The organism is Bradyrhizobium sp. USDA 3650, assembly GCF_054057395.1.
Genome location: NZ_JBSRZG010000001.1, coordinates 5218593 through 5273380, shown reverse-complemented (window position 1 = coordinate 5273380; position 54788 = coordinate 5218593). Strand labels below are relative to the sequence as shown.

Here is a 54788-nt window from a genome sequence, read left to right as displayed (position 1 = left end):
CCGGCCGCACATGGATCGGCGGCGAGCGCCTTATAGCTTGCAGGTAACTGAACGGTTTTCGCCTGCGCTTCAACCTGTCGCGTCTTGCGCGCCTCGGAGTCCACGCGCTGCTGGAGCTCCTTCAGTTTCGCCTTCAGCGACTGGATTTCGGTTGTGACATTGTCGTCGGCACGCGCCTGCCCTGAACAGACAGCGAGAATGCCCAGCATCAGCCCGCAATTGATGATCCGCACTTGAAGCTTCCTCCATTTGGGAAGCGGATTGGATTCCGCGCGCCGTCTCCGGCGCATGCATGCTTCCCTGGTGTGGAGTGATTTGAATGCGGCTGCGGTTATTCGCGGCGCCGGGCATCTTCTGCATCACTTTTTCCTGACGATCCTGTTCGGAATATTTTCGTTGGCTGCCGATCCGCACGCGCGATTGTCGTGATTGTCCAAGGCAACTTTCAAGGCAACGCGCATTGGGCCCGGCCGGGACATGACCGGGCCCAGTTCACGACGGGCAAGTGGTGGATGGCGGCTATTTGCCCTTGGTCGCGCGCATCACCGTTGGGCGCGGTGATTTCGGCGAGGGGACGAATGCCATCGTCTCCCGCGTCGTGGGATTCGAGATGTTGCGATCACCGTTCGGATACATCGAGGCGTATGCGGCCGGCTCCTGCGACTGCCATTGCCACTGCGCGAAGGCGGGCGTCGCGATCGCGGCCGAGATGGCGACGACGGCAACGAACAGTTTGGACTTCATCATGATTATCTCTCCTGCCTGAGCGGACCGCATCATCGTGCGGCCGACATGGAGAGAGAGCGGAGTTTGCGGCTCCGCATTCCCGGCGGGTCATCACGATCCGGCGAAGCGGCCGTGAGTTCAGCTCACAACCCACATGGAGTTACGACAGCTGAGGGCGATGAATGGAGAGAGGCGACTCTGAATTCATCCTACTGCTTCGCGCTGCGAAAAAACTTTCCCGGCTTGAACAGATCGAGGTCGATGGCCTGTCCCATCGCCAGATATCCGGTGCGGTTGGGATGAAGCTTGTCGCCGGCGCCGCCAGTCGTGCTTTCGGGAACGAACTCCGGCTTGAGGCCACCCGAAGCCGGATCGAGCGTCGCCCGATCAAAATCGATCACACCGTCGAATGTCCCCGAGCTACGGATGAATTCGTTGAGCGCCTTGCGCTTGTCATCCTGCTCGGGAAAACCATGGGCCGCGCTGGTGCTGCCCAGTGCCGAAACGACGGTGGCGCCGATGATCCGGGCTTGCGGCCATTTCGCACGTAGTTTCGCGACGCCGTCCTTCATCGCGGCGATGACCTGGTCGGCGGTAAAATTGCCGTTCTTGCTGAAATCGTTGATGCCCTCCAGCCAGATCAGGCTCGATATGCCGGACAGCGACAGCACGTCGCGCTCGAGCCGCTGACCCGAAGCGGGGCCGCCCGCGTACGGTTTGTCGGGACCATATTCGGCGGGACCTGCGATTTGGTTGCCACCGATGCCGCCATTCACGACGGCGACCTTGTTGCCGTAGACCGCCTTCAGACGACGGGACAGCACGTTGGGCCAGCGATCGTCGCCATTCATGGTTGAGGCGGTCCCGTCGGTAATCGAATCCCCAAACGCCATGATGGCGAAGGCATCGGCAGGCGCAGTCATCTCGATCGCATCGAGAAAGAACCACGACGCAGTCGCATAGGGGAAGGAAGCCTCGTCTTCGAGCGCGCCCCTCGCGCCGGCGCCCGGCGCACTGACATAGGAAGTGGTCAGCGCTTTGGCGTGCCAGGTCATCGGACCGCTCTGGCCGGCGACATGAAAACTGACCGCAAGCCGGCGGCCGGCGAGGTCATCGGGCCGCTTTGCAAACGGCAGCGCGATCGCATCGCTCCAGACCGAATTCCCCGGTGACACCGTAACGGAAGCCGTGCCGGCGAACGTAATGGGAGTGTTGGAGCCGCGGATCAACGCGGCACTGCCCGATTGCAGGCCGACGTAAACGCCGTCAAACGTGACGGGTTTGGTGCCGAAGGCGTTGCTGAGCCGGATGCGGGCCTGACGGCCCCAAATATCCGGCCGAACGATCAGGCGAAAGGTCTGGTCCCGCGCACCGGCCGCAGGGTCGGGAAACGCGAATTTCTGTTCGGGCTGGGCAGACGGATTGCCGACAGGATATGGGCCCTGAACCGCGCCCGTCCAGGACACCACCCAATGTTCGCTATCTTTGGCGGTTGCGGTCTGAAGCGAGGCGACGAGCAGCGATGCTGCGACGAGACAATTCAATGCGTGCATTATTCCCCCGAACCCCAGATAATTTGGGCGCGACTTTAGAGCCGTCAGTTGGCCTTCAATAGGGCGGCAGAACGCTACCTGTCCAGCCGCAACTGACACACTCCTCGCCCGACGCCGGAGACGACCCCACAGGTTGCGTCACCGGCGCCAACAAGAAGCGCTTCGGACGCCATCTGTTCACAGCTTCGAACGCATCAGGCGGACCAAGCTGTCCGCCCGGCAGATTATGAATTCACGGCTTAATACAACGGCGGGATCTGGCCGACCTTGACCGGGCCGAGCAGCACGGCGCCATCGGCGAACTTCAGCGGGAAGCTGCGGGCCTTCTTGCCTTCCAGCGTGCTCTCGGTGCCGATCGAATTGATGCCGGCGGCAACGCCGGCATTGGCGTTCTGCTTAATGACCTTGCCGAGGCCGGGAACGGCGCGGTCGAGCGCACCGAACAGATTGTTCAGGTCCTGCGACTTCACGCCGGGCGCGACGCGGTCGAGAGTTGCCTGCGGCACCCCCTCCTCCAGCATCTTCTCGATGCCGAGCGCGGGGATCACGCGCTCGAGACCCGTCACTGTCATCTGCAATTCGCCGTCGAGACGACCGTTGGCCGAGAGCCCGAGCGTGCCGGCTGCAACCGCGATCATCTCGCCCTGCTGGATCCGGGACTGCACGATCTCGATATGGCCGCCGGCGGCCTGGATCTCGCGGAAGCGCTGCGGCCACGGCTTTGGCGTGAGGTCGGACAGTCCGGTGATCTTCGCTCGCGTGTCGGCCTCGAACGGCTCGGCGAGCAGCGGATGAACGCCCTGGATACTGCCCTGCGCGATCTGGAGCACGGTCTCGATCACGGGATGATCGGACGGCGATCCATCCGCGAGGCGTCCATGCAGCTCGACCTGTTTCGCGCGCGCGAGCGGCACCTGCACACTGCCGTCGACACGATTGACGGTCGGCTCCTCGAACACGATCGAGGCGCGCTCCGGCACGGCGGGCAGGCCGACCACGCTGCTGCGACCCTTGCTCCAGTTCACCACGAAGGTGCTTTGCGTCACGCCGTCAGTGAGCGTCGCGGGTGCGGTGAATTCGGCGATGACGCGCTTGGGGTCGTAGACCTGGGCGACGACCAGGATGTTGTCGAGCTTCGCCGTGAACGGCGTCTTGCTGGCATTCTGCGACACCAGGGCGACGCTGGCGCCCGAACACTGGACCTCGAAGCGGAAGGGGAAGCCCGCGATCGAGCGTTTGGCGCAATCATAGACGCGGCCGGATTTGGCCTCCTGCGCGCGCCAGGCATCGGCGGCGATTTCGGCCTGCGACGCGGCATAGAACCAGAAGCAGCTCCACGCCACCGCGAGGATCAGGAGGATGACAGGGGCGATAAAAAGGCCCCAGCGGGAGCGCCGGCGTGCGGCAACGGTCATATCGGACATGCGGCGACCCTTTGACCCCTGATTTTGTCAAATGTAAGCGAGGTTGGCTTGCTCCGAAAGGCGGAGAATTCGCTTCGCTTGGGGGCGCGGTTCTGGTAGCCGTGCCCGAAATGTCGGAAATCACTCTCCCCTCCGTCACCACTGCCAAGGGCGACCTCTGGGTGTTCGGCTACGGCTCGCTGATGTGGCGGCCGGGCTTCGAATTCGAGGAGCGTGTCCCGGCGCGGCTGGTCGGCGAGCATCGCGCGCTCTGCGTCTATTCCTTCGTCCACCGTGGCACGCCGGAAAAGCCGGGTCTGGTGCTCGGCCTCGACCGCGGCGGCGCCTGTCGCGGCATCGCCTTCCGCGTCGCCGAAAAGGACCGCGCCGACGTCGTCGCCTATTTGCGCGCGCGCGAGCAGGTGACGTCGGTCTATCGCGAGGTCATGCGCTCGGTGTGGCTGGAGAACGACGCGCGGCAGCGCGTCTCCGCGCTCGCCTATGTCGTCGACCGCGGCCATGTGCAATATGCCGGCCGGCTGTCGCTCACCGACCAGCATCGCCACGTGCTCCAGGGCCACGGCCAGTCCGGCGCCAATCGCGACTACGTGACCGCGACGGTGAAGGCGATCGAGGCCGAAGGTTTTCGCGATGCGCCGCTGCATCAGCTTGCCATGATGCTGCATGGTGATGCGCATTCTCCGCACGCCCCGGCTCCAGTGGACGATCGCGAAAACCGCTAGTTCTCCAACGGCGCATAGCTCGGCGCCGAGCCGATCAGCTGCTCCTGCTCTTTGCGGCCGGCTTCGACAAGGCGGCCGGTCGCGTCTTCGATCGCCGTTTGCACACGGGAGAGATACTCGTCCTTGGGTAAGCCTGGCGGCAGCGGATCGAGAAATTCCACCACCAGCGTGCCGGGATAGCGCATGAAGGTGCGGCGCGGCCAGAACAGGCCGGAATTCAGCGCGATCGGCAGGCACTGCGCGCCGCAGGACGAATAGATCTGCGCGAAGCCGCTCTTGTAGTCCGGTGGCGCGCCCGGGGCGCGGCGCGTGCCTTCGGGAAAGATCACGAGCTGCCCGCCGCTGCGCACCGCCTCACGAGCCCGCCGCGTCATGTCCAGCAGCGCCTTGACGCCGGCATTGCGGTCGATCGCGATCATCCCGGTCTTGACCAGGAATTGACCGAACACCGGGATCTGCATGAGCTGACGCTTGAGGATGAAAATCGGACGGTCGAAGAAGCCCGGCAAGACGAACGTCTCCCAGAACGACTGGTGCTTCGCCACGACGACCAATGGTCCCGTCGGGATCTTGTCGAGGCCGCGGAATTCCACCTTGATGTTGCAGACGGCCCGCATCAGGAACAGCGTCGCTTTCGCCCACCATTGCGCGACCGTGAGCATGGCGCGCGGCGGCAATGCGAAGGTCGGCAGTGCCACGATCGCAAGGCACACCAGCACGGTATAGAACAGCACGTTGAACACGAGCGATCGCAGGAAAATCAAGAACATCGAGGATCCGATCAATTGCCGATCAGTTGGCCTGTGCGGTGGCGGGCCGCTTCGATTGAAGCCCGGGAGGCTGCTCCGACATCTCGGGCGAAAGGTCAATCCCGAAATCCTCCAGCCGCACCCTGAGCTCGGCCGCGATGTACTTGACATATTCCGATAGCAGCAGCCGCAAGGTGGACGCCGAGGTCCACCACGGCTCCTCGCGCCATTTGTCGCCGACCACCACGAACGGGATCAGTGTCGTCTCCGGCATCGCATGCGAGAATTCCACCAGCGCGCGCGGCATGTGATAATTCGAGGTGACGACGATCAGCGATTTGAAGCCGCGTCCCGCGGCCCAGTGCCGCGCTTCCGCGGCATTGCCGCGGGTCGAGACCGCCGTGCGGTCGAGATCGACGCAGCAACGCATGAAGGACTGGTTCTCCGGCAACGTCCGGGAGATGTCGCTCGCCGTCGAGGTCGGGTGCACGCCGGAGATCAGGAGCCTCCTGCCGTAACCGGCAGCGAGCAGCTCCATCGCATCCGACACCCGCGAGGAGCCGCCCGTCAGCACCACGATGCCGTCCGCCTTGCGGTCCGGCGCGATCTCGGCGCCGCGCAATTGCGACAGAAACGCGATGAAGCCCGCCGCCGCGCCGACGAAGGCGAGCGCAATCGTCGACATCACTGCCGCGCGCAGCCAGCCGCGCGGCAGTTTCGGCGATCGATCGTCGGTCGGCGCGGTCATGTGATGTCGGTGATCCCTTCCCAGAGATGATTTTAGGACGTTTTGAGGCGAAGTGGAGTCCGGTTTGTCAGCCTCAAACTATGTGGCGAAGCACTGGGGCCGCGAACCAGATTTCCCCTCTCCCCTTGTGGGAGAGGGTGGCTCGCCGCGATAGCGGCGAGACGGGTGAGGGGTATGTCTCCGCGAACTCGCCTCGACGTTCGTGCACGTGGATAGAACCCCTCATCCGGCGCTTCGCGCCACCTTCTCCCACAAGGGGAGAAGGAAGAAAACCATCTCAATCGACATCATTCAGCGTCGCGAACAGCGTCTGGCGCGAGGCGACCGCGGTGATGGCGCCGATCAGCACGGCCTGCACCGCGAGCACGATGTAGCCGGACGGCCGCAGCGAGAAGGTGCCGAGCAACGCGGCGAACTGGTCGCCGACGGGGGTGCCGGAAAACCAGCCTGCAATCGACTCCGAGAAGCCGAACACCAGCATGGCGGCGCCGCCGCCGATCACGCCGCCCTCCAGCCCCAGCCTGAGGAAATGCCGCAGGAAGCGGTTGGCGATATAGCGGTCGCCGGCGCCGACGAAATGCAGCACCTCGACGATCGGACGGTTGGCCGCCATGGCGCCCCGGGTCGCGAACGATACCGAGATGATGGTGGCGACGATGACGAGCGCGAGGATGCCGAGGCCGGCGAGCACGGTGGCGTTGGTCATCGAGCGCATGCGCTCGATCCATGCGCGGTGATCGTCGACGCTGGCGCTTGGCGCCACCTGGGTCACGCGGGCCCGCAGAGCGCCGAGATCGAGCGCCGTGCCGGGTTGCACGCGCGCGATGATCATGCGCGGCACCGGCAGATCGTCCATCGACAGCCCGGTGCCGAGCCAGGGCTCGAGCAGCTTGCCGCTCTCGTCCTTCGTGAACGGCTTGACCTCGACGATGCCGGCTTGCGCGCGCATGGCCTCGGTCACCGCCGCGGTGTCACGCTCGAGATCGCGGCCCGTCTGCGGGCGGACCTGGATGGTGATTTCGCTCGCGACATCCGACTGCCATTCCGCGGCGGAGGCGCTCACAAGCAGCACCGTGCCGGTCGTCATCGACGCCAGGAAGGTCATGATGGCGACGACGGCGACGAGCGCGCGGCCGTGGATCGAGGCGCGCGGCACGATCGGCGACATGTTGCGTGCCCGGGCCGGAAGCGGCGGCCCCTCCTGCCCGAGATCGACCAGCACGCCGCGCTCGTCAGGCCTACTCATAGACGTGCAGCCGTCCCTGGTGCAGCACGAAGCGTCGCGCCTCGTACTGGTCCATCAGGGCGATATCGTGGGTGGCGATAATGACGGCGGTACCTGACTTGTTGAGCTCGATGAATAGCCGCAGCAGGCGGCGGCCGAGCGTCGGATCGACGCTGCCGGTCGGCTCGTCGGCCAGCAGCAGCTGCGGCCGGGAGATCACGGCGCGCGCGATCGCCGCGCGCTGCTTCTCGCCGCCAGACAGGATCGGCGGCAGCGCGTCCATGCGTTCGCCGAGCCCGACCCATTTCAGGAGATCGATGACCTCCTTGCGGTAGCTCGATTCGCTGCGACCCATGACGCGGAATGGTAGCGCGACGTTCTCATAGGTCGTCATGTGGTCGAGCAGGCGGAAATCCTGGAGCACGATGCCGATGCGCTTGCGCAAGTCTGCGATCTCGTCCTTGCCGAGCTGCGAGATGTCGTGACCGAACAAATTGACAAGCCCCCGCGTCGGGCGATGCGACAGGAACAACAGGCGCAGCAATGAGGTCTTGCCGGCGCCGGACGGGCCGGTGAGAAACTGGAAGGAATGCGCCGGAATCTGGAAGTTGAGGTCGCGCAGGACCTCGGGCCCCAGGCCGTAACGCAATCCGACATTTTCGAACCGAACCAAGCTCAGCTCCGTTCGAGAGAGGCCGCGGGCCGCACGGCTGTGCTCCGCCACACGCGATCAGCGGGTTTTGCGGCCGTTATGGTTTCCGGTTCGTTAACGGTCGTCCTGTAGCATAATTGGTAGCATCTTTCCCGCTCGGTTCTCCGCGACCGTGTCGCCGTCACGACTTGGCCATGCATCAAGGCTCGTCCATGCATATCGTCTGCCCCCATTGTACGACATCCTACGCCATCAAGCCCGCGAGCCTGGGGACGAACGGACGGACCGTGCGCTGTTCCCGTTGCAAGGAAACCTGGGTTGCCCATGCCGAGGATGCCATTGAGGAGGCATCTGTCCCGGCCATGGCCGCGGCCAGCCGGGCCGACGACCAGTCCGATCTCGCCGAGCAGTGGAACTCCTATGCCCAGGACGACGGCGCCGCTGACGCGCCTGTCGTTGACAGCCCCTCGATCGCCAGCGACTGGCCGGACCAGGAAACCAGCGACACCGAGGACGAATGGTCCGCGGCCGCCCGGTCCGTCGAGGAGGAAGTCGTCGGCGAGCAGCACCAATCCTGGTTCCGTGGCCTGTTCGGCAGTCGCCGCGGCGCGCGAGTGCGCCGCCCGGTGGCCACGGCGGCCCCGCGAAAATCCCATTTCGGCCTGCCGACCGCCTGCGCCGCCATGGGCGCGCTGGTGCTGGCGCTGGTGATCTGGCGCGGTGACATGGTGCGGCTGCTGCCGCAGACGGCCGCCTTCTACCGGATGGTCGGCCTTGAAGTTAACCTGCGCGCACTGGCCTTCAAGGACGTCAAGCTCTCCAGCGAGACCGTGGACGGTAAGCAGGTGCTGGTGATCGAGGGCGTGATCGTAGGCCAAGGCAAGAAGCCGCTCGACATTCCCCGGTTGCGCTTCGCGGTGCGCGACGCGCAAGGCGCGGAAATCTACGCCTGGAACGCGGTTCTGGAACAGACCGTGCTACAGCCCGGCGAGCGCGCCTTCTTCCGCTCGCGCCTGGCCTCGCCGCCGCCGGAGGGCCGCAATATCGACGTTCGCTTCTTCAACCGGCGCGACATCGCCGGCGGCAGCGTATAATCGATTTCGCAGGTCTCGCGGGCAAAGTTGGTCGCGAGATTGATCCCAAGGTTTGTCTCATGTCCAAGATCCTGATCGCCGACGACGAGGATTCGATGCGCCAGCTGGTGGCGCGTGCCATCGCCATGGACGGGCACGAAATCGTCACCGCGCAGGACGGCGCCGAGGCGCTGGAGATCCTCACGCGCGCGGACGGCGGGTTCGACCTGCTGCTCACCGACATCCAGATGCCGGTGATGGACGGCATCGCGCTGGCGCTTTCCGTCGCACGCGACTTCCCCGATTTGACCATTCTGTTGATGACCGGCTTTGCCGACCAGCGCGAGCGCGCCTCGAACCTCAATGCGCTGGTGCATGACGTCGTGACCAAGCCGTTCTCGGTCGCCGACATTCGCACGGCGGTGGCGGATGCGCTGGCGGCGAAGAAGGGGTAGCGGCGTCGGGTTCGTAGCTTGTAGCCCGCATGAGCGCAGCGACATGCGGGACCGGCGGCCCCGGATATCGCTTCGCTCATCCGGGCTACGAGAGCTGCGTCAGCCTCAAAAATCCTTCAGCAGCCGCTCGATATAGTCGAGCTCGATCTGCGGCCGCGAGCTGTCCCCCAAGCGGCGGCGGAGCTCCTCGAGGATGCGGCGGACGCGCTGGGCGTCGATCTCGCCGGGGATCTTGACCGTGTAGTCGTCGCTCAGATCGCGGCCGTGAAGGGGGCGACCGAGCGGATCGGTCTGATTGCCGCCGCTCTGCTGGCGGCCGGGCCGGTTGCCGGGACCATCGCCCTGTCCGTCGCCATCGCCCTGCTGCATCGCCTCGGCCATCTTCTGCGCGCCCTTGCGCAAGGCCTCGAGCGCTTTCCCTTGCGCGTCCACGGCACCGTCCGAATTGCCTTCGCCGAGCTGCGAGCCGGCATCGCCCATGGCCCCGTCGGCAGCGTCCAGACTGCCGTCGTCATCGCCCTGGTCGCCGTCCTGATCGCCATCCTGGCCCGGCTGTCCCTGCTCGCCCTGCTGACCCTTTTGCCCCTTCTGGCCCTGACTCTTCTGGCCTTTTTGCCCCTTCTGCGTGAGGCCGCGCTTGGCAAGCTCGTCCTGCAGCTTCTTCAGCCGGTCGCGCAGCGACTGCTGATCCTGCTGGAGGTCCGACATCGACTGGTCGCCCTGCTGCTTGCCGCGCGAGCGCTCACGCCGGGAATCCTGGCCCTGCTTGAAAGTCTTGTCGCGCAATTGCTGCTGCTTGCGGATCATGTCGCTGAGCTCGTTGAGCGCCTGCTCCATGTCGCTGTCGCCGGATTGCCCGGGCTGCGCCATCTGGAGATTTTCCATGATCTGCGCGAGCTGCTCCAGCATGCGCTGGGCCGCTTCTTTATTGCCTTCGCGCGCCGCCTTCTCGATTTGCTTCAGCAATTCGTCGAGGTCGCGCTGCGTGATGACGGAACGATCGCGATTGGAGGATTGGCTCTTTTCCGTCGCGCGCTTGTAGTCCTCGAGCTTCTGAATTGCATCGGATTGATTGTTCAGGCTCTTGCCGGATTCCTTCTGCCTGAGGCTGTCGCCGGAATCCTGCATCGCCTTTTCAGCGCCATCGAGCAGGGCATCGACATCCTGATCCTGCTGGGCAGCCACGGGCGAGACGCCTCCCAACAGGAAGGCGAGGCAGGCGATCGAGATCGCCTTCAAGACTGGCACGCGTGCTAGCTTCCGCATTTACGGTCTCGCGTCGACTGGTTGGCACCGTCGTTGCCCGGCTTCGCCCGGTTGTTCGCCGACTTGCGATAGGCCTGAAGCTGCTCGCGCAACGCGTCCTGCTGCTTCGCCAGCTCTTCGAGCTGCTCGGGCGTGGCGTTCTGGGTCTTTTGTTTCAGCTCGACGGACTTGTCGAGGATGAGCTGAACCTCTGCCGGGAAAGGCTGCCGGGGCCCAAGCGGATTCTGCTCGGCGCGCCGGGCGAGATCGCGCACCTTGCCGGCCATCGCCTCGCGAAGCTTTTGCGTCAGCGCCTTGATCTCGTCCTCGCTGGCGCCGCGTTCCAGCGCCCGCTTGAGCGCATCCTGGGCCGAGCGCAGCGCGGCGTTGACGCTGCCGGCGACACCGTCGTCCTCGATGGTGACCGCGAACGCCCACATGCTTTTCACCACATCGCGCATCGCGTCGTCGGTGCGGGCGGCTTCCAGCTGCAGCGCCAGGCTGCGCAGGCCGAGATAGCAGCCCGCATCCGGCGTGAACAATTCGGGTGCGATCATCAGCGCGTCGAGCGCGGCGTAGACATCCGAATTCTTGTTGGCGTCGAGCGCGAGGATGCGGCGCTGCTCGACCAGCGCGCGCGCGAGCGAGTTGGTGAACAGCCGCTCGGGCAGGCGCATGTTGAAGGGCTCGCTCCTGGCCTCGTTGCCGGCCTCGTCCTTGGCGGTGAGGGTCAGCGTGACGTCGGCGCCGGCATAGGGATCCTCGCTGAGGTCCTTCACCGTCTGGCCGACGCCGTTGCGGGTGCGCGCATTCGGCAGCACGAGGGGGAATTGCGGCGGCTGGAATAGCGGCCGCGCGGCGGCCTTGGTATCGGCCTCCTTGCTGCCATCCTTGACGCCATCCTTGGCATCGACGGGACGCAGGCCGATTTGCGCATCGGCGCCGGTGACGCCGTAATCGTCCTCGACCTTGTAAGTGAGCTGGAGTCCGCCACGGGCCTGGCGCTCGGGATCCTTGGCCAGCGCGATCGTCGGCGCGCGGTCCGGCGTTGCCGCAAACGCCCATTGCGGCTGGCCGGAGGGTGCGCGGACATGCGCGGTGCCGTCGCCGCCGATGGCAAAATGCTTCTCGTTGGTACCCTTGGGCGCGGCTTCGGTGGGCGCGACTTCCTTGAGGCCGCCGGAGACGACAACATCAAGGCTGCCGCCGGAGGAGCGAACGATCAGGGTCGAGCCTGCGGGAACGGCGAGCGGGCCGCTGGCCGGCAGCGCGGCGGCCTCCTTGTTCGCGGCCGACAGGATGACCGGCGGCTTGCCGGTGTAGAGCGGTGGCGTGACCCAGGCATCGACGCGAACATTCGCCGGCGCCAGCACGCCGTTCCAGTGGAAGGCGGCCCCGAGCCGCATCGCACGCTCGTCGCCAGCGGCGAAGAAGGTCGCAACCAGCATCACCATGACCAGCGCGCGCAGCGCCCAGGGATCATGCAGAGCGAGCCGGGGCTTCGGCAGACCGGCGCGGATGCGCTTGATCGAAGCCAGCGTGCGCTCACGCTGTGCCCGCCACAATGCCTGCGCAACCGGGTCCTGCGAGCTCAGCGTGTCCGTCAGCGTGGTAGCCGGCCGATGACGGATGCCGGAGCCGCGATCGAGCCGGGCCAGCGCCTCCTCGCGGCTCGGCCAGCGAAAGCGACTCAACGGGAACAGGACGGCAATCGCGATGCCCGCGAAAACCACGAGCCCGATGGCGCGGGCAATGAAGGGCAGCGCCAGCCAGAGGCCGGCCCAGGACACCACAAGGAACAGACCGACGACGGTGAGAAGCCGCGCCAAATTCGGCCAGGCACGCTCCCACGCGATGGCATAAGTGGCCCGCTGCAGGGCTTGCGCCAGCTTCAGCCGCGACAGAGCGTCGCCATCGCGGATCGGGTCTGACGGGTCGGGGGTGACGCCGTTCAATCAACTCTCCAGGTTGCCCGGTAGAGAAGCGTACCACAACGGCAGCACTGAGGCATCCGTTCCTGTACGGGAGACACCCCTTTTCCCGCATAACACGAGGACGTGACTGGCCCGCCGCAACCCCGTAATTTCCGCGCCGCCAGCCAAGAAAACCGCAAGCGAAGCAAAGGAAACGCCATGGACAAGAAGATGCACGACAAGGGCCTGGAAGTTCGCAAAGCGGTGCTGGGCGAGGCCTATGTCAACAACGCCCTGAAGACCGTCGACGATTTCAACCGTCCGTTCCAGGAGATGCTCAACGAATATTGCTGGGGCACAGTGTGGGGCCGCGAGGAGCTGCCGCGCAAGACGCGCAGCATGCTCAACATCGCGATGATCGCGATTCTCAATCGGCAGCACGAATTCCGCGCGCATCTGAAGGGCGCACTCACCAACGGCGTCAGCCGCGACGAGATCCGCGAGATCCTGATGCAGGTCGCAATCTATGGCGGCATGCCGGCCGCGGTCGACAGTTTTCGGATCGCACGCGAGGTGTTCGCGGAGATCGACGGCAAGGCGTGAGCTAGACTAACGCTCTCTCCCACGTCGTCCCGGCGAAGGCCGGGACCCATAACCACAGGCAGCCCTTTGGCGATGACTATACGTTACCTGACCTTGATCGGTACGTGCGCTATCCGCCAAACAGAGATCGCCGGGACGACGCCGAATGCAGGGGCGCACCGCTCGCCAACAACGAAGAACACAAGGAAACACCATGGACATCGGATTCATCGGCCTCGGAAACATGGGTTTCCCGATGGCGCGGCGGCTGATCGAGGCCGGCAACCGGCTCGTCGTGTTCGACATGCGCCAGGAGGTCGTCGACAAGTTGGTGGCGCGCGGCGCCACTGCGGCGACGTCGCCGAAAGAGGTCGCCGACCAGGTCGAGACGGTCATGGCGAGCCTGCCTTCGCTGCAGGCTTCGCTCGCGGTTGCGACGGGGCCGAACGGCGTGATCGAGGGAAGCCGCATAAAGCGCTTCATCGATCTCTCCACGGTCGGCTCAGCGATGGCGGTGAGGATTCACGGCCTGCTCGCCAAGCATGACATCGTGCAGATCGACTGCCCCGTCTCCGGCGGCGTCGGCGGCGCGGAGAAGGGCACGCTGGCGGTGATGGTCTCGGGGCCGAAGACCGAGTTCGAGCTGCTCAAGCCCGCGCTCGACATCATCGGGAAAGTGTTCTTCATCGGCGAGAAGCCCGGCGCGGCGCAGACCATGAAGCTCGCCAACAACTTCTTGTCGGCCACCGCGATCGTGGCGACCTCGGAAGCGGTGGTGATGGGCGTCAAAGCCGGGCTCGATCCCGCCGTGATGATCGACGTCATCAATGCCGGCTCCGGCATGAACACCGCGAGCCGCGACAAGTTTCCGCGCTCGGTGCTGCCGCGCAGCTTCGACTTCGGCTTCGCCACGGGACTGATGGTGAAGGACGTGCGGCTGGCGCTGGAGGAGATGAAGCAGCTCGGCCTGTCGATGGAAGTCGCGGATGCGGTCGGCCGGTTGTGGGAGACGGTCATCAGCGCGGAAGGCGCCGAGTCCGATTTCACCGCGGCGATCAAGCCGATCGAGAAGAAGGCGGGCGTCGTGGTTGGCGGCAGGCCACCCAGCTAGCGCCAACACGAGAACGCAGCGCCGACAACCGGCGCTGCGCTGTCCTCCTTGGATCGATCTGACGAAGACGCAGTTCAAGCCTTGGCGAGATAGGGGATCGTGCCGGCCAAGTCGGTATCGTCGATCAACTGGAAGCGGCTCTCGCTGCCGCCCCTGCGCGCTGCCGCGAAGCGGCCGTAGGCGGGATCAGCGACGAAGGACTCTGCTGCATTCGCCGTTGGAAACGACATGATCGCGATCAGCGAGGTGTCGAGAGGGGCACCTTCAAGGGTTTTCACATTGCCGCTGCGGGAAAGATACTTGCCGCCATGCTTGTGCACCAGCTCGTGGACGGACGCGGCGTAGTCCGGCACCCACTTTCCGTCAGTCACTTTGATGTCCGCGATCAGATACGCTGTCATGTCGTGTCTCCTGGCTCGAGTTCAGCTCCGCGTTGATACAGGCGGGCATCACTTGGGTGCCAGAACACGGCGCGGGCTCGCCAGTACGGGAACTGTAGCGGGGCGATACAAATACTGAATTGCGCCGCCCTGGATCAGCTCGCCAGCTTGCGTTCCTTGGCGAACGGGCTGAGGCCCAGCCAGCTTTGCATGGCTGCGGCAAGCTGCCGGTCGCCGGTGAGCAGCATCCGCCGGCTTGCGACGGCCGCGCGCACGGTATCGAGTCCCATCCAGATCGCCGTCATGGTGCGCAGATCAACCGACGCGTAAAGGTCGACGTCGAAACCGGGATCAATCGAGCAGAGGTCGACACTGTCGTCGGGATCGACGATCAGCCACCACAATCGCTGCGTCGAAGGCAATTCCGGATAGGCGAACTGCAGCACACTGCGGCGAGTCGGCATCGGCGTGGTGTTCAAATTCCGCCGCATGTCCCACATCAACAGCTGGACATCGAGATGCTGAAGCGACAGATCCGACTCGATGCGGCGCTGGCCCCAGATGCCGAACGCCTCCACGATTGGGCCGAGTTCGCGTCCGGCTGTGGTCAGCAGATATTCGGTGATACCGCGCTCGGAAGCCGACGCCCGGCGCGTAACGATGCCGGCGGCTTCGAGCTCCTTTAGACGTTGCGAGAGCAAGGCAGGCGACATCCGCGGAACGCCGCGGCGCAGCTCGTTGAAGCGCGTCGAGCCGGCAATGAGTTCACGTAGCAGCACGACGGTCCAGCGCGTGCATAATATCTCGGCCGCCATCGCGACCGGACAGAACTGCCTGTAGCTGCCGATGGTCATGCGGGCCTCCGTGACAAGCGAAGGCGCAACCTTAGGGCCGCGGCGCGCGGCTTCCTAGTTCAGTTTCTGTATCAGCAGCGATTCATTCTCTGAACTGGCCGCGGACCGTGGTGAGCGTCTATTCGACCGGCATTGGCAAGCCGGCCGCCGCAATCGCGGCCCGCCGGACACAGGAGATTACCATGAAGAAATACGATTCAACGGCTTCCAGATTGCTCGTTTCGGTTGGCAGCGCCGCGATTTGCACCCTCGGCCTGGGGGTCGGCGTCATGCCGGCGTCCGCAGCCAATCTGACGAGGAGCATCGAGGTCAGCAGTGCTGCGGCCGAGGTGTGGTCCGTCATCGGGCCGTTCTGCGCGATCAAGGATTGGCTGCCGCCGGTGGGGCAGTGCATTGTGGACGGCAAGTCGCCGCCAACCCGGACGCTCGTCACCAGGGACGGCAAGGCTTCGTTCGTGGAGACGCAGATTGCGCGGAACGACAAAGACTACAGCTATTCCTACGCGTTCCTGTCGAGCCCACTGCCGGTGAGCCAGTACAAGTCGACCATCAAGGTCACGGCAAAGGGTGAAGGCGCGTCGGTGGTGACATGGACCGGCATCTACACGCCCGACCCGGGGCGGGAGAAGGAAGCGGTCGATGCCCTCGGCGGCGTCTATGATTCCGGCCTCGCCGCGATCAAGGACCGGTTCAAGAAGTAGGGGTCAATGCAGCGATGGGCGCAGCGGTAGCTGCGCTCATCGTGGACAATCACAGCCTCACAGCCACGGCGCCGGCGTATCCATCGCGATCAGTTGCTCGACCTCGATGCGCGGACGCACGACGGCGTACTGGTCGCCCTTCACCAGCACCTCGGGCACCAGCGGTCTCGTATTGTAGGTGCCGGCCTGCACTGCGCCATAGGCGCCGGCGGTCATGATGGCGATGAGGTCGCCGGGCTTCGGCGTCGGCAGGGTGCGATCGAGTGCGAGGTAGTCGCCGGTCTCGCAGACCGGGCCGACGACGTCGGCCATGATGGTCGCGGCTCCCTTCGCCGGCTGCGTCACCGGCAGAATGTCGTGATGAGCCTCGTACAGCGTCGGGCGGATCAGATCGTTCATGGCGGCGTCGATGATGACGAAATTCTTGCCGTCACCGTGCTTCACATAGATCACCTTGGCGACCAGGATGCCGGCATTGCCGACGATCATGCGGCCCGGCTCGAACATCAGCGTGCAGCCGAGATTGTGGCTGACGCGCTTGACCATCGCGGCATAGGCGTCGGGCGCCGGCGGCGCTTCGCGGTCCATGTAATAGGGAATGCCGAGGCCACCACCGAAATCCACATGCGAGATGTTGTGGCCGTCGGCACGCAGCGTCTGCACGAATTCGGAGAGGATGCGGAACGCGATCTCCATCTTGGAGAGGTCGGTGATCTGGCTGCCGATATGCACGTCGGTGCCTGTGACCTCGATGCCCGGCAGCTTCGCAGCGCGGGCATAGACCTCGCGGGCATGCGCGATCGGGATGCCGAACTTGTTCTCGGACTTGCCGGTCGAGATCTTTGCGTGCGTCCCGGCATCGACGTCGGGATTGACGCGGATCGAGATCCGCGCGGTCTTGCCCGTCTCGGTCGCAACGCGCGACAGCAGCTCGAGCTCCGGCTCGGATTCGACGTTGAGGCAGAGGATGTCGGCGGCCAGCGCGGCGCGCAGCTCGTCTTCCGTCTTGCCGACGCCAGAGAACAATATTTTGTTTGCGGGAATGCCGGCCGCCAGCGCGCGCTTCAATTCGCCGCCGGAGACCACGTCCGCGCCGGCCCCGAGCCTGGCCAACGTGCGCAGCACCGACTGGTTGGAATTCGCCTTCATGGCGTAGCAGACCAGCACCTTCTCGCCGGCGAAGGCGTCGGTGAAAACGCGATAGTGCCGCTCGAGCGTCGCGGTCGAATAGCAATAGAACGGCGTACCGACGGTTGCAGCCAGCTCGGACAGATTCACCGCCTCGGCGTGCAGCACGCCGTTGCGATAGTCAAAATGGTTCATGGCGTTGGCTCAGTTGCCCCAGCCTATCGGCTGGGTCTTTCGTCCAGGAGCGGGTCGAGGATGAACGGTCTCTTTTTGCCCTTGGTCGCCGCCGGTGCGGCGTCCGCGCCATAGGTGGGATTGAACACGCTCGGCGTCCTCTGGGCTTCGGCCTCGGTGTCGGTCGGCGGTGCGACGTTGGCTGTGGACGCGCTCGAAGCGGTCGGCGGCAGATCCAGCGGGCCCTTGCGGCCACAGCCGGCAAGCGCGAGCGCCGTCAGGCTCAAGACAATGATGGCCCACCCCGAGCTGGCCGGGCGAAACTTTGACGTCACGACGAAATCCCCACTACGCGCGGCGCACCATACAGAGCTTGGCGCGCTCTGGCGAGACCCGGATGACCATGAAACATAAGCGAAATTTTGCCCCTCAGCCCAATTTTCGCTCTTTTTCCAGCCGCTTCAGCCAGCCCTTGGCCTGCGATGCCACGTTCTTCGGCGCGGTGCCGCCGAAGCTGGTCCGGCTCTTCACCGACGATTCGACCGAGAGCACGCCGAGCACGTCTTTCGTGATCTTCGCTTCGATTGCCTGCATCTCCTTGAGCGGGAGTTCGTGCAGCGCCACGCCGCCCTCGGCGGCTTTCGCGACGATGCGGCCGGTGACGTGATGGGCCTGGCGGAACGGCATCTTTAACGTCCGCACCAGCCAGTCGGCAAGATCGGTCGCGGTGGCGTAGCCCTCGCCTGCAGCAAGCTTCATCTTCGCTTCATCAGGCACGAGATCCCGGACCATGCCGGTCATGGCGCGGATCGCGAGCGACAGCGCGGCGAAGCCTTCCATCGCGCCCTGCTTGTCCTCCTGCATGTCCTTTTGATAGGCGAGCGGCAGGCCCTTCATCACGATCAGCAACCCATTGAGCGCGCCGATCACGCGGCCGGTCTTGGCGCGAACCAGCTCGGCGGCGTCAGGATTGCGCTTCTGCGGCATGATCGAGGATCCCGTGGTGAACTTGTCGCTGAGGCGGATCATGCCGACCAGCGGGGAGGTCCAGATCACGATCTCCTCGGCGAAGCGCGACATGTGCACGGCGCAGATCGAGGCCGTCGACAGCGTCTCCAGCACGAAGTCGCGATCGGAGACCGCATCGAGCGAGTTGGCCATCGGACGATCGAAACCGAGCGCCTTCGCCGTGGCGTGACGATCGATCGGGAACGAGGTACCGGCGAGCGCTGCAGCTCCGAGCGGGGATTCGTTCAGCCGCTTGCGCGCGTCCTGGAAACGGCCGCGATCGCGCGCGGCCATCTCGACATAGGCAAGCAGATGGTGGCCGAAGGTCACCGGCTGCGCGGTCTGCAGGTGCGTGAAGCCGGGCATGACCGTCCCGGCATGCTCCAGCGCGCGCTCGACCAGCGCCTGCTGGAACGCGGCGAGCGAGGCGTCGGTCTCATCGAGGACATCGCGGACGTAGAGACGGAAATCGGTCGCGACCTGGTCGTTGCGCGAGCGCGCCGTGTGCAGGCGGCCGGCGGCGGGGCCGATCAGCTCGGACAGGCGGCTCTCGACATTCATGTGAATGTCCTCGAGCGCGCGCTTGAATTCGAAGGTGCCCTTGCCGATCTCTGACAAAATCGTGTCTAGACCCTTGCCGATATTTTTCGCATCAGAGGCCGTGATGATGCCCTGTGCGGCCAGCATCGCGGCGTGGGCCTTGGACGCGGCAATGTCCTGGGCAAAGAGGTGCCGATCGACGTCGATGGAGACGTTGATCTCTTCCATGATCTCGTCGGGACGTTCCGAGAACCGGCCGCCCCACATCTTGTTGCTCATGATCCCCTGCTCACGCCTTGCCTGTCGCCGCCACACGTTTGCTGACGGCTGCCAGCCGTATTAAGAGGCCTCTGATAGCCATATCTGCGACCGGATGACAAACGATATGCTCGACCCCAACGATAGGCTCGAACAAAGGACAGCGCGGTCGGCCACGCGCCGCATCCCCGTCGTCATCGCCACTGTGGTGGTCGGGGGCCTGGCTGGCTTTGCCGCGCTGTACGGGCTGGGCCTGGGCCGGGCCCCATCCGGCGATCCCGCCTGCCGGGCGGCGGTGAACACGGCGCAGAAGATCGGCCCGCTCGCCCATGGCGAGGTGGCGGCGCTGACCATGGCGACCGCACCGCTAAAGCTGCCGGACCTGGCCTTCGAGGACGCCGACGGCAGGCCGAAGAAGCTGTCGGATTTCCGCGGCAAGACGCTGCTGGTGAACCTCTGGGCCACCTGGTGCGTGCCCTGCCGCAAGGAAATGCCGGCGCTGGACGAGCTCCAGGGCAAGCTTTCGGGCCCGAATTTCGAGGTGGTGGCGATCAATATCGACACCCGCGACCCCGAGAAGCCCAAGACGTTCCTGAAAGAAGCCAATCTTATCAGGCTCGGCTATTTCAACGATCAGAAAGCCAAGGTTTTTCAAGACCTTAAGGCGATAGGCCGAGCCTTGGGCATGCCCACCTCGGTGCTGGTCGATCCCCAAGGCTGCGAGATCGCGACGATCGCGGGGCCGGCGGAATGGGCGAGCGAAGATGCGCTCAAGCTGATCCGGGCTGCGACGGGCAAAGCCGCCGCGTCGTTCTAAGCGGTGATGTTAGGCGGTGACGTTGAGGTTGCCGCCGACGCCGGCGCCGACATTGGCGAGCGAGGGCTGTCCGGCGCCGAGCAACGTCAGGACGGTGGATTTCTCCGCATCCGCGTTCTGCTTCATCAGCGTCGCCGAGATATTCGACTGCAGCGCGCCTTGCTGAGAGGCCAGCATGCTGCTGACCATCGCCATCATGTCCATTACGCAAACCCTCGTACCGCGCGTAACCTAGACGCGAGCGGTTAACGGGACATGAATTGCCACGAAACGCCTAGGTGGGCTTTGTCCGTGTTCCGGACGCGGCGCGCCATGCAATGACGCGACGCAGAGCCGGGGCGCGAGACCGCCTTATCTCGTCGGAACCGGCTTGGCGCCGCGGTAGTCGTAGAAACCGCGCTGGGTCTTGCGACCGAGCCAGCCCGCCTCGACGTATTTGACCAGCAGCGGGCACGGGCGGTACTTGGAATCGGCGAGACCTTCATGCAGCACCTGCATGATCGACAGGCAGGTATCGAGGCCGATGAAATCGGCGAGCTCCAGCGGGCCCATCGGATGGTGCGCGCCGAGCTTCATCGCCGCGTCGATCGCCTCGACGTTGCCCACGCCTTCGTACAGCGTGTAAATCGCCTCGTTGATCATCGGCAGCAGGATGCGGTTGACGATGAAGGCCGGAAAATCCTCGGAGACCGCGACCTGTTTGCCGAGCTTGCCGACGAATTCCTTTGACGCCTCGAAGGTCTGGTCGTCGGTGGCGATGCCGCGGATCAGCTCCACCAGCTCCATCAGCGGCACCGGATTCATGAAGTGAATGCCGATGAAGCGTTCGGGCCGGTCGGTGGCGGCGGCGAGCCGCGTGATCGAGATCGAGGAGGTATCGGAGGCAACGATCGCCTCCGGCTTCAACACGGCGCAGAGATCGTGGAAGATCTTGCGCTTGACCTCTTCCTTCTCGACCGCGGTCTCGATCACGAGATCGCAGTCCGCGAGATCGTCCAGCTTTTCGCCGGCCACGATACGCGCCATCGCCTTGGCTTTGTCGTCCTCGCTGACGGCCTTCTTGGAGACCTGGCGCGCCAAATTGCCGTTGATCGTGGCCATGCCTGACTTGAGGCGGTCGGTCGAAATGTCGTTGAGCACCACGTCGAAGCCGGCCAACGCAGCGACATGCGCGATGCCATTGCCCATCTGCCCCGCGCCGATCACGCCGACCTTCTTGATTACTGCCGCCATAATGTCATCCACCGGAACGGCGCGCTATCAACCGCGCCTGCCTATCCCCCTGAGCCGGGAGGTCTGATTTAATCAGAACCCGGCCTCGAAACCTAGATTGGATCGCTTCGAACGCGTGTCCCGCGCCGAAGAAAACGCCTCAAAAAGCAACACCGGCCGGAGTTTATAGCTCCGGCCGGTGTTTTAGCGCGTTTTACTTGCCGAGCTTGCCGAGTTCGGCCGTCAGCTCCGGAACCGCCTGGTAGAGGTCGGCGACCAGGCCGTAATCGGCAACCTGGAAGATCGGCGCGTCCTCGTCCTTGTTGATCGCGACGATCACCTTGGAGTCCTTCATGCCGGCCAGATGCTGAATCGCGCCGGAAATGCCGACCGCAACATAGAGCTCGGGGGCTACGACCTTGCCGGTCTGGCCGACCTGCCAGTCGTTCGGCGCATAGCCCGCATCCACCGCCGCGCGCGAAGCGCCGACGCCGGCGCCGAGCTTGTCGGCGAGCGGCTCGATGTACTTTGCGAAGTTCTCGCGGCTCTGCATGGCGCGGCCTCCGGAGACGATGATCTTGGCCGAGGTCAGTTCGGGACGGTCGCTCTTGGCGACTTCCTCGCCGACAAAGGACGACAGGCCCGGATCGGCCGCCGCCGCGACGCTCTCGACCGACGCGCTGCCGCCTTCGCCCGCTGCGGCAAAGGTGGAGGTGCGCACCGTGATGACCTTCTTGGCGTCCTTCGACTTCACCGTTTGGATGGCGTTGCCGGCGTAGATCGGACGCTCATAGGTGTCGGGGGCGACCACCTTGGTGATTTCCGAGACCTGCATGACGTCGAGCAGGGCCGCGACGCGCGGCATCACGTTCTTGAAGCGCGAGGTCGCGGGCGCGACGATGGCGTCGTAGCCGGGAGCCAGCGAGACGATCAGCGCGGCCAGTGGCTCGGCCAGATCGTGCGCGTAAAGCGCGCCGTCGGCGAGCAGCACCTTCTTCACACCGGCAAGCTTTGCGGCCGCGTCCGCCGCGGCCTTGGCATTCTCGCCGGCCACCAGAACCTCGACGTCCGCGCCGAGCGCGGCCGCTGCGGTCAGGGCCTTGTTGGTCGCATCCTTGAGCGACGCATTGTCGTGTTCGGCAATCAGAAGCGTCGTCATCAGAGCACCCCGGCTTCGTTCTTGAGTTTCGACACCAGCTCGGCGACGTCCTTGACCTTGACGCCCGCCTTGCGGCCCGCCGGCTCCGTCGTCTTGAGAACCTCGAGGCGCGCGGTGAGATCGACGCCGTAATCGGCGGCGGTCTTGTCCGCGATCGGCTTCTTTTTGGCCTTCATGATGTTAGGCAGCGAGGCATAGCGCGGCTCGTTGAGACGGAGATCGGTGGTGACGATCGCCGGTCCCTTCAGCTTCACGGTCTGCAGGCCGCCGTCGACTTCGCGGGTGACCTTGAAGTCGCTGCCTTCGACCTCGAGCTTCGAGGCGAAGGTCGCCTGCGACCAGCCGAGCAGCGCGGCCAGCATCTGGCCGGTCTGATTGCTGTCGTCGTCGATCGCCTGCTTGCCGAGAATGATCAGGCCCGGCTGCTCTTCGTCAGCAATCTTCTTCAGGATCTTGGCGACCGCGAGCGGCTCGACCGCGCCCTCGGCCTTCACCAGGATGCCGCTATCGGCGCCCATGGCGAGACCGGTGCGGATCGTTTCCGACGCCTGCGCCGGTCCGATGGAGACCACCACGACTTCGGTCGCCTTGCCGGCTTCCTTCAGGCGCAGCGCTTCTTCGACCGCGATTTCGTCGAACGGGTTCATCGACATTTTGACGTTGGCGAGTTCAACGCCCGATCCATCGCTCTTGACGCGGACCTTGACGTTGTAATCGACCACCCGCTTTACCGGCACCAAGACCTTCATCGATCCTCTTTCACTCAATCTGGGAGGGGGTTTATCAACTGGCGCGGAACCTAAAGGCCTGATCCGGCCCGGTCAACGCGCGAAGGGGTCTAATTTTGGCGCCCAGAAATGCGCGGCCCAATGGGTCAGCGATTCTGGCCCGGAACCCAGAGCACGTCGCCGCCGCCGTCATTGGCGGCGCGGCTCGCCACGAACAGGAAGTCCGACAGGCGGTTCATATACTGGATGCCAGCGGTACCCACAGGCTCGTCCGGCCGCGCCGCCAGTTCCACCATCACGCGTTCCGCCCTGCGGCAAATCGTACGGGCGACATGGAGGGTGGCAGCGGCCGGCGTTCCGCCCGGAAGCACGAAGGAGGTCAGGGGCGCCAGCTTGTCGTTGAGCGCGTCGATGTCGCGCTCGAGCCGCTCGACCTGGCTCGCGACCACCCGCAGCCGCTCCGCCTTGCCCTCACGTTCGGGCACCGCGAGGTCCGCGCCGAGGTCGAACAGATCGTTCTGAATGCGCCCGAGCATTGCGTCGAGCTCCGGCGCATCCTTTGTGTACAGACGGACGACGCCGATCGCGGCATTGGTCTCGTCGACCGTGCCATAGGCCTCGATGCGCAGATCGTATTTCGGCCGGCGCTCGCCCGAGCCGAGCGCTGTCGTGCCGTCGTCACCGGTTTTCGTATAGATGCGGTTGAGCACGACCATGTTAACGCCCCATCGCCCACACGGCGACCATCGCGATGACGATCGCCACGAACTGAAGCAGCACGCGCCAGCGCATCAGCTTCTGCGAGGTGTTGGGCGAGCCGCCGCGCATCATGTTGATGAGACCGAGCAGCAGCACCAACGCCACGGCGCCGACTGCGATCGGCAGGATGAAAGTACTCAGGAGAGATGCCATTCAAGGGTAAATAACACCCTCCGCGCCGGTCCGCCATGGCGTTCCCGATCTGGCTTTTAAGCCAATAATATCAGAAGCTAGCTGGATGATTTCCGATTTGCGCGAATTGCCCGCCTTCTTCGTCTCTCCCCGCAAGCGGGGCGAGCAAGCGGCGCCAGCGGTGTAGGTGGCGCGTGAAGGCAATCCGCACCATCTACCTTGTCGTAATGGACGCGTTCTACACGTTCCTCGCCGATGACGGCTGGGCGATCGCGAGCCATATCGCGCTGTCGACGCTGATGGCGCTGTTCCCGTTCCTGATCGTGCTGACCTCGCTCGCCGGCTTCTTCGGCTCCAAGGAACTCGCCGACCAGGCTGCAAGCCTGATGCTTCAGGTCTGGCCCAAGCAGGTCGCGGATTCGATCTCGGGGGAAGTCCACGACGTGCTGACCACGACCCGCACCGGCCTATTCACCATCGGTGCGGTGCTGTCGGTCTACTTCGCCTCCAACGGCGTCGAGGCGCTGCGGGTCGCACTCAACCGCGCCTATGCGGTCGTGGAGATGCGGCCCTGGTACTTTCTACGGCTGGAATCGATCGCCTACACGCTGATTGCGGCCTTCACCGCGCTCGCCATGGCATTCCTGATCGTGCTCGGGCCGCTGCTCATCGAGGCCGCGCGCGCGCACATCCCGCTCTTCGTTGAATCCAACGAGAGGATCCTCACCTGGCTGCGCTACGGCATCACCGTCGGCGCGCTCGTGGTGGCGCTGATGATCCTGCATACTTGGCTGCCGGCGGGACGGCGCCGGTTCCTCCAGATCCTGCCCGGCATCGTCTTCACCATCGTGGCGTCGCTGGTATCAGGCATCGTGTTCGGGCAATATCTGGCGCGCTTCGCCAACAATTACGTGACGATGTATGCGGGGCTCGCCTCGGTGATCATCGCGCTGGTGTTCCTGTACTTCATCGCGGCGATCTTCGTTTTCGGCGGCGAGCTCAACGCCGCGATCATCAAGTCGCGGCTTCCTCACGGCGTGTCGCTGCAAGCAGCGCAGTCGCTAGCGCCCGCGGAGACACAGGCTTGACCAGAAAGGCGTCGGCGCCGGCCTCGCGTGAGGCGACTTCGTCTTCGCCGCGACCTGACACCCCGATGATGGGGATTTGAGCCAGCGGCGTCGCCATGGTGCGGATCCGCCTGATCGCCTCGACGCCATTGATGCCCGGCAGCACCATATCCATCAGCACCGCGTCGAAGGCGCCCTGCGCGAGCCGGTTCACCGCGTCCTCGCCGCGCCCGATGAACTCGGCATGATGGCCGAGCTCGGTCAGGATGGTGTTGAGCACGACGCGGCCGAACGGATTGTCCTCGACGCTGAGCAAGCGCAGCGCCGGGACCGCATCCATCTCGGCTTCGCCCTTCGACTTGCGGGACTTGCCCGATCCCGTGGCATCCACCGACACCGTCAACGTAAAGGTGGCGCCGCCGCCGGGCCGAGGGGCGACCGTGATATCGCCGCCCATCGCGCGCGCCAACTGCTTCACCGAGGACAGGCCCAGGCCGGCGCCGCCGAAGCGCGAGGCAATGGTGACATTGGCCTGGGTAAACGGCCGGAACAGCCGCTTGATCTCGGCCATGGTGAGGCCGATGCCGCTGTCGGACACCGCGAAGGCGACACCGACGCTGCCTTTGTTCTTTGCTTTGCCTTTGCTCTTGGTGTTGCTCTTGCTCTTGGCGGAATGCCAAGGCGCGACCGTGAGCGCCACGCCGCCGTGCTCGGTGAACTTCACGGCATTGTCGATCAGGTTCTCGAGCGCGGCGCGCAGGCGGACGGGATCACCGACCACCAGCCCCGGCAGTTTCTCCGAGATATTGACCTCGGCCTGGAGACCCTTGGCCGCGGCGCGACCGGCCAGCGAATCGCCGGCGTTGCGGGCGAGCGTCCGCAGGTCGAACAAATCCTGCCGCAGCGAGCTTCCACCCCCGACCGTCTTTCCGGTCCCCTTGCCACTTCGGGCGGCATCGACGAACAGGGTGGCAAGGTTCGCCAGATGCTCGGCGCCGGCCTTGATCGTGTCGGCCCAGCGTCTTTCCCGTTCCCCGAGATCCGACGTCGCGAGCAGGTCGCTGATCGCGAGAATGCCGGTCAGGGGGGTGCGGACCTCATGGGCAAAGGCGGCAAGCGCGGCCTGGACGACGTCCGGCTCGACCCGCTTGGTGCTGCGCTTGCGCAACCGGGCAGTCGGCCCGGAGCGCTTCCGAGCCACTCGCTTGGACGTCCCCGTAGTGCGCGCTGCGCGCGTTTTCGCCGCCATAACTCCCCTTCGAAGTATCCCCTTCGAACCCCGGGCCGTCAGGTGAGCATGGCACGGCGGAACACCCGGAGTCACGGCGGCGTTTGGCTAACCCCCAGAGAAACTTAATCTAATCCCACCAACTGGCGGATACCGGCCGGCGTGGCGCCGGCAGCGCGCAGTTCACGAAGGCCGGTCGAGCTGGTTGATTTCGACAGTTTCCGGCCACCCTGGTCGCGAACTAGCCCATGGTGGCGGTAGACGGGTTCCGGCAGGCGGAGCAGAACCTGGAGCAAACGGTGGACCGAAGTGGCGTGGAACAGGTCTTGGCCCCGCACGATCTCGCTGATGTCCTGGAGCGCATCGTCGACAACGACGGACAGATGGTAACTGGTCGGCGTCTCCTTGCGGGCCACAATGACATCGCCCCAGGCTTCTGGCCGCGCCGGAACGACACCACGCTCACCATCGGGCCCCTCGCCCAGTTCGTTCCAACTCAGGCCGGCGGCGCGGCGGCAGGCGGCCGCCATGTCGAGCCGAAGCGCATAAGGCGCACCGGTGTCGATGAGGCGGTCTCGCTCGTCGGCGGACAGCGATCCGGCGTCGCCGGGATAGAGCGGCGCGCCGTCGGGATCGCGCGGCCACGGCCCATCCGCCTCACGCGCCGCAACCTGCCTTGCGATCTCGGCGCGGCTTTCGAAGGCGGGATAGACCAGGCCGAGCGCCGAGAGCCTGTCCAGCGCCGTCCGATACGCGTCGAGATGCTCCGACTGCCGCCGGACCGGCGTCTCCCAGGCGATGCCGAGCCAGGCGAGGTCTTCGCAGATCACGGTCTCATATTCCGGCCGGCAACGCGTCGCGTCGATGTCCTCAATGCGGAGCAGCAACCGCCCGCCAGTCTCTCGCGCGCGATCGGAATTCAACAGCGCTGAATAGGCGTGGCCGAGGTGCAGGTAGCCGTTCGGACTGGGAGCAAATCGGAAAACGGGTGGCGACATGCTTCGGAACTCATCATGGCCGGGCTTCACCGTCACGGTTGTCATTCCGGGGCGGTTCGCAGGACCGAACCCGGAATCTCGAGATTCCGGGCTCGCCCCGGAATGACCGAGTAAGATATTCGGTACGCGGTCAAGCCCGCGCATGACAAGTTGAGCAAGCCATGACCATCCACCTCGAAACCCAATCCGATCTCGAAGAGGCCGTCCACGTGCTGGTCAAGCGTGATCCGCGCCTGAAGCCCGTACTGGCGACGGCCGGCATGCCGGCATTGCGGCGGCGCGAGCCGGGCTTTGCGGGGCTTGCCCACATCGTCTGCGGGCAACAGCTCTCGACCGCGAGCGCCGCGGCGATCTGGGGACGGCTGTCGGCTGCCTTCGATCCGTTCGACCATGACGCGGTGCGACGCGCTCGCACCGACCGATTGGGGCGGCTCGGCCTGTCCGCCGCCAAGATCAAGACGCTGAAACATCTCGCGCGCGAGATCACGGCACAGCGGCTGAACCTCGACGTGCTCGCAGAAGAAGACGCCGATGCCGCGCATCACACGCTGATCGCACTGCCCGGCATCGGACCGTGGACCGCAGACGTCTATCTGCTGTTTTGCCTGGGCCATGGCGACGCCTGGCCGGCCGGCGACCTTGCCGTGCAGGAAGGCATCCGCATCGGGCTCGGCTTGCAGGCGCGGCCGACGGAGAAGCAGATGGCGCCGCTCGCCGAACCCTGGCGACCCCTGCGCGGCGCGGCGGCGCATCTATGGTGGAGCTATTATCGCGCGGTGAAAAAACGCGAAGGCGTCATCGCGGGACCAGTTTAGCCCCGCAACCTGACGCGATCGGTCCGGGCGCAATCGGCGACGAAGTCGACCACGGCCCGCACCGCCGGCAGCTCGACGAGGTCGGGATGGGCGAGCAGCCACAGGTCCGCCACGCTGGCGAGCTTCTGCGGCGCGACGCGCACGAGATCGGGATAGCTTTCGGCGACAAAGCACGACAGGGCGGAAATTCCGAGTCCGGCGCGGACCGCCGCCAGCATGTCGCCCTGGGACGAGCAGCGCATCACCACCCTGGCCTGACGCGTGACGACGTCGCTCCAGCGCGCAAGCTGGGCATTGGAGGTCTGATCGGCGAAACCGATGACGCTATGCCCCTTCCACTCGCCGCGCCGTTCCGGCAAGGACCGCCCGCCGCGCGTACTCCCGCGAGGCGTAGAATCCCGTGCCGAGGCGGCCGACCTTGCGGCCAACCAGATTTTCCTCGCCGCTGTCAAAGGGCCGCAGCACCACGTCCGCCTCGCGTCGGCGCACGCTGGCCGGAAACGGATGGGTGATGATCTCGAGCTGGACGTGATCATGCGCGCGAAGGAAAGCAGGCAGGCGCGGCATCAGCCAATGCGAGGCCAGCGTCGCGCCGATCGACAGCTTGACGGTACCGCGCGCCTTATGCCCTCCCGCCGAGACTGCCGTCTCTGCCCGCAGCGCCGCCGCCGCCATCGCCTCGGCGTGCTCGCGCAGTGTCCGTCCATCCGCGGTCAGCGCCAGGCCGTCGGCGGCGCGCGCCACCAGCCTAGTGCCGAGCTGGGCTTCCAGCGCCGCGATCTTGCGGCTGACGGTGGGATGGCTGCTGTGCAGCCGGCGCGCCGCGCCGGTGAAGCTGCCGGTATCGGCGACCGCGACGAAGGTTTTGCAAAGGTCCCAGTCCATGCGCGGCCTCTGTTCAAATCTGAATAGTGATCTGTTCAATATTGAACGATGGGAGGCCGCACTCCAACCCCTATAATGGCGTGAAATGAAACATGGGCGGCAACTCGCCCGCGACAAATCAAACAGGGAAACGCCTCGTCATCCGCCTGCCAGCGGGCCGCGTTTCCGGGAGGACATCATGGCGCTGCCCGCTCTCTTGAAGGATTCGCTCGAGCTGCCCGTGGTCGGCTCGCCGCTTTTCCTCGTCTCCGGCCCCGAGCTGGTGATCGCCCAGTGCAAGGCCGGCATCGTCGGCTCGTTTCCGGCGCTCAATGCCCGTCCGGTGGAAAAGCTCGACGAGTGGCTGAGCCGCATCGAGGACGAACTCGGCGAATACAAATCGCGCAATCCCGGCAAGAAGGTCGCGCCCTACGCCGTCAACCAGATCTGCCACGCCTCCAACGACCGGCTGATGAAGGACATGGAGACCTGTGTGAAGCACCGGGCGCCCATCATCATCACCTCGCTGCGGCCGCCCGCCGAACTCGTCGAGGCCGCGCATTCCTACGGCGGCCTCGTGTTCCACGACGTCATCAACGTCAAGCACGCGCGCAAGGCGGCCGAGCAAGGCGTCGACGGCCTGATCCTGGTCTGCGCAGGCGCTGGAGGACATGCAGGAACGCTCTCGCCTTTCGCGCTGGTACGCGAGGTCAAGCAATGGTTCGACGGCGCGATCCTGCTGTCGGGCGCGATCAGCGACGGCTTCGCAATCGCCTCCGCGCTGACGCTGGGCGCCGACCTCGCTTATATGGGCACGCGCTTCATCGCGACGAAGGAAGCCAACGCTGACGAAGCCTACAAGTCGGCGCTGACGCAGCACGCCGCCCACGACATCGTCTACACCAACCTCTTCACCGGCGTGCACGGCAACTATCTCGGCCCTTCGATCGCCGCGGCCGGGCTCGATCCGGCCAATCTGCCGGCCGCCGACAAGACCAAGATGAACTTCGGCTCCGGTGGCAACATGAAGTCCAAGGCGTGGCGAGACATCTGGGGCTCGGGACAGGGTATCGGCCAGATCGCCGATGCACCGCCGGTCGCCGAGCTCGTCGATCGGATGAAACAGGAATTCGACCAGGCCCGACAGGATTTCCTGATGCGCGTCAGCGCCTGACGTCTCGGACCGACAATAAAACGGGAGGACACCATGAAGCTGGCAGCCGCACTGATCGGCATGTCGTTGCTGACGCTCGCTGGCGGCAGCGCCCATGCCGAAGGCAGCGACGAGATCCGCATCGGGCAAACCCTGCCCTACAGCGGTCCGGCCTCCGGCTTCGGCGCAATCGGACGGACGCAGGAAGCGTTCTTCGAGAAGGTCAATGCCGAAGGCGGCATCAACGGCCGCAAGGTCAAGTTCATCACACTGGACGACGCCTATTCGCCGCCGAAGACCGTCGAGCAGACCCGCAAGCTGGTGGAGCAAGAGGAGGTGCTGATGATGTTCGGCTCGCTCGGCACCGCCACCAACAGCGCCGTGCAGCGCTATCTCAACGCCAAGAAAGTGCCGCAGCTATTCGTGCTCTCCGGCGCCACCAAATGGGCCGAACCACAGAAGAATCCGTGGACGATGCCGGGCATGGCGGCCTACGAATCCGAGGGCGTGGTCTATGCCAAGTATATTTTGCAGACCAAGCCCGATGCCAAGATCGCGATCTTGTCGCAGAACGACGATTTCGGCCGCGACTATGTCGCGGGGTTCAAGCGTGCGCTCGGGCCCAAGGCCGCAAGCATGATCATCGCGGAAGCGAGCTACGAGACCAGCGCGCCGACGATCAGCTCGCAGCTCTCGACCTTGAAGGCCTCCGGCGCCAACGTTCTGTTCGGCGTCGTGCTCGGCAAGTTCACCTCGCAGATGGTCAAGGGCGTGGCCGAGATCGGCTGGAAGCCGGAGCTGTTTTTCGTGCCGACCTCGGCCTCCTCGATCTCTTTCCTGGAACCGGCGGGGCTCGACAACGCGGTCGGCCTGATCTCGTCGAGCAACCAGAAGGACACGATGGATCCGCAATGGGCCGACGATCCCGGCGTGAAGGAATACTTCGCCTTCATGAAGCGCTACATGCCGACCGCGGATCTCTCCAACTCCAACTACGCCGCGGGCTATCACTATGCCACGCTGCTGATGACGGTGCTGAAGGCGTGCAAGGATGATATCAGCCGCGATAACATCATGCGCCAGGCGGCCTCCTTGAAGGATGTGAAGCTGCCGCTGCTGCTGCCGGGAATGGCTGTTACGACCGGCCCCGACGACTATCTGCCGTTCCAGCAGCTTCAGCTCCGGCGCTTCAATGGCAAGAGCTGGGTCGGCTTCGGCGACGTGCTGGATGATCGCTAGACGAGCGGAATGAGGGGACGCCATGATCATCAGCGGCGAACGCCAGATCAGCTATGACGACATCCGGGCCCGGATCAGGCGGGCGATGAGCGGCTTCCGCGCCTTGGGGCTGGCCGAGGCCGCGCCGGTCGCGATGATGCTGCGCAACGATTTCGCACTGTTCGAGGTGGTTGCGGCCTCGGCCGCGCTGGGAAGTCCGGTGGTGCCGATCAACTGGCATTTGAAGGCCGAGGAGGTCCGTTACATCCTGGCCGACAGCGGGGCGAAGATCCTGGTCTGCCATGCCGATTTGCTGCCGCAGATCCGCGACGGCATACCGGCGGATGTCCTTGTCCTGGTCGTCGCGACCCCGCCCGAACTCGCAGCGACCTTCCCGATCCCTCGAGAGCTGACCGAGATCCCGGTGGGACTGACCGATTGGGACCGCTGGCGCGACGACCATCCGCAAGCGCAGGAGCCGCCGCGGCGGGCCGCAGCGATGATCTATACATCGGGCACCACGGGCATGCCGAAGGGCGTTCGGCGCATGCCGATGCAGCCCGAACAGGCGGCCGCTTCCGAACGCGTAGGCGGGATCGCCTATGGCATCAAGCCGCGGGACAACCAAATCGTGCTGATCAACGGGCCGATGTATCACTCGGCGCCGCATTCCTACGGCATGCTGGCGTTCCGCAGCGCTTGCACCATCATTCTCCAGGCGCGGTTCGATGCGGAGGAGCTGCTGGCGCTGATCGAGCGCCACCGCGTCACGCATATTCACATGGTACCGACCATGTTCGTCCGGCTGCTGCGGTTGCCCGAAGCGGTCAGGCAGCGCTACGACCTGTCGTCGCTGCGTTTCGTCGTGCACGGCGCCGCGCCCTGCCCGCCAGACGTCAAGCGCGCGATGATCGACTGGTGGGGACCGGTGATCAACGAATATTTCGGCTCCACGGAGACCGGGATCCCGGTGTGGCATTCGGCCGAGGAAGCACTGAAGAAGCCCGGCACGGTCGGCCGCGCCATCGAAGGCGGCATCGTCAGGATCTTCCGCGATGACGGCAGCCCGTGCGGTGCCAACGAAGTCGGCGAAATCTACATGCGCCAGACGGCAGTGCCCGATTTCGACTATCACGGCAGATCGCAGGCAAGGGCCGAGGCCGGCCGTGACGGCCTCGTCAGCGTCGGCGACGTCGGTTACCTCGACGAGGACGGCTATCTGTTCCTGTGCGATCGCAAGCGCGACATGGTGATCTCCGGCGGCGTCAACATCTATCCCGCCGAGATCGAGAACGTGCTGATCGGAATGCCCGGCGTGCGCGACTGTGCCGTGTTCGGCATCCCGGACGCGGAATTCGGCGAGCGGCTGTGCGCCTTTGTCGAGCCTGAACCGGATGCCGAGCTCTCGGCCGACGCCGTCCGATCGTTCCTGCGCGAGCGGCTTGCCAATTTCAAGGTGCCCAAGGACGTCGAATTCCGCGACGCTCTGCCGCGCGAGGCCACGGGAAAGATCTTCAAGCGCAAGCTGCGGGAGTCCTATTGGGCGACGTGAGCCGGGAGCTCACTTTGGCCCATGATCGATGCAGCCGAGCTTTTCGAAATACGAACTTCTCAGGCAAAAGTGCAGTCTGCATAAACGGGAAAGAGCGGCAATCGTTCCTGGAGTCTTGAGAATTCGCGATGGTTGAATCCACGCGCTTCGATTTCCGAGCAACCGCAACCAATTCGAATCTCGTCTGTTGTCGACCGGCACAATCACTGCCGGAGGATAAACTATGTCACGTCTAATTTCGCTCGCTGCGGCTGTCCTGCTGCTCGGATCAATGCCCGTAAGCGCGCAGTCGCAAAAGGCACAAAGCGGCCCGGGCAACAACGCCGTCAACAGCTCTGATCACAACAACTCCAACGCACCCGTCGCAGGCCGCAACAGCTTCACCGAGGGACAGGCGAAGTCGAAGATCGAGGGCGCCGGCTATTCCAATGTTTCCGGCTTGCAAAAGGACGACAACGGCGTCTGGCGCGGCAAGGCCGACAAGGCCGGGACCAAGGCGGACGTGAGCGTCGATTTCCAGGGCAACGTGAACCCCGCCAAGTAAGGAGGATAAAACATGACCACCACCATTTCTCGACTTTATGACACCTATTCGGATGCGGAACGTGCGGTCAGGCGTCTGGAGGCCGCGGGCGTGCCGCACTCCGACATCAGCATCGTCGCGAACAATTCCGATAATTGGTACGGCTCCTCCACCGGGAAGGTCGACCGCGATCGCGACGGCGTCGACGATCGCGCCGAAGGTGCCGGCACGGGCGCCGGGATCGGCGCTGGCCTCGGCAGCGCGGCGGGCCTGCTTGCAGGACTCGGCTTGCTGGCTATTCCGGGACTCGGACCGGTGGTTGCCGCCGGATGGCTGGCTTCGACCGCAGTTGGTGCCGCGGCCGGCGCCGCGACGGGCGGCATCGTTGGCGCGCTGACCGAAGCCGGCGTCTCCAAGGACGATGCGTCGCGCTACGCGGAAGGCGTCCGTCGCGGCGGAACGCTGGTATCGGCGCGGGTACCCGACCAGGACCGCACACGTCTCGATGCCCTTTTGCACGAGAAGGCCGTGAACCTGCAGGAACGCAGCACCGCCTGGCAGAAGTCCGGCTGGAACGGCTTCGATGCCGCAAGCCCGCCCTTGTCGCCTGACGATGTCGGCCGTGAGCGCGAGCTGTACGGCACTGGGGTGCGGGGTAGGTAGGGATGTTTCGCTCGCCGCTACGCGAGCGGCTGTGAATGCCAAGAGCGCGAGGGAGGCTCCACCAAGGTGGAGCCTTTTTCGCGTGCCCTCCTCGAACACCATGAGGGTGCCGCAGGTCTCTCTCAACGGGCGCATTCCGCTGAAGCAGGGGCACATGTTCTCACTGCTCGGGTAATCGGCTATTGGCCGGCTGCGAAACAGTATAGCGTTCGACCCTAGAGGAAACGCCGCGAAGACGGCACGAGGTCGCGCATGCTGGACAGGACGAAGGATATTGCCGCATCCGCGCAAACCTGGCTCGACGAATTTGAGCGCACGCTTGGCGCACCCGATGGCGCTGGGTTGGATCGTCTTTTCCTTGCCGACAGCTATTGGCGCGACGTGCTGGCACTCAGCTGGAACCTGCAAACGATCGCCGGCGGCGACTCGATCAAGCAGGAGCTGACAACGCTCGCCGCACGGGTCGCGCCGGGCAGCTTCAAGATCGCGCCGAACCGGGCGCCACCGCGCTGGGTGACCCGCGCCGGGACCAACACGATCGAAGTGATCTTCAATTTCGAAACCGCACTGGGGCGCGGCAGCGGCATCGTCAGGCTTGTGCCCGACGTCGCCGACGGCGACCGCCTGAAAGCGTGGACGCTCCTCACCGCGCTCGACGAGCTCAAGGGCTTCGAGGAGCAGCTCGGCACCTCGCGGCCGCGCGGCCAGGCCTATTCGCGCGACTTCCGTGGACCGAACTGGCTCGACCTGCGCAACGCCTCGCGCGACTACGCCGATCGCGACCCCGCCGTGCTGGTGGTCGGCGGCGGCCAGGCGGGGCTCGCGATTGCCGCGCGGCTGAAGCAGTTGAAGATCGACACCCTGATCGTCGATCGCGAGACACGGATCGGGGACAATTGGCGCAAGCGCTACCACGCGCTGACCCTGCACAACCAGGTGCAGGTCAATCATTTGCCCTACATGCCGTTTCCGCCGAGCTGGCCGACCTATATTCCCAAGGACAAACTCGCCAACTGGTTCGAAGCTTATGTCGAGGCGATGGAGCTGAACTTCTGGACCGGCACCGAATTCGAAGGCGGCGCCTACGACGATGCCAAGGGCAATTGGACCGTCACGTTGCGACGTGCTGACGGTGGCAAACGCATCATGCACCCGCGCCATGTGGTGATGGCGACCGGTGTCAGCGGCATCGCCAATGTGCCTTTCATCCCGACCCTCGATAACTTCAAGGGCACGCTGCTCCATTCGAGCCGCTACGAGGACGGCGAACACTGGACCGGCAAGCGCGCCATCGTCATCGGCACCGGCAATAGCGGTCACGACATCGCGCAGGATCTTCACTCCAGTGGCGCCGACGTGACGCTGGTGCAGCGTTCACCTACGCTCGTCACCAATATCGAGCCGCCGGCACAGCTCGCTTATGCGACCTACAATGAGGGCACGCTCGAGGACAACGATCTGATCGCGACCTCGATGCCGACGCCGCTGGCGAAGAAGACCCATGTGATGCTGACGGAGCAGTCGAAGGACCTCGACAAGGAGCTGCTCGACGGATTGCGGCGCGTCGGCTTCAAGCTCGATTTCGGCGAGGCCGGCACCGGCTGGCAGTTCAAATATCTCACCCGTGGCGGCGGCTATTATTTCAACGTCGGCTGCTCCAACCTCATCGTCGAGGGTGAGATCAAGCTCAGGCAGTTTTCCGACATCGAGAGCTTCGTCACCGAGGGCGCCCGGATGAAGGACGGTACGACTATTGCCGCCGATCTGATCGTGCTCTCGACCGGTTACAAGACGCAGGAATATTTGGTGCGGAAACTGTTCGGCGAGGCCGTCGCCGACCGGGTCGGCCCGGTCTGGGGTTTTGGCGACGGCCTCGAGCTGCGCAACATGTATGTGCGCACTGGGCAGCCCGGCCTCTGGTTCATCGCCGGCAGCCTCGCGCAATGCCGGATCAACTCGAAATATCTCGCGCTCCAGATCAAGGCGATCGAGGAAGGGATTTTGGAGGTGGGCGCGATTTGAGTCTCCTCGTCATTGCGAGCGCAGCGAAGCAATCCAGTGTCTTTCCGCGGAGACAGTCTGGATTGCTTCGCTGCGCTCGCAATGACAGTGTGGAGACGATCGCGCATCGCCGATACGAATAAGAGGAGAACACCCATGCCAGCCATTCTCGGCACCGGCGAGCACCGCTACCGCGTCGTTGAGAACTTCGCAAAGCTGCCGGACGGATGGCAGCTCACCGACGTCGCGTCGGTCGCGGTCGACAGCAAGGACCGCGTCTACGTCTTCAACCGTGGTGCCCATCCGATGGTCGTGCTGGACCGCGAGGGCAATTTTCTCCGGAGTTGGGGCGAAGGCCTGTTCTCGCGCGCTCACGGCCTGCACATCGATGCCGACGACAATCTCTATTGCACCGATGACGGCGACCACACCGTGCGCAAGTGCACCACCGACGGCAAGGTGCTGCTGACGATCGGCATCCCCGAGAAACCGTCGCCGTTCATGAGCGGCGATCCGTTCCACCGCTGTACCCACACTGCACTGTCGCCGAAGGGCGAAATCTACGTCTCCGACGGCTATGGCAATGCGCGCGTGCACAAGTTCACGCCCGGCGGCAAACTGATGACAAGCTGGGGCGAGCCCGGCACCGATCCCGGCCAGTTCAACATCGTGCACAACATCGCCACCGATGCCGACGGCTTTGTCTATGTCGCCGACCGCGAGAACCACCGCGTGCAGGTATTCGACGGCAACGGCAAGTACGAGACGCAGTGGAACAATCTGCACCGCCCTTGTGCGCTATGCTGCTGCGGTGGGGCTAAGAGCCCGACCTTCGTCATCGGGGAACTCGGTCCTGGCCTGGCCGTCAACCGCAAAGTGCCCAATCTCGGCCCGCGGTTGTCGATCGTGGACGCCAAGGGCAACCGCATCGCGCGGCTCGGCGGCGAGGCAGGCCCGGGCGTTGCGAGCGGAAAATTCCTGGCGCCGCACGGCATTGCACTGGATTCCAGGGGCGACATCTATGTCGGCGAGGTCGGGGTCACCGACTGGAAAACCAGCTTTCCGGATGAGGAGATGCCAGCCGCGGTGCGCGCGACGCGATGTCTACAGAAGCTGGAGCGGGTGCGGGAGTAGCTGCCTCGGCACATCCACGTCGCGCTGTCAGCACGACGCTGCCCCAGCGCCTCGGACCTGGAAATCACGGCGTTTTGCGCGCTTTGCCACCCCCTGGCCGCATTGCTTGCGCCGGAATAAGTCGCTCAACGGGCTTCACAATCCCGTCACGCTGCATGTAGTATGTCAGTTACGTGCTGCTTCGCAGCGTACATTGGAGGCCAGGAGCGTTACTTGAACGCACATGTCTCGCAAGGCCATTGGCCGGTGTTGGTGCTGAACGCGGACTTCCGGCCGCTGAGTTACTACCCACTGTCTTTGTGGTCGTGGCAGGACGCGATCAAGGCGGTATTCCTCGACCGCGTCAACATCGTCGCGCATTACGATCAGGCGGTCCATAGTCCCACGCTGCAAATGCAGCTGCCGAGCGTCGTCTCGCTCAAATCCTTCGTCAAGCCGACCACGCACCCTGCCTTCACCCGATTCAACGTCTTCCTGCGCGATCGTTTCGCCTGCCAATATTGCGGCTCGCCCGAAGACCTTACCTTCGACCACATTATCCCGCGCAGCAAAGGCGGCCAGACCACCTGGGAGAACGTGGTCGCCGCTTGCTCGCCCTGCAATCTGCGCAAGGGCAATCTGACGCCGGTGCAGGCCAAGATGTTTCCACGCCAGCACGCGTTCGCGCCGACCGTGCACCAGCTCCACCGCAACGGCCGGCTGTTCCCGCCGAACTATCTGCACGACAGCTGGCTGGACTATCTCTACTGGGATACGGAGCTGGATCCGTAGCGTCGGCATGCAGGCCCTCGGCAGTCCATCGTGGACTTGCACCGCTCAACGCCGGGAGAGATCAGCGAGCTTCGCTATCTTCGCGCTTGCTCCAGGTCGATCTGATAGACGGAAATCCGGTCGATCTCGAATGCGACGGTAGGCGGCGACTCCGCGTCGACCGGACCGACGCCGAGAAAGAATTTCGATCCGATCGCGAGATTGACGATCATGTACATGGGATCGTCGAAACCGATCGGCACCTTGATGTCGGACACCGGCCTGCGGTCGATGAAATAGACCAGGCGATCCTCCTCCCACAGCACACCGTAAGTGTGGAATGCGCTCGAAGCGTCGCCGACAGCGAAGTCGAAGCCGCAGGACTGGATCTTCTGGGTCGAGGGAATCCGCCAATGCGTCGTCATCACGAGATCACCCGGCTTTTCGCCGCGGCCTTCCAGCACGTCGACCTCCGGCGGCCAGCCGCCGTCATCCGCCAGCATCCAGAACGCCGGCCATACCGCGTGCCCGACCGGCACCTTGGCGCGGATCTCGAAATAGCCGTGCTTCTGCGCGAACGTGCCCTGGGTCGTCAGTATCCCGGAGATGTACTCGTTGTCGAACAACACCGGTTTCAATTCCGGTGGCGTGCGGCTGGCGACGATCGACAGCACGCCGTCCTTGACCTTGAAGGGATCGAGCCCGAGCGGCGCCGCCGTGCGCCCGGCGTAGCGCGGATCGACATAGATCTGTTGCTCGCCATTGGCGCTGGTCTTGCGCTTGAAGTCGGAGCCGTCGCCGCCCCAATAGCGCGCCTCCGGCCAGGCCGCACCGCCAGCGTAATGCGGCACCCAGCGTCCGTTCGCCAGCGGATGCTCGTCAAAATCCTCGTTGAAGGTCCGGCGTAGCGGCAAGAAGACCAGCGAGGCCGGATTGACCGTTTCCAGCCGACGGCACTCGATGGTGGAGGGATCGGTCGTCACCTGCAGCGACATGCTCACCGAGGCACCGTCGAGATCGTCCTGCGCGATGGCCGGCGCAGGCACTACGCAGAGACCGATCGCAGCCAGAGCGCCCCTCGTCCAACGCGCGATCATGACCGCTCTTCGAAGATGCCAGAGGAAGAGCTGAAGTTAGCTCGCCCATATCGGGACGGGCAAGAGCGGGCCCGCGACCGCGCGCCAATTCGGGAGCGCCACCCGCCCACACCATCCGGATTTTCGTGCACTTATAAAAAATGGAGCACCGCGCGCGGCAGGCGACCGGCGGGTCTCCCTCGGGGACGGAACTCGAAGCGCCGGCATCCGTTCAGAGTCGAGGCCGGATGTCGCGCGGACGCCGGTTGTCCGCGACGGACATATCCGGCCCCGCCACAGCACAAGGGGAGAATAGTCATGGCCACAAGCGAGACGGATCACGTCTACAAGATTCTGGAACTGGTCGGTTCGTCCGAGACATCGATCGAGGAGGCGATCAAGAACGCGGTCAGCCGGGCCGCCAAGACCGTTCGCGAGATGAAATGGTTCGAGGTGGTGCAAACGCGCGGCCATATCGAGAACGGTGCCGTGCGCCACTACCAGGTGACGCTGCGGGTCGGCTTCACGCTGGATGAGTAAGGCACAAAACGCCGGGCGAAGCCGACGCCCGGGGCCAGCCTGATTAGCTCGACAATAGCCTGTCCATTGCCGAGGATTGTTCCAACCGGAAGCGCACAATCCGCGCGGATGTTGCAACAGGCCGTTAAGGCCAAAGTGAGAGGTTTGCACCGAAATGGAGCAAGCCTGATGACCACGGGCCGCGAACTCGGAAAGACGCGCCTTCCGCTCTGGGCAGCGGGTTTCGTCATCCTGACCTGCTTCGCCATCCTCGGCTTGAGCGGCTGGCGTGAATGGGAAACACGCAATGCCGATCTCAAGAACGCCGAGATCGACGTCGCCAATCTGGCGCATTCGCTGATCCAGCACGCGGACGACACCTTCGAACTCGTTGATACGATCCTCGTCGGGTTAGTCCATCGGCTCGAGATCGACGGCACGGGTCCGGACACGATTACCAAGCTTCAGGCCTATCTGCCGACACGGAAATCATCGGACCGCATCCGCGGCATCTTCGTTTATGACGCGACCGGGCAGTGGCTTGCCACGACCGAGCGGCTCGACTTCTCCAAGCTCAACAACAGCGACCGCGGATATTTCCAGCGTCATCGCGACTCGCCCGAGATGGGCACGTTGATCGGACCGCCCGTGAAGAGTCGAGCCGGGGGCCAATGGGTCGTCACCGCGTCCCGCCGGATCAACGATGCCGACGGCGGCTTCGCCGGCGTTGCCCTGCTCACGATCGACGTCAGCTATTTCGTCAAGTTCTACGAGCGGTTTGACATCGGTACCAACGGCTCGGCATCGCTGCTCAACGATAGCGGCATCATGCTGGCGCGCAGCCGCGACGACAGCGGCGCCTTTGTCGGACGCGACCTGTCCAATGCGCCCTTGTTCAAGGGATGGGAAAGTCGTCCCGCCGCGGCAGTCTACTATTTCAAGTCGCCACTCGATGGCGTCCAGCGGCTCAGCTATTACCAACGCAGCAGCCGCTATCCCCTGATGGTGCTGGCGAGCAAGTCGCGGGACGACGTGCTGGCGCCCTGGCGGCAAGCCGCGGCTGCGCGCACCATCTTCGTCCTCGGCCTCGTGCTGCTGATCGCGGTGATCGGCTTTTACCTGGTCCGTCAGCTCGTGCAGCGGCAGCGCATGGCCCAGGCCCTTGTCGTCAGCGAAGCAAACTTCCGCCTGTTGGCCGAGCAATCCAGCGACATGGTGACCCGGATCGGGCTGGACAACCGGCTGCTCTACGTTTCCCCCTCGTGCGTGCGCATCACGGGCTGGTCCTCCGACGAACTGCTGTCCACCTCGGCCCTGGCCGGCATTCACGCCGACGACATGGAGCGGGTCGAGCAGGCTATCGCCGCGCTGAAGAATGGCGAGGCCGAGGAGACGCGGTTCGTCTATCGCCAGCGTCATCGCGACAAGGGCGAGATCTGGGCGGAGGCGGCGTTGCACGTGACCCTGGCGTCGGACAGCGGCGAGATCGACGGCGTCGTCGCGGTGGTGCGCGACATGACCGAGCAAAAGGATCTTCAGGACAAGCTCGCCTCGCTTGCAACGACCGACGGCCTCACCGGCCTCGCCAACCGGCGCGCTTTCGACGAGCGTCTCGCAGACGAATGGGCGCGCGCAAGGCGCGACGGCACGCAGCTCTCGCTCCTGCTGATCGATGTCGATCATTTCAAGAAATTCAACGACCAATACGGCCATCTGGCCGGTGACGGATGCCTGCGCGCGCTGGCCCGAATCCTGTCCGCGCACACCAAGCGCCCGGCCGATCTCGCGGCACGCTATGGTGGCGAAGAATTCGCCGTGCTGTTGCCGAACACCGGTCCCGAGGGCTGCGCCGAGGTCGGCGATGGGATTCGCAAGGCCCTGCACGATCTGGCCATGCTGCACGCGCAAAGTCCCCCTTCCCGCCTGGTGACTGCAAGCGTCGGCGGCGCGACGAGCCTTCCATCCCAAACCACGACGGACTGCAGCACGCTGGTCGCCGCCGCCGACCGCGCGCTCTACGCCGCCAAGGACAACGGCCGTGACCGGCTGGTGATGTCGGGACAGGTCGTTCCCTGGCCCGCCAGGAGCGCGTGACGGATCGACCGCTGGCCCGATTTGTCGCCGGCGCTCCAGCGCGGTATGGCTTGGATCACGGCCGGATGTTCGGCCCATCCGAGAGTGCCGCTGTGACTGGTAGAATCAAGCTCGTCCTCTTCGACATGGACAATGTCCTTTGCGACTACGACAGGGCAAAGCGTGTCGCATGGCTGGCGAAGCTTGCGGGGACCACGAGCGAATCCGTCCACAAGGCGATCTGGGACAGCGGCTTCGAGTTGCTCGGCGATTCCGGCACTCTCGATGCCGCGGACTATTTGCGGGGTTTCGGCGACCGCATTGGCTATCCGCTGTCACTGGACGAGTGGATCGAGGCGCGACGCCGGTCAATGCAGGCCGATCATGCCATGCTGGAGATTGCCGGCAGCTTGCGTCAAACCGTCGACATTGCCGTCCTGACCAACAACACCACGCTAGTCGCCGACCATATCGCTGCGCTGCTGCCGGAATTGCCGCCGCTGTTCGGCGCGCGGATCTACGCCTCGGCCCGGTTCAAGACGGCGAAGCCAGACCCGCGCTGCTTCCGCCTCTGTCTGTCGGAGCTCGACGTCAAACCGGAGAGCGTCCTGTTCGTCGACGATCTCATGGCCAATGTCGCCGGCGCACGAGAGGCGGGCCTGTTCGCGCATCACCACACCTCGGTTGAGACTTTCAGGCAGGCCCTTTCGGAGCACGGCTTGCTTCACGCATGAATGGGCGCTCCGCTTTCCCCGGCGTCAGGCGAGATGGCACGCCACAAAGTGCCCGCCCGCTCCCTCCTTCAGCTCCGGTGCGCTTTCCGCGCAACGCGGCTGGGCGATAGGACAGCGGGTGTGGAAGTGGCAGCCCGACGGCGGCTTCATCGGGCTCGGAACGTCGCCCTTGAGGCGGATGCGCTCGCGCTTGAGCTTGGGATCGGGCACCGGCACCGCTGATAACAGCGCCCTCGTGTAGGGATGCTGCGGATTGCGGTAGAGGTCGCTCGCCTTGGCGAGCTCGACGATACGGCCAAGATACATGACCGCGACGCGGTCGGAGATGTGCTCGACCACCGACAAATCGTGCGCGACGAAGAGATAGGTGAGGTTCAGCTCGGCCTGGAGATCTTCCAGCAAGTTGATGACTTGCGCCTGGATCGAGACGTCGAGCGCGGACACCGGTTCGTCGCAGACGATCAGCTTCGGCTCGACCGCGAGCGCGCGCGCGATCACGATGCGCTGGCGCTGGCCGCCGGAGAACTCATGCGGATAGCGCCGCATGTGCTCGGCCTTGAGACCGACCTTCACCAGCAGGCTCGCGACGCGATCCTCGCGCTCCTTGGCTGATGAGCCGAGCCTATGGATGATCAGCGCCTCGCCGAGGATGGCGCCGACCGTCATCCGCGGATTGAGCGAGGCGAACGGGTCCTGGAACACGAGCTGCATGTTCCGCCGCATCGCGCGCAAATCGGTACCGCCAAGCTGGCCGACGTCCTGGCCGTCGAACACGACCTCGCCATCGGTCGGCTCGATCAGGCGCAGCACGCAGCGTCCCGTCGTCGACTTGCCGCAGCCGGATTCGCCGACGAGACCTAGCGTCTCGCCGCGGTTGACGGAGAACGAGACCCCGTCCACCGCATAAACGCTGCCGACCTGTCGCGACAACAGTCCGCCATGCACGGGGAAATATTTCTTCAGGCCGCTGACGCGGAGCAAGGGCTCGGTCATGCTGCGCCTCCCAACTGCGTATCGCCCAGATGACAGGCCATGCGGTGGCCAGGCGCGATCTCGCGCAGCAGCGGCTCCCTCTCGGTGCAGACGCTCATGGCGTGGCGGCAGCGCGGAGCGAAGCGGCAGCCGACCGGCGGATTGATCAGGATCGGTACCGAGCCGCCGATCGCCTCCAGCCGCAGCTTGTGCTCGCTGGCGAGATCGATGCGCGGGATCGAGCGGATCAGTCCCTGGGTATAGGGATGGCCGGGATTGCCGAAGAGGTCGTCGACAGGCGCCTCCTCCACCACCTTGCCGGCATACATCACGACGACGCGTTGCGCGGTCTCGGCGACGACACCCATGGCATGGGTGATCAGCATCACCGCCATGCCGAAGCGTTCCTTCATGTCCTGGAGCAGGTCGAGGATCTGCGCCTGAATGGTGACGTCGAGAGCCGTCGTCGGCTCATCGGCGATGATCAACTTCGGCTTGCAGGCGAGCGCCATCGCGATCATCACGCGCTGGCGCATGCCGCCGGAGAACTGATGCGGATAGTTGTGCACGCGGCCTTCGGCGTTGGGTATCTGCACCAGCTTGAGCATCTCGATGGTGCGCTCGAGCGCCTGTTTCCTGGTGACGTTCTCATGGCGGCGCAGGCTTTCGGCGATCTGCTCGCCGATGGTGAGCACCGGATTGAGCGAGGTCATCGGCTCCTGGAAGATGAAGCCGATCTCCTTGGCGCGGATCTCGTCGAGCTGACTGCTCGTCAGCGGCACGAGATCGCGGCCTTCGAAGATGATCTCGCCCGCCGCGATGCGGCCCGGCGGCATCGCGATCAGCTTCAGGATCGACATCGCGGTGACGGTCTTGCCGCAGCCGGATTCGCCGACGACGCAGAGCGTCTCGCCCCGGTTGATGGAGATGTCGACACCGTCGACGGCCTGGAGGATGCCGTCGTCGGTGGAGAAGTGGGTTTTCAGTCCCCTGATCTCGAGCAACGGCGCCATCAGATCACCCGCCGCGCATCGAGCGCGTCACGAAGGCCGTCGCCGATGAAGTTGATGGCGACCACTGCGATGAAGATCGCGCCGCCCGGAAACAGCGCCCAGTGCGGGCCGATGTCGAGAAAGTCCTTTGGCATCATAGAGCAGCCGGCCCCAGGTCGGCGTATCCGGAGGGAAGCCGAGGCCGAGGAAGGACAGCGTAGATTCCGCGATGATGGCTGCGGCGACGTCGATGGTGCCGGCGATGATCACCGGACCCAGCGCATTGGGCAGGATATGGCGCACCACCTGCCGCACCGGGCTTGCCCCGAGCGCGCGCGCGGCTTCGACGAATTCCTTCTCGCGGATCGACAGGAACTGGGCGCGGACGAGGCGGGCGACCGGCATCCACCGCAAGCCACCGATCACGAGCACGATCAGGATGAAAATGCCGCCCTCGGGGCCGAAAGCGGCCTTCAGCCCGTCGCGGAAGAGATAGATCAGCAGCAGCAGCAGGGGCAATTGCGGCAGCGACAGAAAGAGATCGGTGAGCCACATCAGCCCATGGCCGAGCGCGCCGCGCGACATGCCTGCGAGCGCGCCGATCAGCACCCCGACAAAGACCGAGACCAGCATCGCGGCGAGACCGACCGCGAGCGAGATGCGCCCGCCATAGATCATGCGAGCAAGGATATCCTGCCCGAGATCGTCGGTGCCAAAGGGATGGGCCAGCGACGGCCCCTGCATGCCCGCCACGATATCGATGTCGTCGATCTTGACCCGCCAGATAAAGGGGCCGACCACCACCGCCAGGATCAGAACGAGGAGCAGGAACGCGCTGACCACGGCAAGCTTGTGGCGGCTATAGCGCCGCCACGTCTCGCGCCAGGGCGAGTAGACGCGCCGCTCAGCGGAGGGAGATGCGAGGGTCAAGCCAGCCATAAAGAACGTCCGCGATGAGATTGAACAGCACGACCAGGCACGCGAAGACGAAGGTGACGGCCATCACCACCGGCGTGTCGTTGGAAAGGATGGAGGAGATCAGCAGCGAGCCGATGCCGGGGATGCGGAAAATCTGCTCGGTGACAATGGCGCCGCCGAATACCGCCGGGATTTGCAACGCAATCAGCGTGACGACCGGGATCATCGCGTTACGCATCACATGCTTGATGATCACCCGCCGCTGGCCGATGCCCTTGGCGCGCGCGGTGGTGACATAGTCCAGCCGGATCACGTCGAGCATCGCCGAGCGCACGAAACGCGTCATCGACGCAGCCTGGAACAGGCCGAGCACCGCCACCGGCATGATCGCCTGACGGATCGTCTCCGCCAGCCAGTGAATACCGGTGCCCTTGATGTCGGTCGTGTAGACGAAAGGCAGCCAGTCCAGCGTGACCGAGAAGATCAGGATGAACAGGATGCCGGTGAAGAAGGTTGGCAGCGAGAAGCCGACAAAGGCGAGCGTGTTGGCGACCTGGTCGAACAGCGAATAAGGTTTCGTCGCGGCGTAGACCCCGACCGGGATCGCGATCAGGAGCGCCAGAATCTGGGCCGAACCGATCACGTAGAGCGTCGTTGGCAGTCGCTGGAGGATGAGCGTGTCGACGTTCATCCGGCTGACGAAGGAGAAACCCCAGTCGCCGTGCAACATGGCGTTGAGCCAGTGCAGGTAACGAAGGTAGATCGGATCGTCGAGGCCGAACTTCGCCCGAAGCGCGAGAGCGACTTCGGGCGGCACGTTCGGATTGGTGGCCAGCTCCGAGAAGGGATCGCCCGGGGCTAGTGCGAGCACGACGAACAGCACGAGCGAGATTCCGAGCAGGCTCGGAATCGCGATCAGGAGGCGACGCAGGACATACTGGCTCATGAAGAAGGACCGCTCTAGGCGTGCGTGATCATTCTTCGCGGTACCAGTCGAACAAATTGTCGGTCTCGTTGGCCCAGCCAGAAACGACCGGGCGCAGATTGTTGGCGGCTGCCTCGACCTTCAGGCGGTGCTGCACCGGGATGAAAACGATGTCCTGGTACATGAGATCATTGGCCTTGATGTAGAACGCCGCGCGCTTGACCGGATCCATCTCGCCATCCGCGGCCAGAATGGTCGCGTCGTACTCCTTGTTGACCCAGCGCGGGAAGTTGGTGCCCTGCCACTTATTTTCCTTGGTCGCGACGAGATTCGAAAGATAGCGCCGCATGTGTTGCGACGGATCGGGCTGGCTCAGCGGGATCTGGAACATCTCCATGTCGGCGTAGAACTTGGAATAGGTATCCGGATTGCCGACGTCGGAGGAGAAGAACACGGAGGCGACGACCGATTTCAGCTCGACGTCGATGCCCGCCTTCTGGCAGGCCTGCTTGACGATGGCCTGCGTCTTCTGGCGCGGCCCGTTGATCGCGGTCTGGTAGAGGAGCTTCAGCTTCTTGCCGTCCTTCTCGCGGATGCCGTCGGCGCCCGGCTTCCAGCCGGCGTCGTCGAGGATCTTCGAGGCCTTCTCCACGCTGAACTCCCACGAGGTGTTCTTGGACACGAATTTTTCGGGCCCATTGAGGAAGTTGGCGGTGGTGCGGCCGGCGCGGCCGTAGATCGCCTTCTTGACCGACTCGCGATCGATCAGCAGCGAGAGCGCCTTGCGGACCGCCGGATCGGAAAACAGCGGGTGCTTGGTCTTCATCGAGGAGCGTTCGCCATCGACCTCGGTGTTGGGATCGGTGAAGTTCAGTGCGATGAATTCGGTGTCGCCGCCGACGGCGTAGACGGTCTTTCCCTTGCCGCCCTTCTCCAGGCGCAGCAGCACGTCGTCCTCGACCTGAATGTTCCAGCCGAAATCATATTCGCCGGTCTGGATCACCGCGCGCGCGGCAGAGACGGCGTCGCCGCCGCCCTTCATCTCGATCGAATCGAAATAGGGCCGGTTCGCCATGTGATAATCGGGATTGATCACGCCGCGGACAAGATCGCCCGGCTTGAACTCGACGAACTTGTAGGGGCCGGTGCCGACCGGCGAGAGGTTGGTCGGCGCCTCCCGCGACTTGGACCCCATATAGTCCTTGAACAGATGTTTCGGGATGATGGTATTGGGGGCCCCGACAAAAGCGTCGGCCCAGAACGGCGTCGGCTTGTTGAAGAGGATGCGGACCGTAAGGTCGTCCACCTTCTCGACGGTGATGTCGCGGAGCGTCGCGATGGTCAGCGCGGAGGTCGCCGGATCCTTGGCATATTCCCAGTTGAAGACGACGTCGTCGGCTGTGAACGGCGTGCCGTCGTGCCATTTGACGCCGGGCTTGAGCTTCCAGGTCACCGACTTGCCGTCAGCGGCGAGGCCGCCGTTCTGGATCGAGGGAATTTCGGCGGCCAGAACCAGCTTCATATTGCCGTCGGGATCCCAACAGGCGAGCGGCTCGTAGAACAGGCGCGCGCCGTCCTGGTCTTTGGTGCCGGTGGCAAAATGCGGATTGAGCAGGGTCGGCCCCTGCCACCACAGCAGCTTGAGCGCACCACCACCGCCGCGCTTGGTCGGCTTGTAGGTCGAGACGCCCTCGGCCATCGCGACGCCGCCAAGCGCGAGGATCTGGTTCGCCAAAGGCGCAGTGAGACCCACGGCAGCCAGGCGCTGAATGAAGCCGCGGCGATCCATCCGCCCGTCCTTCACGTCACCGATCATCGAACGCAGTTCTTTGTCCAGCATGGTTGTCCCCGTCTGGTTCCCGTATGGATGCAGGCGGTCGCGCGAGGCAACCACCGGGCTTGGCTGGCGGTAGATGGCACACCGAATGGGGTGCGCGTCAACTGCGACCGTGTGTATGCAAACGGTCTTCTGACTGTCTGTTGGGCAAAACCATATTCCGCAGCCCATCCGTTCGGCAATCCAGCATCAAAACACGCTAAATTCCGCGCTGCACTGCAGAAAATTTGATCGCCTCATCAGACGAAGTATCGAGGCGAAATTCTACGCCACGGACATGTCGAGCGGCGGCGCGACGTGGTCTGGCAGCGGACAGACGTAAGGCGTCTTGGCCGTCCGCTTCTTAAGGTCAGCCTTGGCGGCCTTGATCAGCTCCGGGTCCGTCAGCGCCTTGATGCCGATGCCGGCCATCGCCTTGGCGGCCTGCACCATGGCTTTGTGCGCATGCGCGCTCTTGCCCTGCGCGACCACCTGCCAGGTGTGGAAGGGCGTGCCGATTGCAACCGTGGGTGCGTGGACCTGCACGGTCGGCACCACCCAGCTCACGTCGCCGACGTCGGTCGAGCCAACCTGCGGGTTACGCTTGGCATCGAGCGGCACCAGGAAGTCGGCCAGCGGCCGCTCGGTCGGCTCCATGCCAATCGCATAATAGACCGCGGCGATGTCCTTGTCGCTCAGCGTTGCGCGGATTTGGGTCGCGAAGTTCTTGTCGGCGTCGTCGAAATGCGGCGGGCCGAGCTCTTCCATGACCCGGTGCAGCGCTTGCTCCAAGGGAGCATTGGGCAGGATGTTGGAGACCGCGGAAACGATCTTCATCTCCATCTTGGTCTCGGTCATCAAGGCCGCACCCTGCGCGATCTTGTTCACGCGCCCGACCAGCTCGTTCATGCCGGGCAGGTCGCGGGCGCGGATCGAATAGCGCACACGCGCGTGGGCCTGCACCACGTTCGGCGCGATGCCACCGGTATCGAGCACCGCGTAGTGGACGCGCGCATCGCTCGGCATGTGCTCGCGCATATAGTTCACGCCGACATTCATCAGTTCCACCGCGTCGAGCGCGGAGCGGCCGAGATGCGGCGAGGCCGCCGCATGCGAGGTGCGGCCGGTGAAGATGAAATCGGCGCGGGTGTTGGCGAGTGACGGCGTCACTGCCACCTCCCAGAAGCTGCTCGGGTGCCAGGTGATGGCGATGTCGGCGTCTTCAAATGCGCCGGAGCGCACCATGAAGGCTTTTGCCGCGCCGCCTTCTTCCGCCGGGCAGCCGTAATAACGCACGCGGCCGGGCACCTTGTTCTCGGCAAGCCAGTCCTTCACCGCGGTCGCGGCCAGCAGCGCCGCCGAGCCGAGCAGATTGTGACCGCAGCCATGGCCGTGGCCGCCGGTCTCGACCGGACGATGCTCCGCGACGCCCGCCTCCTGGCTGAGGCCCGGCAGCGCGTCATATTCCCCCATGAAGGCAATGACCGGTCCGCCCTCGCCCCATTCGCCCATCACCGCGGTCGGAATGCCCGCGACCTGCTCGGTGATGCGAAAGCCCTGATGACGCAACTCGGCAAGATGCTCGGCGGCGGACCGCGCCTCGGTGTAGCAGACTTCGGGCATGCCCCAGACCTTGTCGCTGAGGTCGATGAAACGTGCCTTGATCGTGTCGATGCCACGCCAGATGTCGCTGCGGTTGTCCATGCTTCGGTCCGTGATCCCTAGGTCAACGAAGCGGCAATGGTTAGCAGCTTCGGCATGGTCCGCCTAGCAGGGGCGGGGACACCAGCCATGCGGCCCCGGCAGGGTCTCATAGCACGGCTCAAGGCGATTGGCCCCGCGAAGCCGCGGCGAGACTACATTCTCGGCCTCGACAGCGCGTCTTTGCTCACGAACAGGAGGCGTCGCCGAAAGGCCGTCGGGCTCTCGGCGACCAGTACTCCCTTCAGAGACTGCAGACCCCCTGCGAAGAATGGTTCGCGAAGCCCGTTGCCGTGAGCCTCGGTCCATTCCGGTATTTGTAATCCATAAACGCGCGCAAGGTGCTCCGCCACTGCAGCCGCATAGGCGTCGTGCACGGCATCGATCGAAGCGGGCCGTTCCTCGATCGCCTGCCGGCGCGCGTGCGGGTTCGTGTAAAACCAATCGAGAAATTCGCGGAGCGACGGGTCAAACTTCTGCTCGCCAGCTTTTGCGCGGCGAACCACCTCATTCAGCGTTGCGGGCTTCTTGTCAAACAGGCTCATGGCTGACTCGGCAAAGAGGGCGTTTGATCATTGTCGGGGCCAACTTCGAGATTTGAAAAAATCTCCTCAAGACCCAACCGTGTTTTGGGTTGAAGCATGTTTTGTGGATAAAATTTTTCGACCAGCGTCAACGCGTCCTGGCTGTTCTTGATACCGATGGCGCGGGCGAGGAGCTTGATATCGTCGATGTCTGAGTTCGATTCGACGCCACCGACACGCATGGCGCGGCATTTCATGGCGAACAGGTATTCCGGTCTTGCCGTATAGACCCGGAGGCCGGGCTCGTCCTCAGTTGGATACGTCTTAAACAAAGCCTTCACATCCGGATCAGCGTCCCTCTTGCTCAGCCACCCCTTCACACCATCGTTCAACCAGTTTTCGTCCCACCCGAGCTCCTCGGCCATCTCGGCTGCCAGCTTCTTAATGAACCCCCCGTTTCCTTCAAATACCGCATCGACGTCTCCGGTGTTGATCTGCCGGTTCAAGGTCAGCAGGAGGGCCGATCCACCGTAGATCACGATTTCAACGGTGCGGCCGGCCGCAAAAGCCCTCCGGCCGAGTTCAGCCAGCGCATACTCCAGAGTGGATCTATCGAAATTCTTGTCGTCGCTCATGGTTTCTTCCGCGGCTCGCAGAACGATACGTCTGCAAAAGAAGGCCGACAATAGCCTTCCGCACCCGGCAGCTCGCCGGCCATCGAAAGGATTGGGGAATAGACCGATCCAAGGGGCGTTCCTGCCTGGACTTGCGAGGATCGTGCTCAATCTCCTGCGAATGGTCGCGACAAGTCTTTAAAATCGATCATTCGCAGCTTAGATTAATTCTGCTTCGTGCGTCGTTCCGCTAGCCACGGCGGAGCGATGCTCTCAGCCAGGAGAACTCGATGCCCGCCCTGACCGAATGGAGAGTGCCGCCGGCCAATCAACCGCGTGCGAGCGATTACGGTTTCGATCTCGACCGCGCGCTCGCCTCCGTCGTCGGCCTGCATGCCATCATCCCGCCGGACGCCTTCAGCGCCGAGACGCTGGGGACCGAACGCGCCGGCAACGGCGTCGTGATCGACGATGGGCTGGTGCTCACCATCGGTTATCTCATCACCGAGGCAGAGTCCGTGTGGCTGCATGTCGGAGACGGGCGCGTGGTGGAGGGACATGTGCTCGGCTTCGACGCCGTCACCGGCTTTGGCCTGGTGCAGGCGCTCGGCCAGCTCGACGTTGCCCCCTTGCCGCTCGGTATCTCGGCCGAGACCCGGCTCGGCGACCGCGTCGTGGTCGGCGGCGCCGGGGGACGCACGCGTTCGGTCGCGAGCCAGATCGTGGCCAAGCAGGAATTCGCCGGCTACTGGGAATATCTGCTGGACGAGGCCATCTTCACCCATCCCGCGCACCCGAACTGGGGCGGCACGGCGCTCCTCAACGAGCGCGGCGAGCTGATCGGCATCGGCTCGCTCCAGCTCGAACGCGAGCGCGACGGCAAGGCCGAGCACGTCAACATGATCGTGCCGATCGACCTGTTGAAGCCGATCCTCGACGATCTGCGCAAGTTCGGTCGCGTCAACAAGCCGGCACGGCCATGGCTCGGACTCTTTTCGACCGAGATCGACAACCGCGTGGTGGTGATCGGAATCTCCGCCAATGGTCCCGCCGCCCGCGCCGAGCTCAAGACCGGCGACGTCATCCTCGCGGTCGACGGCGAGAAGGTCACAAGTCAGACCGGCTTCTACAAGAAGCTGTGGGGCCTCGGCGCCGCCGGCGTCGACGTGCCGCTGACGGTACATCATGAAGGCGTCACCTTCGATGTCACAGTGACCTCGACCGATCGCTTCAAGCTCTTGAAGGCGCCGAAGCTGCACTGACAAGTCGAACTGAAGCAGGGAAACGACGATGAGCGAGGCCGTCGTTGACGACATCCTGGCCGTGCTGCCGCCGCTGCTCAATGCGCTGGAAGCCCTCGGCTTCTTTCAGCGCAACCTGCACCCGCCGGCCTTCGCCTCGGTGATGAACGCGATCGGCGCTCCCGACGAGACGCTGCAAACGGCACGCGCGGCAATCGGAGAATGGCCGGAGCATTTTACCGGACTGCGCCAGCGGCTCGATCGCGCCTGCGACGAGACGCTCGCCGCCTTTGCCGGGTTGCGCGAGGTCGAGCGTGGCAATGGCGACCTCGTCGCGGTGTTCCGCGCGCTGCGCCATGTGCCGCGCGCGCAGGAGGCACTCTATCCGCTGGCCGTGCAGTTTCCGCCGGTGAGCAGCTTCTTCCTCAACGCCGCCATGCGCGAGAATGCCGACCTGTTGTCGCGGCTCGAAACCGGCGCGGACGCGCACACCGGCATCATCCACGATCAAAACGAGCCCGGCAGCCGCGGCGGCTATTCGGTCTACGTGCCCGAATATTATACGCCCGATCGCGCCATGCCGCTGGTGATGGCGCTGCATGGCGGCAGCGGCAACGGCCGCAGTTTTCTGTGGAGCTGGCTGCGCGACGCCCGCAGTCTTGGTGCGATCCTGGTGGCGCCGACCGCGACCGGCCCGACCTGGGCGCTGATGGGTGACGATTCCGACACGCCCAATCTCATCCGCATCCTCGAAACCGTGCGCAGCCGCTGGACCATCGACGCCTCGCGCATGCTGCTGACAGGCATGAGCGACGGCGGAACCTTCTGCTACGTCACCGGGCTTGACGGCGCCTCGCCCTTCACGCATCTCGCGCCGGTGTCGGCGACCTTCCACCCGCTGATGGCGGAGATGGCCGACGCCACGCGCCTGCAGTGCCTGCCGATCTTCATCACGCACGGCAAGCTCGACTGGATGTTTCCGGTGCAGACCGCGCGGCAGACGCAGGCAGCCCTCGCTGCCGCCGGCGCGAATGTCACCTATCGCGAGATCGACGACCTCAGCCACACCTACCCACGCGAGATCAACGCGGAGTTGGTGGAGTGGCTGAATGGAGAATGAACAACCTCTCCTTACCTGCGCCGCACTGTCGCGGAACAATCCATCCGGGTCGACGTTATCGCCCGTCATTGGAGGTTCGTGATGCGGATGTTTCTTGGAATGATTTTGGGCGCGCTGCTGCTCGGCTGCGGCGTTTATGTATACGACTCCATGCAGACGTCGTCGGTCGCCAATGGCGAGGTCGCGACCACCAATCGCACCATCGTGAACTGGGATGTCGCCAAAGCCGATTGGGACGCGCTACGCGATCGCGCGCACAAGGACTGGGTCCGCATCTCCTCGAAGTAACGACGTGGTATCATGAATGAAATGAGGCGCCGTCGCGGGTCCGCGGCGGCGCCTTCGTATTGCGCGGTGAATATCGCTCGGCTCAGTTCATCTTGGCCTTGCGGGCGTCGGCGATGACCTGCTCGAATTCGTTCATGCTGAGCACGCCCGGCACTCGGTACTTGCCGACGATGAAGGACGGCGTGCCGCGGAAACCGAAGGCTTCGGCCTGCTCGTTGTTGCGCTTGAGCACGGCGTCGATGTCCTTGGCGTGGTCGGCGAGATCGCGCTTCAACCGATCCATGTCGACGCCGGCGGCCGCGAGCAACTCGTTGATGCGCGGCTCGGTCAGGCGCGAGCTGACGCCCATCATGGCGTCATGGGCCTGGTGGTATTTGTCCTGGAATTTCGCCGCGAGCGCCGCCCGCGCCGCGGTGACCGAGACCGGCCCGAGGATCGGCCAGTCCTTCATTACCAGCCTGACCTTGCCGTCGTCCTGGATGACCTGACGCAACTCGGGCTCGAGCTTGCGGCAATAGGGGCAGTTGTAGTCGGACCATTCGATGATGCTGATATTCCCGTCGGGATTACCGGCGACGGGAACATCCGGGTCGCGCAGCACCTTGGCTTCGGTCAGCACCTCGTCTTCGTCGGTCGCCGCGCGCGCCGCGGTGATCCCACCCGCGACAAGGGCGCCCGCTCCAATCAGCGTCAGCGCCGCGCGCCGCGTCGGCACAAGGGCTCTATTCCTGAATTCAGCCATATCTCGTTCCATTTCGGTCCCATCTCCGTCGATACGGTTCGAGACTGGGAATTGTTACAGCTCATATAGAGTGTCGCGGCGCCGATGTCATGGCCACGCTATGCGGGTATCGGGGTCGGCGCTTGCGCAGCCGCAACGCGCGGCAGCATTGCCATCAGCGTCCCGGTCATCGTGGCGATCAACGTGACCTTGCCGTCGTGCTCGGCAAACGCCTTGGCCTCGCAAAAGGTCAACGTGCGGCCGGGCTTGACCACCTCGGCCTTGAAGACGAAACGCTCGCCCCGTGCCGGCGCGAGCAGCGTGGTCTTGAACTCGACGGTGAGGATATCGGCCTCGCGCGGCATCAGGGTGAAGGCGGCGACACCACAGGCATTGTCGAGGCCTGCGGTGATGATGCCGGCGTGGACAAAGCCGTTCTGCTGTGTGAGGGCCGGCGAATGCAGCATGGCGAGTTCAGCCTCGCCCGGCGCAAGGCGGACGATCGCGATGCCGAGCGTGTGCATCGCCGGCTGGCGATCGAACATGGCGATGGCAGCCGC

57 protein-coding genes and 2 pseudogenes (2 of these 59 cut by a window edge) are annotated in these 54788 nt (G+C 64.4%); 24 read left to right on the top strand and 35 right to left on the bottom strand.

Translation table 11 applies throughout. The features are described 5' to 3' along the window. Positions 1-233 carry the start of a hypothetical protein gene (locus ACVIN2_RS24705; protein WP_456767555.1) on the bottom strand. The gene continues 1336 nt to the left of window position 1, outside the view, so the window shows 233 of its 1569 coding nt (coding positions 1-233); its start codon is at positions 231-233; the stop codon falls past the left edge of the window. 28 nt (positions 234-261) lie between these two features. Between ACVIN2_RS24705 and ACVIN2_RS24700 the strand changes: the two genes are divergently transcribed. Continuing rightward, on the top strand, positions 262-429 hold the full coding sequence (locus ACVIN2_RS24700; RefSeq protein WP_456767554.1) for a hypothetical protein: 168 nt from the start codon (positions 262-264) through the stop codon (positions 427-429). A gap of 90 nt (positions 430-519) precedes the next feature. Here the strand turns inward: ACVIN2_RS24700 and ACVIN2_RS24695 are convergent, their stop codons facing one another. From ACVIN2_RS24695 to ACVIN2_RS24685, 3 genes are all read right to left on the bottom strand, one after another. Then, the gene (locus ACVIN2_RS24695) at positions 520-747 is read right to left on the bottom strand and encodes a hypothetical protein (protein WP_456767553.1); all 228 of its coding nucleotides are present in this window, start codon (positions 745-747) and stop codon (positions 520-522) included. Positions 748-935: 188 nt separating this feature from the next. Continuing rightward, entirely contained in the window at positions 936-2279 is a 1344-nt protein-coding gene (locus ACVIN2_RS24690; RefSeq protein ID WP_456767552.1) for a GDSL-type esterase/lipase family protein, read from the bottom strand. A 239-nt stretch (positions 2280-2518) separates the two neighbouring features. Beyond that, positions 2519-3703 carry a DUF2125 domain-containing protein gene (locus ACVIN2_RS24685; protein ID WP_456767551.1) on the bottom strand — a complete coding sequence of 395 codons (1185 nt, stop codon included), beginning with the start codon at positions 3701-3703 and terminating at the stop codon, positions 2519-2521. A 110-nt stretch (positions 3704-3813) separates the two neighbouring features. Here ACVIN2_RS24685 and ACVIN2_RS24680 point away from each other — a divergent pair, with 110 nt between their 5' ends. After that, a complete protein-coding gene (locus tag ACVIN2_RS24680) occupies positions 3814-4425 on the top strand; it encodes a gamma-glutamylcyclotransferase (RefSeq protein WP_456767550.1) in 612 nt (203 codons plus the stop codon). On the opposite strand, the gene ACVIN2_RS24675 is transcribed toward ACVIN2_RS24680, so the two are convergent. The 4 genes from ACVIN2_RS24675 to ftsE form a co-directional block, all read right to left on the bottom strand. After that, positions 4422-5195, bottom strand: coding sequence for a lysophospholipid acyltransferase family protein (locus tag ACVIN2_RS24675; RefSeq protein WP_456767549.1), 774 nt, complete (start codon positions 5193-5195; stop codon positions 4422-4424). The genes ACVIN2_RS24680 and ACVIN2_RS24675 overlap by 4 nt on opposite strands. Before the next feature lie 22 nt (positions 5196-5217). Next, a complete protein-coding gene (locus tag ACVIN2_RS24670) occupies positions 5218-5922 on the bottom strand; it encodes a YdcF family protein (RefSeq protein ID WP_456767548.1) in 705 nt (234 codons plus the stop codon). 277 nt (positions 5923-6199) lie between these two features. Then, positions 6200-7168, bottom strand: coding sequence for a cell division protein FtsX (locus ACVIN2_RS24665; RefSeq protein WP_027514144.1), 969 nt, complete (start codon positions 7166-7168; stop codon positions 6200-6202). Further along, on the bottom strand, positions 7161-7820 hold the full coding sequence (gene ftsE / locus ACVIN2_RS24660) for a cell division ATP-binding protein FtsE (protein WP_008135325.1): 660 nt from the start codon (positions 7818-7820) through the stop codon (positions 7161-7163). The genes ACVIN2_RS24665 and ftsE overlap by 8 nt, the downstream gene beginning before the upstream one ends. Positions 7821-8011: 191 nt before the next feature. Here ftsE and ACVIN2_RS24655 point away from each other — a divergent pair, with 191 nt between their 5' ends. Both ACVIN2_RS24655 and ACVIN2_RS24650 read left to right on the top strand, forming a co-directional pair. Further along, positions 8012-8893 carry an MJ0042-type zinc finger domain-containing protein gene (locus ACVIN2_RS24655; RefSeq protein ID WP_456767547.1) on the top strand — a complete coding sequence of 294 codons (882 nt, stop codon included), beginning with the start codon at positions 8012-8014 and terminating at the stop codon, positions 8891-8893. 59 nt (positions 8894-8952) lie between these two features. Continuing rightward, positions 8953-9327, top strand: a complete 375-nt coding sequence (locus tag ACVIN2_RS24650; protein WP_063994095.1) for a response regulator — start codon at positions 8953-8955, stop codon at positions 9325-9327. Positions 9328-9432: 105 nt separating this feature from the next. Here ACVIN2_RS24650 and ACVIN2_RS24645 read toward each other — a convergent pair whose 3' ends face one another. Both ACVIN2_RS24645 and ACVIN2_RS24640 read right to left on the bottom strand, forming a co-directional pair. Continuing rightward, positions 9433-10593: a DUF4175 family protein gene (locus ACVIN2_RS24645; RefSeq protein WP_007597314.1), complete on the bottom strand. Its 1161-nt coding sequence runs from the start codon at positions 10591-10593 to the stop codon at positions 9433-9435. Further along, a complete protein-coding gene (locus ACVIN2_RS24640; protein ID WP_456767546.1) occupies positions 10581-12527 on the bottom strand; it encodes a TIGR02302 family protein in 1947 nt (648 codons plus the stop codon). The genes ACVIN2_RS24645 and ACVIN2_RS24640 overlap by 13 nt, the downstream gene beginning before the upstream one ends. Positions 12528-12704: 177 nt before the next feature. Between ACVIN2_RS24640 and ACVIN2_RS24635 the strand changes: the two genes are divergently transcribed. Then, positions 12705-13088 (top strand): carboxymuconolactone decarboxylase family protein, encoded by a 384-nt coding sequence (locus ACVIN2_RS24635; protein ID WP_007597318.1) that lies wholly within the window; start codon positions 12705-12707, stop codon positions 13086-13088. A gap of 193 nt (positions 13089-13281) precedes the next feature. Beyond that, on the top strand, positions 13282-14178 hold the full coding sequence (locus tag ACVIN2_RS24630; RefSeq protein WP_456767545.1) for an NAD(P)-dependent oxidoreductase: 897 nt from the start codon (positions 13282-13284) through the stop codon (positions 14176-14178). A gap of 74 nt (positions 14179-14252) precedes the next feature. On the opposite strand, the gene ACVIN2_RS24625 is transcribed toward ACVIN2_RS24630, so the two are convergent. Together ACVIN2_RS24625 and ACVIN2_RS24620 are read right to left on the bottom strand one after the other, a co-directional pair. Continuing rightward, complete coding sequence (locus ACVIN2_RS24625) at positions 14253-14579, bottom strand: DUF1330 domain-containing protein (protein ID WP_456767544.1); 327 nt, start codon at positions 14577-14579, stop codon at positions 14253-14255. A gap of 134 nt (positions 14580-14713) precedes the next feature. Beyond that, entirely contained in the window at positions 14714-15412 is a 699-nt protein-coding gene (locus ACVIN2_RS24620) for a winged helix-turn-helix transcriptional regulator (protein WP_456767543.1), read from the bottom strand. Between the two features lie 182 nt (positions 15413-15594). Here ACVIN2_RS24620 and ACVIN2_RS24615 point away from each other — a divergent pair, with 182 nt between their 5' ends. Continuing rightward, a complete protein-coding gene (locus ACVIN2_RS24615; protein WP_456767542.1) occupies positions 15595-16113 on the top strand; it encodes an SRPBCC family protein in 519 nt (172 codons plus the stop codon). Positions 16114-16170: 57 nt separating this feature from the next. Here the strand turns inward: ACVIN2_RS24615 and lysA are convergent, their stop codons facing one another. From lysA to argH, 3 genes are all read right to left on the bottom strand, one after another. After that, positions 16171-17436 (bottom strand): diaminopimelate decarboxylase, encoded by a 1266-nt coding sequence (lysA, locus tag ACVIN2_RS24610; protein ID WP_456767541.1) that lies wholly within the window; start codon positions 17434-17436, stop codon positions 16171-16173. A gap of 23 nt (positions 17437-17459) precedes the next feature. Next, positions 17460-17750 carry an LPS translocon maturation chaperone LptM gene (gene lptM / locus ACVIN2_RS24605; RefSeq protein WP_456767540.1) on the bottom strand — a complete coding sequence of 97 codons (291 nt, stop codon included), beginning with the start codon at positions 17748-17750 and terminating at the stop codon, positions 17460-17462. A 94-nt stretch (positions 17751-17844) separates the two neighbouring features. Further along, positions 17845-19242 (bottom strand): argininosuccinate lyase, encoded by a 1398-nt coding sequence (gene argH, locus ACVIN2_RS24600; protein ID WP_456767539.1) that lies wholly within the window; start codon positions 19240-19242, stop codon positions 17845-17847. 106 nt (positions 19243-19348) lie between these two features. Between argH and tlpA the strand changes: the two genes are divergently transcribed. After that, positions 19349-20038 carry a thiol:disulfide interchange protein TlpA gene (gene tlpA / locus ACVIN2_RS24595; RefSeq protein ID WP_456767538.1) on the top strand — a complete coding sequence of 230 codons (690 nt, stop codon included), beginning with the start codon at positions 19349-19351 and terminating at the stop codon, positions 20036-20038. Positions 20039-20047: 9 nt separating this feature from the next. Here tlpA and ACVIN2_RS24590 read toward each other — a convergent pair whose 3' ends face one another. From ACVIN2_RS24590 to ACVIN2_RS24565, 6 genes are all read right to left on the bottom strand, one after another. Next, positions 20048-20242, bottom strand: a complete 195-nt coding sequence (locus ACVIN2_RS24590; protein ID WP_354104436.1) for a hypothetical protein — start codon at positions 20240-20242, stop codon at positions 20048-20050. Between the two features lie 147 nt (positions 20243-20389). Continuing rightward, positions 20390-21271 carry a 3-hydroxybutyryl-CoA dehydrogenase gene (locus ACVIN2_RS24585; protein WP_456767537.1) on the bottom strand — a complete coding sequence of 294 codons (882 nt, stop codon included), beginning with the start codon at positions 21269-21271 and terminating at the stop codon, positions 20390-20392. 193 nt (positions 21272-21464) lie between these two features. After that, complete coding sequence (locus tag ACVIN2_RS24580) at positions 21465-22409, bottom strand: electron transfer flavoprotein subunit alpha/FixB family protein (RefSeq protein ID WP_007597340.1); 945 nt, start codon at positions 22407-22409, stop codon at positions 21465-21467. Beyond that, on the bottom strand, positions 22409-23158 hold the full coding sequence (locus ACVIN2_RS24575) for an electron transfer flavoprotein subunit beta/FixA family protein (protein WP_456767536.1): 750 nt from the start codon (positions 23156-23158) through the stop codon (positions 22409-22411). The genes ACVIN2_RS24580 and ACVIN2_RS24575 overlap by 1 nt, the downstream gene beginning before the upstream one ends. 125 nt (positions 23159-23283) lie before the next feature. Continuing rightward, positions 23284-23853 carry a cob(I)yrinic acid a,c-diamide adenosyltransferase gene (locus ACVIN2_RS24570; RefSeq protein ID WP_456767535.1) on the bottom strand — a complete coding sequence of 190 codons (570 nt, stop codon included), beginning with the start codon at positions 23851-23853 and terminating at the stop codon, positions 23284-23286. A gap of 1 nt (position 23854) precedes the next feature. Beyond that, complete coding sequence (locus ACVIN2_RS24565) at positions 23855-24049, bottom strand: twin transmembrane helix small protein (protein WP_027514161.1); 195 nt, start codon at positions 24047-24049, stop codon at positions 23855-23857. Positions 24050-24222: 173 nt separating this feature from the next. On the opposite strand from ACVIN2_RS24565, the gene ACVIN2_RS24560 reads away from it, so the two are divergent. After that, entirely contained in the window at positions 24223-25116 is an 894-nt protein-coding gene (locus tag ACVIN2_RS24560; protein ID WP_456767534.1) for a YihY/virulence factor BrkB family protein, read from the top strand. Here ACVIN2_RS24560 and ACVIN2_RS24555 read toward each other — a convergent pair. Then, positions 25043-26344: an ATP-binding protein gene (locus tag ACVIN2_RS24555; protein ID WP_456767533.1), complete on the bottom strand. Its 1302-nt coding sequence runs from the start codon at positions 26342-26344 to the stop codon at positions 25043-25045. The two genes, ACVIN2_RS24560 and ACVIN2_RS24555, sit on opposite strands and share 74 nt — an antisense overlap. A 104-nt stretch (positions 26345-26448) precedes the next feature. Beyond that, positions 26449-27321 (bottom strand): tRNA glutamyl-Q(34) synthetase GluQRS, encoded by an 873-nt coding sequence (gene gluQRS, locus ACVIN2_RS24550; protein ID WP_456767532.1) that lies wholly within the window; start codon positions 27319-27321, stop codon positions 26449-26451. A gap of 161 nt (positions 27322-27482) precedes the next feature. Between gluQRS and ACVIN2_RS24545 the strand changes: the two genes are divergently transcribed. Then, positions 27483-28136 (top strand): DNA-3-methyladenine glycosylase family protein, encoded by a 654-nt coding sequence (locus ACVIN2_RS24545; protein WP_456767531.1) that lies wholly within the window; start codon positions 27483-27485, stop codon positions 28134-28136. On the opposite strand, the pseudogene ACVIN2_RS24540 reads toward ACVIN2_RS24545, so the two are convergent. Next, positions 28133-29021 (bottom strand): annotated as a pseudogene (locus tag ACVIN2_RS24540) (LysR family transcriptional regulator). The gene ACVIN2_RS24545 and the pseudogene ACVIN2_RS24540 sit on opposite strands and share 4 nt — an antisense overlap. Positions 29022-29199: 178 nt before the next feature. On the opposite strand from ACVIN2_RS24540, the gene ACVIN2_RS24535 reads away from it, so the two are divergent. The 8 genes from ACVIN2_RS24535 to ACVIN2_RS24500 all read left to right on the top strand — a co-directional run bounded on the left by ACVIN2_RS24535 (position 29200) and on the right by ACVIN2_RS24500 (position 38015). After that, positions 29200-30174: an NAD(P)H-dependent flavin oxidoreductase gene (locus ACVIN2_RS24535; RefSeq protein ID WP_456767530.1), complete on the top strand. Its 975-nt coding sequence runs from the start codon at positions 29200-29202 to the stop codon at positions 30172-30174. Between the two features lie 33 nt (positions 30175-30207). Then, positions 30208-31392, top strand: coding sequence for an ABC transporter substrate-binding protein (locus ACVIN2_RS24530; RefSeq protein ID WP_456767529.1), 1185 nt, complete (start codon positions 30208-30210; stop codon positions 31390-31392). A 22-nt stretch (positions 31393-31414) separates the two neighbouring features. Beyond that, positions 31415-32923 (top strand): acyl-CoA synthetase, encoded by a 1509-nt coding sequence (locus tag ACVIN2_RS24525; protein WP_456767528.1) that lies wholly within the window; start codon positions 31415-31417, stop codon positions 32921-32923. A gap of 223 nt (positions 32924-33146) precedes the next feature. Beyond that, positions 33147-33467, top strand: a complete 321-nt coding sequence (locus ACVIN2_RS24520; protein ID WP_027514171.1) for a PepSY domain-containing protein — start codon at positions 33147-33149, stop codon at positions 33465-33467. A gap of 12 nt (positions 33468-33479) precedes the next feature. Next, a complete protein-coding gene (locus tag ACVIN2_RS24515; RefSeq protein ID WP_456767527.1) occupies positions 33480-34109 on the top strand; it encodes a hypothetical protein in 630 nt (209 codons plus the stop codon). A 252-nt stretch (positions 34110-34361) separates the two neighbouring features. After that, complete coding sequence (locus tag ACVIN2_RS24510; protein WP_456767526.1) at positions 34362-36131, top strand: flavin-containing monooxygenase; 1770 nt, start codon at positions 34362-34364, stop codon at positions 36129-36131. A 135-nt stretch (positions 36132-36266) separates the two neighbouring features. Beyond that, the gene (locus tag ACVIN2_RS24505; protein ID WP_456767525.1) at positions 36267-37244 is read left to right on the top strand and encodes a peptidyl-alpha-hydroxyglycine alpha-amidating lyase family protein; all 978 of its coding nucleotides are present in this window, start codon (positions 36267-36269) and stop codon (positions 37242-37244) included. A gap of 213 nt (positions 37245-37457) precedes the next feature. Further along, complete coding sequence (locus tag ACVIN2_RS24500; protein ID WP_007597381.1) at positions 37458-38015, top strand: HNH endonuclease; 558 nt, start codon at positions 37458-37460, stop codon at positions 38013-38015. Positions 38016-38089: 74 nt separating this feature from the next. Here ACVIN2_RS24500 and ACVIN2_RS24495 read toward each other — a convergent pair whose 3' ends face one another. After that, positions 38090-39091, bottom strand: coding sequence for a glycoside hydrolase family 16 protein (locus ACVIN2_RS24495; protein WP_456767524.1), 1002 nt, complete (start codon positions 39089-39091; stop codon positions 38090-38092). A 297-nt stretch (positions 39092-39388) separates the two neighbouring features. Between ACVIN2_RS24495 and ACVIN2_RS24490 the strand changes: the two genes are divergently transcribed. From ACVIN2_RS24490 to ACVIN2_RS24480, 3 genes are all read left to right on the top strand, one after another. Then, on the top strand, positions 39389-39610 hold the full coding sequence (locus tag ACVIN2_RS24490; protein ID WP_456767523.1) for a dodecin: 222 nt from the start codon (positions 39389-39391) through the stop codon (positions 39608-39610). A 168-nt stretch (positions 39611-39778) separates the two neighbouring features. Continuing rightward, positions 39779-41683, top strand: coding sequence for a diguanylate cyclase domain-containing protein (locus ACVIN2_RS24485; RefSeq protein WP_456767522.1), 1905 nt, complete (start codon positions 39779-39781; stop codon positions 41681-41683). Between the two features lie 65 nt (positions 41684-41748). Then, positions 41749-42396: an HAD family hydrolase gene (locus tag ACVIN2_RS24480; RefSeq protein WP_456767521.1), complete on the top strand. Its 648-nt coding sequence runs from the start codon at positions 41749-41751 to the stop codon at positions 42394-42396. Positions 42397-42420: 24 nt separating this feature from the next. On the opposite strand, the gene ACVIN2_RS24475 is transcribed toward ACVIN2_RS24480, so the two are convergent. The 8 genes and pseudogenes from ACVIN2_RS24475 to ACVIN2_RS24440 all read right to left on the bottom strand — a co-directional run bounded on the left by ACVIN2_RS24475 (position 42421) and on the right by ACVIN2_RS24440 (position 50879). After that, positions 42421-43389, bottom strand: coding sequence for an ABC transporter ATP-binding protein (locus ACVIN2_RS24475; RefSeq protein ID WP_456767520.1), 969 nt, complete (start codon positions 43387-43389; stop codon positions 42421-42423). Further along, on the bottom strand, positions 43386-44381 hold the full coding sequence (locus tag ACVIN2_RS24470) for an ABC transporter ATP-binding protein (RefSeq protein ID WP_456767519.1): 996 nt from the start codon (positions 44379-44381) through the stop codon (positions 43386-43388). The genes ACVIN2_RS24475 and ACVIN2_RS24470 overlap by 4 nt, the downstream gene beginning before the upstream one ends. Beyond that, positions 44381-45299, bottom strand: a pseudogene (locus ACVIN2_RS24465) (ABC transporter permease). Before ACVIN2_RS24465 ends, ACVIN2_RS24470 begins: the two are co-directional and overlap by 1 nt. Next, positions 45265-46224, bottom strand: a complete 960-nt coding sequence (locus tag ACVIN2_RS24460; RefSeq protein ID WP_106941042.1) for an ABC transporter permease — start codon at positions 46222-46224, stop codon at positions 45265-45267. The pseudogene ACVIN2_RS24465 and the gene ACVIN2_RS24460 overlap by 35 nt, the downstream one beginning before the upstream one ends. 28 nt (positions 46225-46252) lie before the next feature. Further along, positions 46253-48043: a peptide ABC transporter substrate-binding protein gene (locus tag ACVIN2_RS24455; RefSeq protein WP_456767518.1), complete on the bottom strand. Its 1791-nt coding sequence runs from the start codon at positions 48041-48043 to the stop codon at positions 46253-46255. 261 nt (positions 48044-48304) lie between these two features. Continuing rightward, positions 48305-49723: a M20 family metallopeptidase gene (locus tag ACVIN2_RS24450; RefSeq protein ID WP_456767517.1), complete on the bottom strand. Its 1419-nt coding sequence runs from the start codon at positions 49721-49723 to the stop codon at positions 48305-48307. 152 nt (positions 49724-49875) lie between these two features. Then, on the bottom strand, positions 49876-50265 hold the full coding sequence (locus ACVIN2_RS24445; RefSeq protein WP_456767516.1) for a hypothetical protein: 390 nt from the start codon (positions 50263-50265) through the stop codon (positions 49876-49878). Then, positions 50262-50879 carry a hypothetical protein gene (locus ACVIN2_RS24440; RefSeq protein ID WP_456767515.1) on the bottom strand — a complete coding sequence of 206 codons (618 nt, stop codon included), beginning with the start codon at positions 50877-50879 and terminating at the stop codon, positions 50262-50264. Before ACVIN2_RS24440 ends, ACVIN2_RS24445 begins: the two co-directional genes overlap by 4 nt. 269 nt (positions 50880-51148) lie before the next feature. Between ACVIN2_RS24440 and ACVIN2_RS24435 the strand changes: the two genes are divergently transcribed. The 3 genes from ACVIN2_RS24435 (at position 51149) to ACVIN2_RS24425 (ending at position 53507) form a co-directional block, all read left to right on the top strand. Continuing rightward, positions 51149-52120: a S1C family serine protease gene (locus ACVIN2_RS24435; protein ID WP_456767514.1), complete on the top strand. Its 972-nt coding sequence runs from the start codon at positions 51149-51151 to the stop codon at positions 52118-52120. 28 nt (positions 52121-52148) lie between these two features. Further along, a complete protein-coding gene (locus tag ACVIN2_RS24430; RefSeq protein WP_456767513.1) occupies positions 52149-53219 on the top strand; it encodes a phospholipase in 1071 nt (356 codons plus the stop codon). Between the two features lie 81 nt (positions 53220-53300). Next, positions 53301-53507 (top strand): hypothetical protein, encoded by a 207-nt coding sequence (locus ACVIN2_RS24425; RefSeq protein ID WP_027514183.1) that lies wholly within the window; start codon positions 53301-53303, stop codon positions 53505-53507. Positions 53508-53589: 82 nt separating this feature from the next. On the opposite strand, the gene ACVIN2_RS24420 is transcribed toward ACVIN2_RS24425, so the two are convergent. Together ACVIN2_RS24420 and ACVIN2_RS24415 are read right to left on the bottom strand one after the other, a co-directional pair. Beyond that, entirely contained in the window at positions 53590-54249 is a 660-nt protein-coding gene (locus ACVIN2_RS24420; RefSeq protein WP_456767512.1) for a DsbA family protein, read from the bottom strand. 98 nt (positions 54250-54347) lie between these two features. Further along, on the bottom strand, positions 54348-54788 hold the 3' portion of the coding sequence (locus ACVIN2_RS24415) for a PaaI family thioesterase (protein WP_456767511.1). Its footprint extends 36 nt past the window's final position; only the last 441 of its 477 coding nucleotides appear in the window; the start codon falls outside the window, past its right edge; it ends in the stop codon at positions 54348-54350.

Excerpts from the sequence above, each read along its gene's own strand:
- tlpA (WP_456767538.1), top strand. The coding sequence starts at position 19,349 with ATGCTCGACCCCAACGATAGGCTCGAACAAAGGACAGCGCGGTCGGCC.
- ACVIN2_RS24555 (WP_456767533.1), bottom strand. The coding sequence starts at position 26,344 with ATGGCGGCGAAAACGCGCGCAGCGCGCACTACGGGGACGTCCAAGCGA.
- ACVIN2_RS24520 (WP_027514171.1), top strand. The coding sequence starts at position 33,147 with ATGTCACGTCTAATTTCGCTCGCTGCGGCTGTCCTGCTGCTCGGATCA.
- ACVIN2_RS24490 (WP_456767523.1), top strand. The coding sequence starts at position 39,389 with ATGGCCACAAGCGAGACGGATCACGTCTACAAGATTCTGGAACTGGTC.
- ACVIN2_RS24665 (WP_027514144.1), bottom strand. The coding sequence starts at position 7,168 with ATGAGTAGGCCTGACGAGCGCGGCGTGCTGGTCGATCTCGGGCAGGAG.
- ACVIN2_RS24455 (WP_456767518.1), bottom strand. The coding sequence starts at position 48,043 with ATGCTGGACAAAGAACTGCGTTCGATGATCGGTGACGTGAAGGACGGG.
- ACVIN2_RS24570 (WP_456767535.1), bottom strand. The coding sequence starts at position 23,853 with ATGGTCGTGCTCAACCGCATCTATACGAAAACCGGTGACGACGGCACG.
- ACVIN2_RS24615 (WP_456767542.1), top strand. The coding sequence starts at position 15,595 with ATGAAGAAATACGATTCAACGGCTTCCAGATTGCTCGTTTCGGTTGGC.
- ACVIN2_RS24680 (WP_456767550.1), top strand. The coding sequence starts at position 3,814 with ATGTCGGAAATCACTCTCCCCTCCGTCACCACTGCCAAGGGCGACCTC.
- ACVIN2_RS24695 (WP_456767553.1), bottom strand. The coding sequence starts at position 747 with ATGATGAAGTCCAAACTGTTCGTTGCCGTCGTCGCCATCTCGGCCGCG.
- argH (WP_456767539.1), bottom strand. The coding sequence starts at position 19,242 with ATGAGCAACAAGATGTGGGGCGGCCGGTTCTCGGAACGTCCCGACGAG.
- ACVIN2_RS24620 (WP_456767543.1), bottom strand. The coding sequence starts at position 15,412 with ATGACCATCGGCAGCTACAGGCAGTTCTGTCCGGTCGCGATGGCGGCC.
- ACVIN2_RS24475 (WP_456767520.1), bottom strand. The coding sequence starts at position 43,389 with ATGACCGAGCCCTTGCTCCGCGTCAGCGGCCTGAAGAAATATTTCCCC.
- ACVIN2_RS24580 (WP_007597340.1), bottom strand. The coding sequence starts at position 22,409 with ATGACGACGCTTCTGATTGCCGAACACGACAATGCGTCGCTCAAGGAT.
- ACVIN2_RS24565 (WP_027514161.1), bottom strand. The coding sequence starts at position 24,049 with ATGGCATCTCTCCTGAGTACTTTCATCCTGCCGATCGCAGTCGGCGCC.
- ACVIN2_RS24445 (WP_456767516.1), bottom strand. The coding sequence starts at position 50,265 with ATGAGCCTGTTTGACAAGAAGCCCGCAACGCTGAATGAGGTGGTTCGC.
- ACVIN2_RS24440 (WP_456767515.1), bottom strand. The coding sequence starts at position 50,879 with ATGAGCGACGACAAGAATTTCGATAGATCCACTCTGGAGTATGCGCTG.
- gluQRS (WP_456767532.1), bottom strand. The coding sequence starts at position 27,321 with ATGTCGCCACCCGTTTTCCGATTTGCTCCCAGTCCGAACGGCTACCTG.
- ACVIN2_RS24585 (WP_456767537.1), bottom strand. The coding sequence starts at position 21,271 with ATGGCGGCAGTAATCAAGAAGGTCGGCGTGATCGGCGCGGGGCAGATG.
- ACVIN2_RS24625 (WP_456767544.1), bottom strand. The coding sequence starts at position 14,579 with ATGACAGCGTATCTGATCGCGGACATCAAAGTGACTGACGGAAAGTGG.
- ACVIN2_RS24655 (WP_456767547.1), top strand. The coding sequence starts at position 8,012 with ATGCATATCGTCTGCCCCCATTGTACGACATCCTACGCCATCAAGCCC.
- ACVIN2_RS24670 (WP_456767548.1), bottom strand. The coding sequence starts at position 5,922 with ATGACCGCGCCGACCGACGATCGATCGCCGAAACTGCCGCGCGGCTGG.
- ACVIN2_RS24675 (WP_456767549.1), bottom strand. The coding sequence starts at position 5,195 with ATGTTCTTGATTTTCCTGCGATCGCTCGTGTTCAACGTGCTGTTCTAT.
- ACVIN2_RS24590 (WP_354104436.1), bottom strand. The coding sequence starts at position 20,242 with ATGGACATGATGGCGATGGTCAGCAGCATGCTGGCCTCTCAGCAAGGC.
- ACVIN2_RS24645 (WP_007597314.1), bottom strand. The coding sequence starts at position 10,593 with ATGCGGAAGCTAGCACGCGTGCCAGTCTTGAAGGCGATCTCGATCGCC.
- ACVIN2_RS24515 (WP_456767527.1), top strand. The coding sequence starts at position 33,480 with ATGACCACCACCATTTCTCGACTTTATGACACCTATTCGGATGCGGAA.
- ACVIN2_RS24630 (WP_456767545.1), top strand. The coding sequence starts at position 13,282 with ATGGACATCGGATTCATCGGCCTCGGAAACATGGGTTTCCCGATGGCG.
- ACVIN2_RS24525 (WP_456767528.1), top strand. The coding sequence starts at position 31,415 with ATGATCATCAGCGGCGAACGCCAGATCAGCTATGACGACATCCGGGCC.
- ACVIN2_RS24575 (WP_456767536.1), bottom strand. The coding sequence starts at position 23,158 with ATGAAGGTCTTGGTGCCGGTAAAGCGGGTGGTCGATTACAACGTCAAG.
- ACVIN2_RS24420 (WP_456767512.1), bottom strand. The coding sequence starts at position 54,249 with ATGGCTGAATTCAGGAATAGAGCCCTTGTGCCGACGCGGCGCGCGGCG.
- ACVIN2_RS24495 (WP_456767524.1), bottom strand. The coding sequence starts at position 39,091 with ATGATCGCGCGTTGGACGAGGGGCGCTCTGGCTGCGATCGGTCTCTGC.
- ACVIN2_RS24505 (WP_456767525.1), top strand. The coding sequence starts at position 36,267 with ATGCCAGCCATTCTCGGCACCGGCGAGCACCGCTACCGCGTCGTTGAG.
- ACVIN2_RS24450 (WP_456767517.1), bottom strand. The coding sequence starts at position 49,723 with ATGGACAACCGCAGCGACATCTGGCGTGGCATCGACACGATCAAGGCA.
- ACVIN2_RS24685 (WP_456767551.1), bottom strand. The coding sequence starts at position 3,703 with ATGTCCGATATGACCGTTGCCGCACGCCGGCGCTCCCGCTGGGGCCTT.
- ACVIN2_RS24430 (WP_456767513.1), top strand. The coding sequence starts at position 52,149 with ATGAGCGAGGCCGTCGTTGACGACATCCTGGCCGTGCTGCCGCCGCTG.
- ACVIN2_RS24690 (WP_456767552.1), bottom strand. The coding sequence starts at position 2,279 with ATGCACGCATTGAATTGTCTCGTCGCAGCATCGCTGCTCGTCGCCTCG.
- ACVIN2_RS24460 (WP_106941042.1), bottom strand. The coding sequence starts at position 46,224 with ATGAGCCAGTATGTCCTGCGTCGCCTCCTGATCGCGATTCCGAGCCTG.
- ACVIN2_RS24535 (WP_456767530.1), top strand. The coding sequence starts at position 29,200 with ATGGCGCTGCCCGCTCTCTTGAAGGATTCGCTCGAGCTGCCCGTGGTC.
- ACVIN2_RS24435 (WP_456767514.1), top strand. The coding sequence starts at position 51,149 with ATGCCCGCCCTGACCGAATGGAGAGTGCCGCCGGCCAATCAACCGCGT.
- ACVIN2_RS24480 (WP_456767521.1), top strand. The coding sequence starts at position 41,749 with ATGTTCGGCCCATCCGAGAGTGCCGCTGTGACTGGTAGAATCAAGCTC.
- ACVIN2_RS24470 (WP_456767519.1), bottom strand. The coding sequence starts at position 44,381 with ATGGCGCCGTTGCTCGAGATCAGGGGACTGAAAACCCACTTCTCCACC.
- ACVIN2_RS24635 (WP_007597318.1), top strand. The coding sequence starts at position 12,705 with ATGGACAAGAAGATGCACGACAAGGGCCTGGAAGTTCGCAAAGCGGTG.
- ACVIN2_RS24425 (WP_027514183.1), top strand. The coding sequence starts at position 53,301 with ATGCGGATGTTTCTTGGAATGATTTTGGGCGCGCTGCTGCTCGGCTGC.
- ACVIN2_RS24650 (WP_063994095.1), top strand. The coding sequence starts at position 8,953 with ATGTCCAAGATCCTGATCGCCGACGACGAGGATTCGATGCGCCAGCTG.
- lysA (WP_456767541.1), bottom strand. The coding sequence starts at position 17,436 with ATGAACCATTTTGACTATCGCAACGGCGTGCTGCACGCCGAGGCGGTG.
- ACVIN2_RS24510 (WP_456767526.1), top strand. The coding sequence starts at position 34,362 with ATGCTGGACAGGACGAAGGATATTGCCGCATCCGCGCAAACCTGGCTC.
- ACVIN2_RS24545 (WP_456767531.1), top strand. The coding sequence starts at position 27,483 with ATGACCATCCACCTCGAAACCCAATCCGATCTCGAAGAGGCCGTCCAC.
- ACVIN2_RS24530 (WP_456767529.1), top strand. The coding sequence starts at position 30,208 with ATGAAGCTGGCAGCCGCACTGATCGGCATGTCGTTGCTGACGCTCGCT.
- ACVIN2_RS24485 (WP_456767522.1), top strand. The coding sequence starts at position 39,779 with ATGACCACGGGCCGCGAACTCGGAAAGACGCGCCTTCCGCTCTGGGCA.